Source organism: Nocardia cyriacigeorgica, from assembly GCF_010868145.1.
Lineage (GTDB): Bacteria > Actinomycetota > Actinomycetes > Mycobacteriales > Mycobacteriaceae > Nocardia > Nocardia cyriacigeorgica_D.
Genome location: NZ_JAAGUY010000003.1, coordinates 114,746 through 172,416, shown reverse-complemented (window position 1 = coordinate 172,416; position 57,671 = coordinate 114,746). Strand labels below are relative to the sequence as shown.

The following is a 57,671-nucleotide window of genomic DNA, read 5'->3' as shown; positions in this document are numbered from 1 at the left end:
ATGGATTGACCGGCATTCCCGGTTATGTCGGTGAGCCGTACCCATTGACCGCGACCCTGGCCGACATTCCCACCGACTCCCATATCGCCGTGCTCGGTAGCGGACTCACCGCGGTCGACATCGCCGTCACCTTGGCCGCACGCGGCCACACCGGTCCGATCAGCCTGGTCTCACGGAGTGGAGCGTTACCCGACGTGCAGCAGCGGCCGGTGCCCTTGACTCCGGCTCACCTCACCCCGGCGCGGGTGCTGGATCTGCTCGACGACACGCTCACCTTCGACCGCTTGGTGGCGCTCATGCGTGCCGAGCTGGCCGATCTCGGCCAGGATTTCGACTCGTTCGCCGCGGAGTTGCTCGATGCCGGGCGCGAGGATCCACTCGTGCGGCTGCGCCGGCAAGTGGCGCAGATCGATTCGCCGCATCTGGGGCGGCGGTTGCTGGTCATGGCGATCCGCACCGTCGGCCCGATCGCCTGGCCACGGCTCGCCGACGCCGACCGGACGATGTTGCGTACCACGTACTTCCGGACCATCGCGGGCCTCAGCTCGCCGATGGTCCCGTTGAATGCGCGAATCTTGCTACGGCTGCTGGATTCCGGCCAGGTCAGGCTGCGTTCCGGTGTCACCAAGGTGGCGGCCAGGTCTGGCGGCGGGTTCACGGTGCACGACAGCGAAGAATGGGCCGCAGAGCATGTATTCAATGCGGTCAATCCGTCTGCGGGCACAACAGCGCAGGACGCCGAATCTCTCGTCGGCGGGCTACTCGCCGACGGCGCCGCCGAGCTCGGCGCGGACGGCGGGCTCCGAACCGACTACCGCACGGGCGCGCTTGTGGTGGCCGGGCGGCCGAGCCCGGTCTGGTCGGTGCTCGGCAACCTTGCCGCCGAGTCGATGTTCATCGCGACCAATCCGCCGGGCTTGGCCGCCGAAGCTGCCGCGCTGGCGGGCCATCTCACACGGAGCTGAATCCGGGATGGGGTCAGCGCCGTGTTCGGGCCCGCCACTCCCGTGCCGGCCCGAACTCGGCGCCGCTCTCACCGCTGGCCTACAGATCGCGCCCGCTGCCCGGTATCGCCACAGCCGCTTCGGCCGCGATGGCCGAGCCGAGTTCGGCCGTCGTCGAGGTGCCGCCGAGATCGGGCGTCAGCACCGCGCCGGCGCCGAGCACCTCGCACACCGCGGCATCCACCGCCGCGGCCGCCGACCGCTCCCCCAATTGTTCGAGCATCATCGCCGCGGCCAGGATCTGCGCGACCGGGTTGGCGATGCCCTGCCCGGCGATATCGGGCGCGCTGCCGTGGACGGCTTCGAACATCGAGGGCGCCGTGCGGTCGGGATTGATATTGCCCGAGGGCGCAAGCCCCAGACCGCCGGTGACCGCAGCCGCCAGGTCGGACAGGATGTCGCCGAACAGGTTCGACCCGACGATGACGTCGAGCCGGTCCGGATGCAACACGATCTCCGCCGCGAGGGCATCGACGTGCATAGGCCGCAGCGCCACCTCCGGGTAGTCCGCGGCGACCTGTTCGACGATGCTGTCCCAGTACGGCATCGAATGGATGAGCCCATTGGATTTGGTCGCCGAGCACAGCTGCCCGCGCCGTTCACGGGCCCGGTCGAAGGCGTAGCGGATGATGCGTTCGCAGCCGACTCGGGTGAATACCGATTCCTGGAGCACGAATTCACCGGGACGACCAGGATTGTGCATGCCACCGATCTCGGAGTACTCACCTTCGGAGTTCTCCCGGACGATGAGCAGGTCCAGATCGGCGGCGGTGCGGTCACGCAAAGCCGAGGTGGTGCCGGGTAGCAGCCGCACCGGTCGCAGGTTGACGTACTGACCGAATGCGCGGCGCAGCGGAATCAGCAGCCCCCACAACGAAATATGGTCGGGCACACCAGGAAAGCCCACGGCGCCGAGCAGGATCGCGTCGAAGCCCGCCAGCTGTTCGACACCGTCGGCGGGCATCATCGCGCCGGTGCGCAGGTACTGCTCACAGGACCAGTCGAATTCGGTCCAGGTGACGCCGGGCAGGACGGCATCAACCACCTTGACCGCTTCGGCTGTGACGTCGACGCCGATGCCGTCGCCGGGGATGGTCGCGATCCGGTGGGTCACAGGTCGACTCCGATGTATTTGGTTTCCAGGAATTCGTCGATGCCGCAGGTACCGCCCTCGCGGCCGAGACCGGATTCCTTGACGCCGCCGAACGGAGCCGCCGGATCCGACACCACCCCACGATTGAGCCCGACCATACCGGTCTCCAGCGCCTCGCACACTCGCAGACCGCGCCGCAGGTTCTCGGTGAACACGTAGCCGACCAGTCCGTACGGTGTGTCGTTCGCGCGGGCCAGAGCTTCGTCTTCGGTGTCGAAGGTGGAGATCGCCGCGACCGGGCCGAAGATTTCGGTGCGGGTCAGAAGGGCGTCGTCGCTGACGCCGGTCAGGACGGTCGCCGGGTAGAAGTTGCCGGGCCCTTCGATCGGCACACCGCCGGTGTGGACGGTGGCGCCGCGCGTGACGGCATCGGCCACCAGTGTCTGCACTTTCGCCACCGCGGCGGCGTCGACCAGCGGGCCGACCACAACGCCGGGCTCGGTGCCGGGGCCCATCGGCAGCGCCGCCATGCGCGCGGCCAGCCGGTCGGCGAACGCGGTGGCGATATCGCGGTGCACCAGAAACCGATTCGCGGCCGTACAGGCCTGGCCGATATTGCGCATCTTCGCGGCCATCGCGCCCTCGACCGCCGCGTCGAGGTCGGCATCGTCGAACACCAGGAACGCGGCATTGCCGCCGAGCTCCATGGAGGTGCGCATGACGGTGTGCGCGCACTGTTCCAGCAGCTTCTTGCCGACGGCCGTCGACCCGGTGAACGACAGTTTCCGCGAGCGGCTGTCACGAATCATCGGCTCCATCACCCCGCCGGGATCGGAGGTCGTGACGACGTTGACCACGCCGTCGGGCAGCCCCGCCCGGCGCAGGATCTCAGCGAGGGCCAGTGTCGACAGCGGCGTCTGCGCGGCCGGTTTGATCACGCAGGTGCAGCCGGCGGCCAGCGCGGGGCCGATCTTGCGGGTCCCCATGGCCATCGGGAAATTCCACGGCGTGATGAGCAGACTTGGGCCGACCGGCTGTCGGGTGACCAGGAACCGGGAACCACCGCGAGGCGCCTGCCGGTAGCCGCCCTCGATCCGGACGGCTTCTTCGGCAAACCAGCGGAAGAACTCTGCGGCATAAGCGATCTCGCCGCGCGCTTCGGCCAGAGGTTTGCCCATCTCCAAGGTCATGACGAGGGCGAGGCGCTCGGTGTCGTCGAGCAGGGCGCGGTGGGCGCGCATGAGCAGTTCGGCGCGTTCGCGGGCCGGCGTGCGTGCCCAGTCGGGCTGGGCGGCCGCGGCGGCGGACAGCGCATCGAGACCGTCGGCAGGTGCAGCGTCGGCGACCGTGCACAGGACCTCATCGGTGGCGGGGTTCGTGACGGCCAGTGCCGCGGCGGTATCGCGCCATCGTCCACCGATGAACAGGCCGGTCGGCACGGAGGCTATGGCGGATCGTTGCGCCTGGTCGGTTCTGTTCTCGGTGAGCATCGACGCGAACTCCCTCGCTCGGGCGGTGTGAATCGGCGCGGATGAGGCCGCCGAAGGCATTGCTGCGACCCCCGGCACCATGTTATGCATATTGTTGACAATCCTACAACCCGACGATCATCGGTAGCGGGATCGCCCGCACGCCCCGGGAGGCGGAGCACCATGACCGAGTTATCGCCCATCCTCAAACAAGCCACTCCGGTGACCGTCGACCACGGCGCGGGCTGTTATCTCTACGACACCGACGGCCGCCGCTATCTGGACTTCACCGCCGGTATCGGGGTCACCAGCACCGGCCACTGTCACCCACACGTGGTGGCGGCCGCACAGGCCCAGGTCTCGCGGCTCATCCACGGCCAGTACACGACGGTCATGCACCGCCCGCTGCTCGAACTCACCGAGCGGCTGGGGACCGTCCTGCCAGCGGGCCTGGATTCGCTGTTCTTCGCCAATTCCGGCAGTGAGGCGGTCGAGGCAGCGTTGCGGCTGGCCCGGCAGGCCACCGGGCGCCCAAATGTCATCGTCTTCCACGGCGGATTCCACGGCCGCACCGTCGCCGCGGCCTCCATGACGACCTCGGGCACGCGGTTCTCCGCGGGGTTCAGCCCGTTGATGGCGGGCGTGCACGTGGCGCCGTTCCCGACGGCCTACCGCTACGGCTGGACCGAAGAGGAGGCCACGACCTTCGCGCTGCGCGAACTGGACTACATTCTCGCGACCCTCACCTCGCCTGCGGAGACCGCGGCATTCATCGTCGAGCCGGTCCTCGGCGAGGGCGGATACGTCCCCGGCAACCGGACCTTCTTCGGTGGCCTGCGCGAACGCGCCGACCGACACGGCATTGTGCTCGTGTTCGACGAGATCCAGACTGGGTTCGGCCGGACCGGAAAGTTCTTCGGTCACCAGCACTTCGACGTCCGGCCCGATGTCATCACCATCGCCAAGGGGCTGGCGAGCGGATTCCCGCTCTCGGGGATCGCCGCATCACACGAATTGATGGCCAAGGCGTGGCCGGGGTCGCAGGGCGGCACCTACGGCGGCAATGCCGTGGCCTGCGCCGCCGCTATCGCCACCCTGGAGGTCATCGAATCGGAGGGGCTCGTACAGAACGCGGCCGCGCGTGGCGATCAGCTGCTGGCCGGGATGCGCGACTGCGACAGCAAAGCGATCGGCGACGTGCGCGGGCTCGGGCTGCTGGTCGGCGCGGAATTCACCACAGCGGCAGGCGAACCCGATCGTGAGACCGCCACCCTGGCCCAGCGGCTCGCGGTCGAGAAGGGGCTGTTGCTGCTCACCTGCGGTGCGCATATGAACGTGGTGCGGATGATCCCGCCGCTGGTAGTGAGCGAGGCGCAGGTCGAGGACGCACTGGCGATCTGGGCGCAGGTCCTCGCCGAACTCCCCGGCCCCACCCAGCCGTAGCGCGATCAGGAAGCAGGCCCCATGGACCGATACATCGCCATCACCCTCACCAAGGCAGGCGTGACCTGCCGGGCCCGACTGCTCGATGCCGAGGCACCACACACCTGCGCCGCGGTCTGGGACGCACTACCCCAGATCGGCGACGCCTACCACGCCAAGTACGCCCGCAACGAGGTCTACACCCTGGTACCGCGCATCACGGCCGCGCCACATCGGGAGAACCCGACCGTCACCCCCATTCCTGGCGACGTATGCCTGTTCGATTTCGAGCCGTGGGAAATCGGCAATCCCGCCTACGGTTACGAGCCAGGCTCCGCCGCACACCACGGCCAGGGCGCCACCGATCTGGCCATCTTCTACGGCCGCAACAATCTGCTGATCAACGGCGATCTCGGCTGGGTCCCCGGCAACGTCTTCGCCACCATCGAAGACGGACTCGCCGACATGGCCGCCGCCTGCAACGACCTGTGGCGCTACGGAGTGGAGGGCGAGACCCTCGCGTTCGACAGGGCATAGTCGACGGGCTCGGATAGTTCGGCCAGACGCACGCCGAACGCGTTCGGCCGGGCCATCCGAGCCGAATCCTCAGGAACCCAGCACGTATTCGGCGTAGCGGGCCACCGCGAGCACCAGGTCATCGGAATGCCGTGGCCCGACGATCTGCATGCCGACCGGCAGCCCGGCCGCTGTCGTTCCCACCGGGATGCTGATGGCGGGTTGCTGACTCAGGTTGAACGGATAGGTGAACGGCGTCCACTGCGGCCAGCTGGTCAGGCCACTGTCCGGCGGGACATCGTGGCCTGCGGGGAAGGCGGCGATCGGCATGGTCGGGGTGATCAGCACGTCGTAGGCGGTGTGGAACAGCCCCATGGCGATGCCGATACCGGCGGCGATCTCACGGGCGGCGAGATAGTCGACGCCGCTGACGGATTCGCCGCGCTCCCACACATGCCGAAGTCCGGGGTCGACCTGTTCGCGGGCGCCCGGCGGGAACGAGGCGAGCATGGCAGCAGCGCCCACCGCCCACAACAGCTCGAATGCCTCCCGGGGATCTTCGAAGCGGGGATCGGCGGGCACCACCCGCAATTCGGCATCGCCGAGCCGGGTGACCGCCCGCTCGACGATCGCCGCCACCTCCGGGTCGACCTCGGCGAACCCGAGCGTCGGCGACCAGGCCACGGAGATACCACGCACGTCGCGCTGCATCTGACTGCGGAAAGTCGTCAACGTGGGCGCGAGTGCGGTGGGGTCGCGGGGATCGGGCAACGACAGGATGTCCATCAGCAGGGCGGCATCCTCTACTGTGCGCGCCATCGGACCGGCGTGGGCGAGCGGACCGAACGGGCTGGCCGGGTACAGCGGAATGCGCCCGTGCGTCGGCTTGAAGCCGACGATGCCGCAGAACGCCGCCGGAATACGGACACTGCCGCCGCCGTCGGTACCGACCGACACCGGCCCGAATCCTGCCGCGACCGCAGCGGCACTACCGCCGGACGAACCGCCCGCGGTGAGCGCGGGATCGACCGGATTGCGGGTGATGCCGGTCAGTCGGCTGTCGGTCACCGCCTTCCACGCGATCTCGGGTGTGGTGGTCTTACCGAGCAGCACCATCCCGTCCTCGCGGACGCGGGCGGCCACCGGGCTGTCCACGGGCCACGGACCGGCCGGGTCAATGGAGGTGGAGCCGCGCCGGGTCGGCCAGCCCTCGGTCAGGAAGACGTCCTTGATCGAGATGGGCACGCCGTCGAGCAGCCCGCGGGCGTGACCCGCCTGCCAGCGAGCCTCCGATTCCTTCGCCTGCACGAGCGCCCGATCCGGATCCACCAGGCAATAGGAGTTCACCGTATCGTCGCGTTCGGAAATGGCGGCCAGAATCGACTCGGTCGCCTCCACCGGCGACAAGGCGCCAGCGGTATAGGCGGAGACCAACTCCACCGCCGACATCGCGGCGGGGTCGGTGGGACGGTTGATGTCGGGGTAGCTCATTGCTTGGCCCTCCTTCAGCCGGGCACGTACCCCAGCGTCTTATCGACCACGTTGTCCAACGGACGACCATCCATCCACCGATCGAAATTGTCGGAGAATGCCCGGACGACCTCGGTACGCCAACCGACGACGTCGCCCGAATTGTGCGGAGTGATCTGCACGTTCGGCATATCCCACAGCGGATGTCCCGGCGGCAGCGGCTCCGGGTCCACCACGTCCAGCGCCGCACCGGCGATCGTCGCGTTGCCGAGGGCGGTCACCAGATCGTCGGTAACCACGAGTTCCCCGCGTCCGACGTTGACAAACCTCGCATGCGGTTTCATCGCGGCGAAGGCCCTGGCGTCGAACATATTCCGGGTGAGCTCGGTCAGTGGCGCGATCGCGATGACGTAATCGGCCCACGGCAGTTCCGCGTGCAAGTCGACCCCGATGGTTCCGAAGTCCGGATCGTCGTCGTGCGCTCGCCGGCCCACCCCGCGCACCCGCATGCCCACCGCACGCAGCACGCGTGCGATGGTGCGACCGATGGCGCCGGTGCCGACGATCAGCACGGTGGCTCCAGCGATGCGCTCGGACTCGCGGTGCTGCCAGGTGTGGCGCTGCTGCAACCGGACCGATTCCGGCAGATCCTTGGCGAAGGCGAGGATCTGACCGAGAACGTATTCGGCGATGGCCGCGTCGAAGACGCCACGGGTATTGGTGACCACCACCTCGCTCGCTCTCAGCTCGGGAAACATCACCGGATCCACTCCGGTCGCACCCATATGCAGCCAGCGCAGCCGGTCGGCCGCATGCCACGCGCCGGGCAGCGCCTGGGACAGGAAGTCGTAGACGAACAATGCCTCCGCCCCGTGCAGTGCCTCGGCCAGCCCGGATGCCTCCGTGTAGCGCACAGTGGCCCGGGCACTCACCCGGGCCATCAGTTCCGAGTCGGGCACACTGTCACTGTGCAGGACGGCGACAACTGGGCCCTCTTTCACATTGACACAGTAAGATCACATCGTATGATTGTCAACAATCCGATCGTGTTCGGAGGTCTTCCCGGCTGAGCGCGAGAGGGGCCGAAGTGGAACTCAGTTTCCCCGATATCGAGGGCCCCGTCGCGCAACGTGGCATCGGAATCATCGCGCCGTTCGACCTCGCACTCGAACGCGAACTCTGGCGCTGGGCACCCCTCGAAGTCAGCCTGCATCTGGCCCGCACCCCCTACGAGCCGGTCCCGGTCTCGCTGGCCATGGCCGAATTGGTGTCCAACCCAGCGCATCTGACCGCCGCCACCCGCGACGTGCTACATGTGGAACCCGAAGTCGTTGCCTACCTGTGCACTTCGGGCAGTTTCATCAAGGGCCTCGCCCATGAGCGGTCGCTGCGGGAGATCATCTGCCGAGCAGGCGCGCAGGACGCGGTCACCACCTCGGGCGCACTGGTGGAGGCGATCGGCCATCTCGGCATCTCCCGGATCTCGGTCATCACTCCCTACGACGAGGTCCTGACCCACCGACTGCACGAGTTCCTCGGTGAAGCGGGTTGCGGGGTGGTGCGCTCGGATCACCTCGGGCTCGGCGGTGGGATCTGGAAGGTCAACTACCGCACCATCGCCGAGCGGATCTTCGGCGCCGACCACGCCGATGCCGAGGCGATCTTCGTCAGCTGCACCAATCTGCCGACCTACGACATCATCGAACCGCTCGAGATGGCGCTCGGCAAACCGGTCCTGACCGCGAACCAACTCACCATGTGGGCCTGCCTCGGCCGGATGAAGCTGCCGATGATGGGCCCTGGGAAGTGGCTGCTGGATGTGTTCTGAACCGGGATTCCCCGCACGAGAAAGGTCGACGATGGACGCGCCAACCATAGGTTTCATCTACCCCGACCATGCCGCCGAGGACGACTACGCCCTGGCCGCCGCCGCGCTCGGCATCCAGCTCGAGGTCGCGCACATCTACGGCACCGATCTGCACGCGGTGCCCGAACTGCTGGATCTGGGCAGTCCGGACAAACTGCGCCATGGAGCGCGGCTGCTCGCCCCGCATCGGCCCGCCGCGGTGGTGTGGGCGTGTACCTCGGGCAGTTTCGTGTTCGGACCCGAGGGCGCGCGCGACCAGGTCCGGCAGTTGTCCGCCGTCTCCGGAGTACCCGCATCGAGCACAAGCATCGCGTTCGTCGAGGCGGCGCGGGCGTTGTCGGTGCGCACGGTCGCGGTGGCGGCCAGCTACCCGGACGAGGTGGCGCGGCTTTTCGTGGACTTCCTCGCCGACGCGGGCATCACGGTGGTCGCGATGTCGAGTGCGGGCATCGACACCGCCGCCGAGGTCGGCACCCTCACCCCCGAGCAGGTCCTCGACCTGGCCGTCGGCAACGATCATCCCGACGCACAGGCGCTGCTGATTCCCGACACCGCCATGCACACCCTCGCCGTGCTGCCCCGACTGGAAGAGGCGCTGGGCAAACCGGTGCTCACCGCGAACCAGGTCACCGTGTGGGAAGGGCTCCGACTGAGCGCCGCCCGCGGCGATAGCACCGATTTCGGTGCACTGTTCACCGGCACGTCCCGGTCAGGCCCGGAGGAGGCAGCGTGCATGACCACGTAGGGCCCCGGGTCGCGCCTGATTCCATACCGAAAGGTCGTCACACCATGCCCGTCGTTGATTTCGAGCCGGTGAACCGGCAGTCGACCGCCGAAATGATCGCCGACCGGCTGCGGGAGGCGATCATGCGCGGTGGCCTGGCACCAGGCGATCAGCTGGGCGAAGCCGAACTCGCGACGCGTTTCGGTGTCTCGCGCGGTCCGGTCCGCGAGGCGATGCAGCGGCTCGTCTCGGAGGGGCTGCTCACCAGCATCCGCAATCGAGGAATCTTCGTCATCGATCTCACCCTCGACGACCTCGTCGACATCTACCGCGCCAGATCCGCACTCGAGGGTGGTGCACTCACACTGATCCTCGACGGCCGCCGCGAGATCGCCTACAAGGCCTTGGAACCGAGCGTCACGGCCATGCTCGCACACGCCGAACAGAGCGACGCCACCGCGGTTTCCGATGCCGACCAGGCCTTCCACGAAGCTCTCGTCGACAGTGCGGGCAGCCCGCGGCTGGTCCGCGCCGCACGCACCCTCCTGATCGAGACCCGCATGTGCCTCGGCGCGCTCCAAACCACCTACCCCGACCTGCGCGAACAAGCCCGCGAACATATCGAGTTGCGCGAGGCGATCGGTGCGGGGCCCGCCACCACCGCGCACGCCATGCTCGCCGAGCACATGGACGATGCGGTGCGCAGGCTCCGCGACCGCTACGCCGACTGAGATCGAACGCGAGCCGAACAACACATCACCAGCCGCCGGCTCGCACCCGGATAGGTGCGCGACGGGCCCGTAGCCGTCGGCCGCCTAGCAGTCCGGGAAGTATCGCTGGAAGCGGGCGGGTACGCCGTCGGCCATCGCTCTAGACCAGCAGGTTTCGTGCGGGAACGGGACATAGCCGGTCCAGACCGTGCCGTCGTGGCGGACCAGGCGTTGGCTGTCACCGGGGACATCCCAGGAGATGATCGCCCACCGGCCGTCGCATTCGGTGACCGTGGCCGACGCGTTCGCCAGATCCGGACCGACCCCGAGATCGTGTTCGATCGTTTCCGCGACACATGATGAGGGCAGCCCCTCCTCGAATCGCAATGTCCCGGCAACGGTTTCACCGGCACGGGTGATGAACAGACTGTGCATCCCCTCCGGTACCGGTGTGGTTCCCGGCGGCGGGTCCATACCGAAGAAGTAGCAGCCGACCGGCACCTGGAAGCTCGTCACACCGGTCGAGTCGGTGACGCCGTCGCGGCGGAGCACCTCGGTGGTCTCCCCGACGGGAATGTCGTGGCGGGCCGGATCGCAGGGCTGGACCAGCCGCACATGGACCGGTACGTCGGGCACACCGACCCCGGATAGCGTCTGGGTGCGGATGACTGCGGTGCCATACGCCGGTGGCGGATCGGCGACCGGCGGCACGCCCGGTGGTTGTTGCGCCGGTGCGGGTTCCGGCGCGGCGGGCCGCTGTCCGGGTGCCGGTGGCGAGGCGATGGACGGCCCGCGGCCGGTAGCGTCGCGTACACCGCTCGACACGGCCGGATAGGTCGTCTTCGCGCCGTTCACCGAGGTCGTCCCCGACCCGGAGGGTGCGGAACCGCCGTCGTCGCCGCAGGCCGTCAGCAGCGCCAGCGCGGCAACGACCCCGAATACCGCGTGCAAACTTTTGCGCATACGCATGGCCGCCACCTCGAGGTAGACCAGTGTTATCCGCCTATCGCAGGGATATCGCTCAGAGTTACCCCGGCTCATCCGAGTTCATCATGCCACCGCGACCGGCGCATCGACACGCCGTTCAGCTCCAGCCGCGAGCAGGAAGAACACCGGTGGCAGCACCAGTTCGATGACGGTCAACACGATTTGGAACCAGTGCGGCCATCCGTGCACCGACAGTGACACCAATCGGCCGAGGGCACCGAGGGCGAAAATCGCCGCGAGCCAGCGCACTGCGGACAGATTGATCGGTGTCTGCCGCACCGCCCAGATCCAGGCCAGGCCGTAACCGACGAAGATCGCGCCGAAGAACCGGCTCTGACTGTCGGCGGTCACGCCGTTCCACTCCATATCGGGAACCGAATCCTTGCCAAGGGCCAGGTGGTAGAAGCCGATCGCGACGCAGGAAACGCCCATCGTCCAGGTCAGCCAGGTGAGTGCGCGAGTCATGAGGACCCTCCGATCAGCATGAATTGAATCGGCATGAATTCGGTTGACGCGCAGCGCGCTCGCCACCGGCGCCTTAGTAGACGTGCGTCTACCAAGACCATACGATCGCTAGTAGACACGCGTCAACTAAGCTGAATGAATGAGTACCCGCCGCCGACTCGCCCCAGCGGAACGCCGTCGACTACTCCTGGACGCCGGCGCGCAACTGTTCGCCGAACGTCCTTACGACGCGGTGCTGATGGAGGACGTCGCCACCGCGGCGGGCGTCTCACGCGCCCTGCTCTACCGGCACTTTCCCACCAAGCGCGACCTCTTTGCGGCCGTCTACGAGCGTGCCTCCGCCGATCTGCTGGTGGCCACCGAGTTCGACACCACCACACCCCTGGCCGAACAGCTGGCCGCCGGGCTGGACGCCCACTTCGACTATTTCGAGGCCAACGCCCATTCGGTGATCGCGGCCAACAGAGTGCTGGCGACCGACCCGACCATCCAGGCGATCATCTCGGGCGAACTGGGCGAATTACGGACACGATTGCTCGATATCCTCGGCGTGCACGGCCAACTGTGTGCGGCCACGTCGGCAGTGCTGATGTCGTGGCTGACCTTCGTCCGCGTGCTGACGATCGAATGGCTGGAAAACCGCAGCCTCACCCGGGAGCAATTGCATCAGGTCAGCGTCGGCGCACTGCTCGGAGCCCTCGATCCGCTGCTGGATCTGGCGAATCACCCGCTGAACTCGCCCGGCTGACCGCGGTCAGACCAGACCACGCGGTCGGACCACCATCACCGGCGAGGCTCGCTTGCCCTTCTCCTCCAGCAAGGCGATGGCGGTGCCGTCCTCGGTCAGCGCCACGTACACCCCGGACATGCCGATCGGGTCGAGCCAGCGGCCGTCGCGCAGCGATTCGGACTGGGCGTCGTCGATCACCCGATGCGGGAATGCGGTCCGGACCGCGGCATCGATATCGAGGCTCAGATCCGGGCCGTCGGCGAGTTGGTCGAGGGTACGGGCATGGTCGAGGGTGAACGGCCCGACTCGGGTGCGGCGCAGCGCGGTCAGATGGCCGCCCACGCCGAGCGCTGCGCCAAGATCGCGGGCCAACGCGCGCACGTAGGTGCCCGACGAGCACTCCACCACGACGTCCAGATCCACGAAGTCGCCGACCTCGCGGCGGGCGAGCACCTCGAAGCGGGACACGGTGACCGGCCGGGCCGCCAACCGCACCTCCTCACCGGCGCGGTGGCGGGCGTAGGCGCGCTCGCCGTCGACCTTGATGGCGCTGACCGTGGCGGGGACCTGCTGGATCTCACCGGTCAGCGCGGCGATCCCGGCCGCGATATCGGCACCGGCGACGGCGGTCGCGGGCGTGGTCGAGACGATCTCGCCCTCCGCGTCGTCGGTGGTCGTTGCCCGGCCGAGCCGGATCGTGGCGGTGTAGGCCTTGGTGGTCAGGGTGAGCAGCCCTAGCAGCTTGGTAGCGCGTTCGATGCCGAGCACCAGCACCCCCGTCGCCATCGGATCGAGCGTTCCCGCGTGGCCGACCTTCTTGGTGCGCAACAGCTTCCGGCAGCGAGCGACCACATCGTGGCTGGTCAGGCCGCCGGCCTTGTCGACGATCAGCAGGCCGCCGAGCCCGTCCGGTCCGAGCACCGGCTTATCCGCGGCCATCAGGCGTGCACGATCGCGGTGAGGATGAGGCCGTCGGCAATCTGCCAGCGGCCGTCGAACGAGGTGAGCGGCACCCCGCCGTCGGTCACCTGGCCGGGGATGAGCAGTTCGCTGTGGAAAGTGCCCGAGGCCTTGTCGGAGGCGTCATCGATGGTGAAGGTGATGTGTGCGTCCTCGAAACCGAGCCAACGCGCGGTGAGCGGCCACCACGCCTTGTAGGTGGCCTCTTTCGCGCAGAACAGCAACCGGTCCAGATGCAGGTCGGAGTCGGTGGCACGCAGCCATTCCCGTTCCGCGGGCAGACTCACCGAATCGAGCACACCCTCGGGCAGGGTGTCGTGCGGCTCGGCGTCGATACCGACGGAGCGGAATCGCAACTTATGCCCCAACGCCGCCGCCCGATAGCCATCGCAGTGTGTCAGGCTGCCGACGATCCCACGCGGCCACACCGGCGCACCCCGCTCCCCTTTGCCGATCGCAACCTCCGGCTCCCCCAGCTGCGCCAACGCCAGCCGGGCGCAATGGCGCGCGCCGATGAAGTCGCGTCGCCGCTTCTCCACCGACTTCGCGATCAGGTGCTCTTCGGCCGGATGCGCCCGCAGCCCTTCCGGGTACGCCAGCAGCTCGGCCGACGCGACCCCGGCGGGCAGAATGTTCTCGATCATCGCTGCCGAGCCTAATGCAGCCGTCGCTACTGTCCCCTGCGGCGTTGCGCCTTACTACGCATCTCGGCCGCCGCTGCTTCCATCTCGGGCGTGACCTTGAAATGGCCGCCCCAGGAGTTCAGGGTGCCGGGCGGGTACTCAGGGACGGGCAGGATCTGCCGCAACAGGTTGTCGGGCAGGCCGCGACGCTGCCATTCGCGCGGATACCCGAGGGACACCTCCTCGAAGCGGACGCCCTCGTAATGGGTGGTGCGCGGAATGTGTAGGTGCCCGTAGACAGCGCAGATCACGTTGTAGCGGATGTGCCAGTCGGCGGTCAGGTCGGTGCCGCACCAGAGCGCGAATTCCGGGTAGAACAGCACATCGGTGGGTTCGCGGACCAGCGGGAAATGGTTGATCAGCACCAGCGGCGTGCCCTCGGGCAAGGCGTCGAGCTTGCGTTGGGTCACCTGCACGCGCGCATGGCACCAGGCGTCGCGGGTGAGGTACGGATCGGGCGAGAGCAGGAATTCGTCGGTGGCCACGACATTGCGTTCCCGGGCCAGCGCCAGGCCCTCGGCCTTGCTTGTGGTGCCTTCGGGCAGGAACGAGTAGTCATAGAGCAGAAACATCGGCGCCAGCGTCACCGCACCGCCGTAGGCCTCCGAACCCGCCCCGCGCCACACCGGAAACGGGTCCTCCGGGGTGAGCACATCCAGGTCCCGGCAGATCGACACCAGGTACTCGTAGCGGGCAACGCCGTGCATCTGCACCGGGTCCTTGGCCGTGGTCCACAGCTCATGATTGCCCGGCACCCAGATCACGGTCTTGAAGCGGCTGCGCAGCAGTTCCAGCGACCACCGGATGTCATCGGACTTCTCCGCGACATCACCGGCCACGATCAGCCAGTCCTCCGGCGAATCGGGCTGGATCTGCTCGACGACGGGACGATTGCCCTGGTGCCCGACATGAATGTCGCTCACCGCCATCAACTTGGGTATCACCACACCCACCTTGGCATACCGGGGCCGCCCCGGATTCAGCGGCTGGTACCCGGAATCTCCGCGCCGACGGTGGCCCACCGTCCCGACAGCGCCCGCCAGACAACGGCCACCAGCCGCAGCAGCATGAACGCCACCAGACCCGACCAGATACCCGCGATCCCCCAGTCGAAGACCAGCGACAGCCAGATGGCAGGCAGGAAACCGAGCAGGGCCGCACCGAGCGTTGTGGTGCGCAGGTAGGCGGCGTCGCCCGCGCCGAGCAGCACACCGTCGAGCGCGAAGACGATGCCTGCCACCGGGATCAGCGCCACGAAGAACCACCATGCGACCCCGGTGCGGTCCAGCACGGCCGGGTCATCGGTGAACAGCGGCGGGATCACCGCGGCACCCGCGGCGAAGATCGCGGCCAGGATCAGCGCGAAGACCTCCGACCAGCCGGTGATCCGGCGGGCGAGCGCCCGCGCACCGGGCGCATTGCCCGCGCCGAGCGCGGCACCGACAAGGGTCTGCGCCGCAATGGCCAGTGAATCCAAGGTCAGCGCAAGGAAGTTCCACAACTGCAACACCAGCTGATGTGCCGCCACCGACGCCGCACCGAATCGCGAGGCCACCGCGGCGGCCGAGACGAAACACGCTTGAAAGGCGAGGCTGCGCGCGATCAGATCACGGCCGAGTACCAGCTGCGCCCGCATCACCGACGGCCGCGGCTGTAGCGCAACGCGTTCCCGCACCAGTGCCGCGACGAACAGTGCGGCCGTCACCCCCTGGCCGATGACATTGGCCACCGCCGAGCCGGGCAACTCCAGCCGCGGTGCACCCAGCAACCCGTGCACGAGGACCGGACACAACACCGCAGACAACGCCAGTCCCGCAACGACATACATCAACGGCCGACGCGTCTGTTGCACACCACGCATCCAGCCGTTGCCCGCCATGGACAACAGAATCAGCGGGACGCCGAACAGAGCGATCCGCACCCAGTCCAGCGCTTCGGCCGCGATATCCCCACCACCCGAGATGACTCCGACGATCGGCCGCGCGAAGATCTGCACGACGGCCACGATCGCCAGTCCGATGCCGGCCGCGAGCCAGCTCGCCTGCACCCCTTCGGCCACGGCACCACGTTCGTCACCAGCGCCGTGCCTCCGCGCGGCTCTGGCGGTGGTCCCGTAGGCCAGGAAGGTCAGCTGCGAACTCACCTGCGCCAGAATCAATCCGCCGACGGCGAGCCCGGCGAGTGCGAGCGCGCCCAAACGTCCGACCACGGCGAGGTCGAAAAGCAGATAGATCGGTTCGGCAACGAGAACCCCGAGCGTCGGCAACGCCAGTCCGAGAATCCGCCGCGGGCCTGCCTCGACGGAGTCGTCGCCACGCGTGCCTGCGCCGAGATCGTCAGCGGACGCGCTTCGGGTCGAATCCGGTCCCGGTCGGTGGGCGGTCCGCACGCTGGGGTCGGCGCTGGGGGCCGCAGGGCCGGTGGAGGCTGACGGCCGCGGGTCTGGTGGCGGGTCGGCCTGCGCGCTCATCCGAGTCCGGCCAGCAGCTCGGCCACGATCTCCTCCGGTGTGCCATGCGCGGTGTAGCCGGCGGCGTAGCGGTGACCGCCGCCGCCGAGCGCGGTGGCCACGGCGGAGACGTCGAGGCCGTCGTGGCGGTCGTGGCCGCTGTCCTTGGAGCGCAGCGACACCGTCCAGCGGCCCGCCTCGGAAGATTCCTTGAAGACCGCGGCCACCCCGGCTTCGGCTGTGGTGCGCACGATGTCGACGACGCTTTCGGCTTCCTCCTGGGTGACGCCGTGCAGGTCGGCGCGCCGCACGAACGCGTACACGAGCCCGACGCCGTCGTGCGCGTCCGGCTCGAGGCGCGCCGAACCGAGCACCCGCGACAGCATCGGCAGCCAGCCGAAGGGGTGGGTGTCGAGCAGGGTCTGCGCGATCTCGGCACCATCGATGCCGGTGGCCAGCAATCGTTCGGCCAGCTCATGGGTGCCGGGGCGGACCCAGCGGAACGACCCGGTGTCGGTGACGAGACCTGCGTAGAGACAGTGCGCGACAGGGCGGTCGATCGGCTCACCCCATGCGTCGAGCAGCCGGGTGAGCACGCTCGTGGTGGACTCCGCCGATGGGTCGATCAGGTTGATCGTCCCGAACCGGGTGTTGGACCGATGATGGTCGATGACCAGGGTGTTGCGGGCGCCGGCGAGCCGATCTGCGAGCGTGCCAAGCCGTGCCGCGCTGCCGCAGTCGACGGCGACCAGCAGATCCACCTCGTTGGGTACCTCCGCGGGCGGCACGAGATGGTGGACGCCGGGCAGGGAATCCATCGAGACCGGCAGCTCCGCGGGTTCGGCGAAGGACACCCATACGCGAATCCCGCGCCGATGCAGTACCTGAGCCAGGGCGAGCCCGCTGCCGACTGTGTCGGCATCGGGTTGGACGTGGCACAGGATGGTGACCGATGCGGCGGCCGTCAATGCCTGCACGGCCGCGGCGAAATCACCGACGCCGGGTGGTGTGGTATCCGGGTCGCCCATCGGTTCGGCGCCCGGATCGGCCGCACCTGCCGTCTGTCCAGTTGTCGTCATCGCCTACCGCGGGTCATTCCTCGTCGCGGTCGTCGGCCTTGTACGGGTCGGCGTCGCCCGCGTGGGTGGCATTGGCCGCCACCTTGGCCACTTCGTCGTCCGCGGCCCTGGCCTTGGCCAGCAGATCCTCCATCTGCTTGGCCGCATCCGGCACGGTGTCGAGGACGAACGCCAGCGTCGGGGTGAATTTGACGCCGGTTCCCTCACCGACTTTCGAGCGCAGCACGCCCTTGGCCTTCTCCAGACCCGCCTTCGCGGCCGCGTAATCCGGTTCGGCGTCGATGGTTTCGCCCATCACCGTGTAGTACACGGTGGCGTCCCGTAGGTCGCCGGTCACCTTCGCGTCGGTGACGGTCACGAACCGCAGCCGCGGATCCTTCACCTCGTACTCGATCGCGGTAGCGACGATCGCCGAGATCCGCTTGGCGAGTCGGCGTGCCCTGGCTTGGTCCGCCATGGCAACTCCTTCCTCACTGTGTCAAAGATCTGTAATCATTCGCGATGGCAGCGGGGCCCTACGTGGTTACGCAAGCTGCCTCCTTCGGGCCCGTCGCTGCCACCGCTAATCTTCCGGTCCGAAGACCCGGCGGCGTACCGCCAGCAACTGTAACTCCGGACGTGCCGCGACGTGGCGTTCACATTTGTCGAGGACCTCGCTCAGGTGGTCCATACCGGCACTGACCATGGCCACTCCGAGCAACGTGCGGCGGTAGCGGTCATGTTCCCCGCCCTCGGCGGCACTCACCCCGAAGCGCTGCAGTTCGGCCAGGATCGGCCGGATCACCGAGCGCTTCTCTTTCAGCGAATGCACGTCTCCGAGCAGGATGTCGAACTCGAGTGCACCGAGGTACACACAACCTCCAGTTTCGAGCGACGCGACCGGGTGACCGGTGGGTGTCGTACCCACCGGTCACCCGATATCAGTCGCGATCAGTCGCGCGGCTTCTCGCGCAACTCGTATGCCTCGATGACGTCGCCTTCCTTGATATCGGAGTAGGTGAGCGTCATACCGCATTCGAAGCCCTCGCGGACCTCGGTGGCATCGTCCTTCTCCCGCTTGAGCGAGGAGATGGTGACGGTCTCGGCGACCACCACGTTGTCGCGCAGCAGGCGCGCCTTGGCGTTGCGCTTGACCGAACCCGAGGTGACCATGCAACCGGCGATGTTGCCGACCTTCGACGAACGGAAGATCGCCCGGATCTCGGCCCGACCCAGCTCGACCTCTTCGTAGATCGGCTTGAGCATGCCCTTGAGGGCCTTCTCGATCTCGTCGATGGCCTGGTAGATCACCGAGTAGTACCGGATGTCGACACCCTCGCGGTTGGCCAGTTCGGTGGCCTTGCCCTCGGCCCGGACGTTGAACCCGATGATGATCGCGTTCGATGCCGACGCCAGGTTGACGTTGGTCTCGGTGACGCCACCGACACCGCGGTCGATGACCCGCAGGCGCACCTCGTCGTCGACCTCGATACCGAGCAGGGCCTCTTCGAGGGCCTCGACGGTACCGGAGTTGTCGCCCTTGAGGATCAGGTTCAGCTCCGAAGTCTCCTTCAGCGCGGCATCCAGATCTTCCAGGCTGATCCGCTTGCGGCTGCGTGCGGCCAGCGCGTTGCGCTTGCGCGCGTTACGCCGGTCGGCGATCTGACGCGCGATGCGGTCCTCGTCGACGACGAGGAGGTTGTCACCGGCACCGGGCACCGAGGTGAAACCGACGACCTGGACCGGCCGCGACGGCAGCGCCGCCTCGACGTCCTCGCCGTGCTCGTCCACCATGCGACGCACGCGACCGTAGGCGTCGCCCGCCACGATCGAGTCACCGACGCGCAGCGTGCCGCGCTGGATCAGCACCGTGGCGACCGGGCCGCGACCGCGGTCCAGATGCGCTTCGATGGCGACACCCTGGGCGTCCATATCCGGGTTGGCCCGCAGGTCCAGCGACGCGTCCGCGGTGAGCAGGACCGCTTCGAGCAGGGCGTCGATATTGGTGCCCTGCTTGGCGGAGATATCGACGAACATGGTGTCGCCGCCGTACTCCTCGGCCACCAGGTTGTACTCGGTCAGCTGCTGCCGGATCTTCTCCGGGTTCGCGCCTTCCTTGTCGATCTTGTTGACCGCCACCACGATCGGCACATCGGCCGCCTGCGCGTGGTTGATCGCTTCCACCGTCTGCGGCATGACGCCGTCGTCGGCGGCGACCACCAGAATCGCGATATCGGTGGCCTTGGCACCGCGGGCACGCATGGCGGTGAACGCCTCGTGACCAGGGGTGTCGATGAAGGTGATCAGGCGGTCGTCGTCGTTGAGGCTGGTCAGCACCTGGTACGCACCGATGTGCTGGGTGATACCGCCGGCTTCGCCCTCACGGACGTTGGCCTTACGGATGGTGTCCAGCAGTCGGGTCTTACCGTGGTCGACGTGACCCATGACGGTCACCACCGGCGGACGCTGCTCGAGGTCTTCCTCGCCGCCTTCGTCCTCGCCGTAGGTGAGGTCGAACGATTCCAGCAGCTCACGGTCCTCGTCCTCGGGACTGACCACGTGCACGACGTAGTTCATCTCGCTGCCGAGCAACTCGAGGGTCTCGTCGTTCACCGACTGGGTCGCGGTGACCATCTCACCGAGGTTGAACAGGGCCTGCACCAGCGAGGCCGGGTTCGCGTCGATCTTCTCGGCGAAGTCCGACAGCGAGGCGCCGCGGGCGAGCCGGATGATCTCGCCGTTGCCGCGGGGCAGCCGCACGCCGCCGACGGCTGGCGCCTGCATGTTCTCGTATTCGGCGCGCTTCGCCCGCTTCGACTTGCGACCACGACGCGGAGCACCACCGGGACGACCGAACGCACCGGCCGCGCCACCGCGACCGCCGGGACCACCGGGGCGACCGCCGCCACCACCGGGACGACCACGGAAACCACCGGCCGCGGGTGCACCGGCACCGCCACCGGCACCGGGGGCACCGCCACCGCCACCGCGGTAGCCGCCACCGCCGCCGCCACCGGGACGACCACCGGGGCCACCCGGGCGACCGCCGCCGCCGGGACGGCCTGCGCCGCCACCTGGGCCGGGACGCGCCGACCGCGCGGGCATGGCGCCGGGGCTGGGACGCGGGGGCATGGAGCCGGGGCTCGGACGCGGACCACCGGGACGAGGGCCACCGCCCTGCGCTGCGGCCGGACGCGGACCACCCTGGGCGGGACCGGGGCGGGGACCGCCCTGGGCCGGACCGGGACGCGGGCCACCCTGACCGGGCGCCGGACGGCCGCCTGCCTGGCCGGGGCCGGGACGCGGGGCCGGACGCTCGCGCTCACGTTCGGGCGCGGACGAGAACGGGTTGTTGCCGACGCGCGGGGTCTTCGGACCCGGCTTGGGGCCTGCCGGACGCGGGCCACCCTGGGCGGGCGCGCCGGGACGCTGCTGGCCGGGGCGCGGTGCACCCGGCGTTGGCCTGGTACCGGGCTGGGCCTGCGGGGCCTTGGCGGCCGCCGGAGCGGGGCTCGGCGCCTGCGCTGCTTCCTGAGCGGGAGCGGGAGCGGGGCCGGGTTTCACGGCCGGACCGGGACGCGGAGCCGGCGTAGCGGGTGCCGCGGCAGCCTCGGCGGGCGCCGGGGTACGCGGACCCGGACGGGGACCGCCCGCGGCGGGTTTGGCGGCCGGACGGGCCGCGGTCGACGGACCGGGCTTCGCTCCGGCCTTGGCGCCGTCCGTGGGTGCGGACTTCGACGCGACCGATTCACGCAGACGGCGGGCGACGGGTGCTTCCACCGTCGACGACGCCGACTTCACGAACTCGCCCTGCTCCTTGAGCTTTGCGAGTAGTTCCTTGCTTGTGACACCGAGTTCCTTGGCCAACTCGTGCACGCGGGCCTTGCCTGCCACTGCTCTCCTCACTGAGAGGTCGAGCAGCGCCACCGTTGTTCAGGGACGGGGCCCGCACGACCTCGGGTTATCTCCGATGGACGTCATCGTTGGTACTTCACGGTGTGCTCATGAGTGCTCGTGCCTGTTCTCGAGGTAATGCTCCAGGGCTGAGATATCCAGATGTCCGGACACTCGTAGTGCTCTGCCGATCGCTCGGCGCCGAACCGCAGTGCTCAGACAGGCGGAAACGGGGTGCAACCAGGCACCCCTTCCGGGAAGTCTGCGCCGCGTATCGGGAACGATCGCAACGACGTCACCGTCGTCGTCTTCTCGTGCCACGATCCGCAACAGTTCGGCGGCCAGCTCGCGCTTCCGGCATCCGATGCACGTTCGCACCGGAGCGGCCGGGCGCTGGGGCGCCGATGGATGCTCGGTGGTGCGTTCGGGCGGGGAAACCGATGGCTCGTGCTGAACCTTGGACCACTCTACCGCTGCCACGGTCCGATCACCGAACCCCGCCCCTGCCGAAGTTACCAACATGTCATCCCGGCCGGTTGTTCCTCGCGCCGCCGAACCGGGCCGCACTCGTCGAGCGTCGGTCAACTGTGCCGGGCCTCCGTACGCACCCCGCCACCGGCGTCAGGTGCGGCGTCGCTGCGGATATCGATGCGCCAGCCGGTCAGCCGAGCGGCCAGGCGCGCGTTCTGACCTTCCTTGCCGATGGCCAGCGAGAGCTGGAAATCGGGGACCACGACGCGCGCAGCCCGCGCATCGGGGTCGACAATTGTGACCGACACCACCTTCGATGGGGACAGTGCATTGCCGACGAAGGCCGCCGGATCGTCGGCGTAATCGATGATGTCGATCTTCTCGCCCGCCAGTTCGCTCATCACGTTGCGCACGCGCTGGCCCATCGGGCCGATGCACGCACCCTTGGCGTTGACTCCGGACACGGTGGACCGCACGGCGATCTTGGACCGGTGCCCGGCCTCGCGGGCGACGGCGACGATCTCCACCGAGCCGTCGGCGATCTCGGGCACCTCGAGCGCGAACAGCCGCCGCACCAGATTCGGGTGGGTCCGCGACAGCGTGATCTGTGGACCGCGCGGGCCGCGCGAGACCCCGACGACATAACACTTGATCCGGTCGCCGTGCTCGTAGCTTTCGCCGGGCACCTGCTCGGCGGGCGGGATCAAGCCCTCGGCGCCGTGCAGTTCGCTGCCGATGCGCACCACGATGGTGCCGCGGGCGTTGGCGCGGGCGTCGCGCTGGACGACGCCGCCGACGATATCGCCCTCATGGGTGGAGAATTCGCCGAAGGACTTCTCGTTCTCCGCATCCCGCAGCCGCTGCAGCACGACCTGGCGGGCCGTGGTGGCCGCGATGCGGCCGAAACCCTCCGGGGTGTCGTCCCATTCGGAGATGACGTTGCCGTCGGCGTCGAGCTCACGCGCCATCACCCGCACCACACCGGTCTTCTGGTTGATGTCGATGCGCGCGTTGGGTTGATGGCCCTCGGTATGCCGATAGGCGGTCAGCAGCGCGGACTCGATCGCGGAGATCACGGTCTCGATCGAGATCCCCTTGTCGGCGACGATCGCTCGCAAGGCTTCGATTTCGATGTTCATTCCACGGTCCCTTCGGTCGAATCGGACGCTGCAACAGGCTGGGGCGCTGCCCCGGTGTTTCCTCGGGTGTCCGCGGCGTCCTCTCCCGCGGGAACAGTTGTGTCCGGCTCACTGCCGGGGGCGGGCCTGCCCGGCGCGACGCCGCCCGCGAGTTCGAGTTCGCGGGGGCTCGGCGGGGAGAACTCCACCTGGACGACGGCGGTGGCGATATCGGCCAGCGCGACGCTCACCCGGTGCGGCTTGGCCTTGCCGCCGAGGACCAGCGCGACGGAGTCGTCGGCGAGCTTGCCCACTCGGGCGTCGAAGGCGGCAGATCCGCCGGGATCGGGAGGTTCCGCGCCGGGACGCAGCGTCACTCGCACCTTGCGGCCCTGGGCTCGCCGCCACTGCCGTTCGGTGCTCAGCGGACGGTCGACACCCGGTGTGGAGACCTCGAGCAGGTAGGGCGACTCACCGAAATCACCGGCGTCGTCGAGATGGGCCGAGACCTCGAGGCTGAGGTCGGCGATGGCGTCGAGGTCGGCGGGGTCGTCGCTGTCCACGATCACCCGAACCCGAGCCTGGGCATCGGCATGCCGTCCGGCCGTCGAGATCTCGACGCCCTCGAGATCGAATCCCCGGCGTTCGACGAGTCCAGCAACGAGCTGGCTCACCCTTTCCTCGGTCGGCATCGGCATGTGGGGCGGCTCCTGGTTCAGTTGTGGCGCGAGCGGAAATTTTCTGTACCGAAGGTCTAGCGTAACGCGCCCGGAGAGTGTAAAGGACGATCGGCTACAAGCAAGTTTCCCCAGCGCGTGGCGTCGCGGACGGACCACGTGGCGCTGCGAGGGGTGCGGGAGACGAGCACGGCGCCGACCTTGCGTGGGCGCGGGGCGCGCGTCTGGCACGATAGTGCGGTGCCCAACCGCCTTCCCATCCGGCCCGAGGCCGGGTGTACTTCCGGCATACCGATCGATCGGCACGATTCCCGCTTCCACCCGGTGAACCGCCGCACCGCGTTGCGGCTGGCCGGTGGTGGCGTGCTCGGAGTCGCCGCGTTCGCCGCCATCACCGGGTGTGCCGAGGAATCGGCGCTCGAGCCCGATCCACTGACCGCACAAGAGCTTCTAGCGCGCACCGACGCCGCTGCGGCCACCGCGGCCATCGCGCTCGATCCGCAGCGCCACGGCGCGCTGACGGCGGTCGCCGCCGAACGCACCGCGCATGCCGAGGCGTTGCGCACCGAGATCGACCGTCTCGTGGGCGTCTACGGCGACGGCACCCTACCGAGCCGCCGTCAGCCAGAGGTGACCGTCGCCCCCGCGGCACCGATCGACGTCGCCACCCTGCGCGATCAGCTCGCCGGTTCCCAGCGCGCGGCTGCCGATCTCGCGACCACCCAGTCCGGCTACCGGGCGGGCCTGCTCGCCTCGATCAGTGCTGCCTGCGCGGTGCATGCCGGGGTGTTGCTGGCATGACCGAGCCCAGCTTCCGCGCTAGGAAGGACGCCGTATGACCGAATCCGAACGTCGCGCGCTGCTGGACGCACTCAGCGCCGAGCACGCCGCCGTGTATGCCTACGGCCTGATCGCGGCCTACGCCTCCCCCGAACGCGACCAGCTGGTGGCCGAGCACACCACCGCCCATCGCGTCCGACGTGACACCACCATCGAGGAGGTCGAAGCGGCAGGCATCACCGTGCCGCCGCCGGATGCCGCCTATACGATGCCGTTCCCGGTGACCGATCCGGTCGCGGCCGCCCAACTGGCGGCCACCGTCGAGTCCGATGCCGCGGTGGCGTGGCGCTCGGTGGTCGAGAAGGGCGAGTCGGAGGCCATGCGCCGGACTGGTGTCGATGCGCTCACCGAATGTGCTCTGCGCCTTGCGATATGGCAGTCGATTCTCGGGGTGTCGCCGCCGACCACACCGTTCCCCGGTCAGCCGTAGCTCCGGACTAGACGTCGAAGGCAGCGGTGTTCGCTCGCGCCCACTGGGCGAAGGTGATGGCGGAGCGGCCGGTGAGCTGTTCGACGCTCTCGGTCGGGGCGGTCGGGTTCTCCTCGCCACCACCGAGCACATTGTCGACATACCATTCGGCGTTCTCGCCCATACTCGGCGTCAATGCGGCGACCGCTTCATCGCGAGAGACGCGGAGGAACTCGATGTCACGGCCGAGTGCCGTACCGAGCTGACGCACCAACTCCCGCCGGGTCAGGATTTCAGGGCCTGCGAGCCAATGGGCCTTCCCCGCATGTGCGTCGGTGTCCAGCAGCGCGACCGCGGCGACGGCAGCGATATCGTCCATCGCGATCGGCGCACTGGCGATATCGGGGAACGGTTCCCGGACGGCGCCGGTGTCGCGGATCTGCTGAGCCCAAGTCTGAGTGTTCTCCATGAAGTCGCCGGGCCACAGATGTGTCCACTCCAGACCGCTGGCCTCGACCGCACCGGTCACAGTGCCCCACCAGCTCTCCGGTTCGCCGGACAGGTCGACCACGTGCCGTACGCCCGCCGCACGCGCGAGCTCCAGGACCTCGCCGACGGTGTCCGGTGCCGGCGCGAGGTACATGCGATCCACACCGTCCAGTGCGGCAGGCAGCGTCTCCAGCCGCCGCACATACCCTTCGGCCACGTCGACTTCCGCGGGCAAATCCGCCTTGACCGGATCATTGGTCAGCGCGCGCACCCCCGTCGCGCCGCGTGCCAGTAGGTGATCCACTACCTTCCGGCCGATGTTCCCGGTCGCGCCGGTCACCAAGATCGTCACCGTATGTCCTCCCTGATCGAATGAGCCTGCTCCGCCATTCTGGCCAGGGTTCACCCGCGCGCGCATATGGCAATTTTCCGGCCCATCAGTGCGCCCCCGCCGAATACGACTCGGCGGGGGCGTGCTGAGACTTGTTCGGTGGCAGCGCGGCTCGGGTTGGCATGGCTCCCCGCCTGCTCACGCATGGCAGGAAGTCGGGTGCCGGATCAGGGGCGCATGGCGTAGGCCCCGTCGTAGGAGGCGACCTCGCTCCACACCCGGTCGAAGCGCTCGCGGTCGGCGGCCGGGGTGCGCAACGCGCCGAGAGCCCACTGCTGCTGGCCCTCGGTGGCGGAGGGCTTGCCGTAGAGAGTGGTGGCGTAGGTGTTGAAGTCGCGGATCTGGAAGTCGAAGATCTGGGCGAGCAGGTCGGGGTTCAGGCCGGTGATGGCGGCCTGCTCCAGGATCAGCTGCCCGTAGACGACCAGCGAGAACAGGTGGCCGATGGTCAGCATGAAGTCCAGGTCGCGCTGCTGGTCGGCATCGGGCGCCGCGGTGGTGAGCAGCGTGCGCAGGGCCTGTGCCTGCTCGTAGAAGCGGGCGACGTTGGGGAGGTCGGTGTGCTTGTCGTAGACCTGGGTCCAGTCCGCGAACTGCACCTTGCCCGCGCCACGGGCCGGGCCCTGCTGCCAGAAGAACGCCTCGTCGGCAGCGTCGAGGCGGGTGCCGATCTCGGGGTAGTCCTTGGGGTTGAACAGGTAGTTCGGCATGAACTTCAGGATCTGGCCGACATTGACGTGCACGGTGCCTTCGAGCCGGGGCAGCGTGTTGATCAGCCGGGCGACCTGCGCGAAGTAGGTGTTCTTCTCGAAGCCCTTCGCCGCGAGCACATCCAGCAGCAGCGTCATCACGACCTCGCCTTCGGAGGTCACCTTCGACTTGGTCATCGGGTTGAACAGCAGGTAGCGGCGGTCGTCGAGGCTCGCGCTGCGGAAGTAGTCGACGGCACGGTCGCTGAACAGTTTCATCGCGACGATCCGGGCGTAGGCGTCGACGAAGTTGGTGCGCACATGCGGGAAGGAGGTGACCGGGTTGCCGTAGAGGATCCGGTTGTTGGCGTGGGTGATGGCCTCGTAGAACGAGTGCTCGACCATGCCGATACCGCCGTGGCACAGGTTGAACTTACCGACATTGACGGTATTGAGCGCTGCGCTGAAGGCTTCCGGGCCGGTGTGCAGGATGTCCTCGGCGCGCACCGGATAGTTCTCCAGGCGGAAGGTGCTCACATACATCTGCTGGTGCACCACATTGCCGAGCAGGTGGTAGTTCTCGTGCCTGCTGTCGGCGGCGAACCAGATGTAGCCGTCGGCGCCCTCGACATCGGCGCGGCGGGAGAACACCGAGACCATGCTCGCGACATTGCCGTTGCCGATGTAGTACTTCTCGCCGTTGGCGCGGAACAGGATTCCGGCCTCGGCGTCGGCGCTGCCCGGCTCGGTCGGGGTGAGCACCAGATCGGTGTTGTAGATGTCGGCGCCATGCTCACGCTCGGACAACCCGAACGCCATCACCTCGCCGGCCGCCAGATCACGAGCCGCGCGCTGCTTGGCGGCCTCGTTGTCGCTCTGCCAGATCGGCCCGAGCCCGAGGATGGTCACCTGCTCGGCGTACCAGTAGGCAAGGCCGTAGAAACCGAAGATCTCCGACAGCGCGGCGTTGCGGGCCGCGTCCCAGCGCCGGTTGTCGTCACCGTCGGCGTATGCGGACGGGGTGAGGAAGGTGGCGAACAGCTTCTCCTGCTTCACGAACTCCAGGAAGTCCGCCGTGAACACCGCCTCGTCGTCATCGGCGAGTAGCTGCTTCTTGCCGCGCGATTCGAACCACTCGATCGTCGCCCGCAGCAGCCGCCGCGTCTCGGCATCGAAATGCTGCGGATCGTAGGAAGCCGGATTGAACAGCAACACATCGGAGCTCGTCATGCGCGCCAACCTACCAGTGGGTAGCACCGAATAAGCGGCCTGACCTGCGATTCCCCCTACGTAACCGTAGGTTCCATCTGTCGGGCACCGTCGTCGGTCTCGTTTCCGGCCGCGCGACCTGCGGCCTCACGCCCCGCTACCCGGCCGAAGGCCAAGGCGTCGGCGATATGAAATCCGCCGTCCTTGGCCCAGCTGTAGGTCGAGCTCACCTCACCGGCCGCGTAGAGGCCCACGATCGCCGCCCCGTCGACGTCCACGACCCGTGCCCTGCCGTCGCGGCGCGGTCCGCCGTTGCTCCATCCGAGCAGGGGTGCGACGTCGAGCACGTAGAACGGCGGCTCCGACACTGGGCCCAGTGTGCTCGGCGCCCGCCTGAAGCTGTCGTCACGGCCGTATTCGCAGGCCTTGTTGTACCGCGCGACCGTGCGTTCCAGAGTGGCCGGATCCGCGCCGATGAGTTCGGCGAGCTCGGCGATCGTGTCGGCACGACGGATCAGTCCGCGAGCGATCTCCTCGCTGTTGTCGGCGCTCCAGGCGAAGTTCTCCATCAGCAACTTCCATCCAACGGGCAGCACCTCCCTGGTGGGGCTCAGTGGGCCTGCGGTGCGCATCCGCTCGTCGAAGATCAGGTGGAACGGGTGCAGCGGGAAGAGTTCGAGCTCGCCGTTGCGGTAGATGTGACCGTGCCGGTTTTCTGCGGTTTCATCGACGAATCGCAGACCGTCCGGGCCGACGAAGAGATAGTTGTTGGCCGCCCACAGCGCAAGGAAAGCGCCGGGGCCGTCGTCGATGCGGACCCCGGTAATGGTCATCATGTTGTCCATATGCCACAGGTCGGCGCCGATGCGCTGGGCCATGCGATGGCCATCGCCGGTGGAATGCGGCGATCCCCAGATCGGCGCGTCGGTCAGGCGCAGGTAGTCGCGAACCATCCGGGGATTCGCGGCGAACCCGCCCGTCGCCAGGACGACGCCACCGCGCGCGCCGATCCGCTGCCCGGTGGCGGTTTCCACGCCTGTCACCGCGCCGTCGTCGGTGATCAGCTCCTCGGCGGCCGTGCGGAAGCGCACCTCGATGCCGGCTGCGGTCAGGGCGCCGAGCAGGAAGTCGTAGAGCAGGAAGTTGCCCATCTGTGCGCCGACGGTGTCCATACCCGCGTAGCAATCGGCACCGTCGAGCGTCAGGTACTCGGCCTCGGTGTGGTACTGCGCACTCGCCCCCACCTCGGCGCCAAGTGCGCGCAGCCAGTCGGAGTTCAGCGCCGTTTCCCGAGCCCACGCCTCGACCACATCGTCTGCGACGGGGTAGGGGCCGCACAGTGATCGCAGGAACTCCGCTGCCCGTTCCGGGGCACGGTTGATGAACCATCCGGCCCCGGACACCCGGGTGTTTCCGCCCGCGGTCGCGGCGTCCGCCTTCTCGAGCACCACGACCCGCGCCCCCGCCATATGCGCACTCAACGCCGCGGCAGCGCCTGCCGCCCCCACCCCAACGACCACCACATCGAATTCTTCCTCGAACCGCACGGCACCCATCCCGAATTCCTTTCCACAGCCCGTGGTCTCATCCCGGAGCCCACGCCCATGGTGGCGGCCGACCCATCCCACCCTGCCCGAGAATCCCTCTCAGTGGGAGCCGCCCTCAGCGGCCGCGTCGCGGATGTCGCCGGATTCCTCGATGAGGCCGATGAATCGGCGCAGGATTCGCCATGGCACTCGCCCGCTACTGCACAGCACGTCCACCTGGGCGACGTCGTCGGGTACGAACTGGCCGTCTTCCGGGGTCGCGTCCGGGACGGAGACCGAGAGGCGTGGCGTGGCGTTGTACGAGTCGGAGAGCTCGACCAGTTCCCAGGTCCACGCACTGTCGGGTAGGCAGTAGTAGGAGTTCACCTCGAAGCGCCGGGTGCCGTCCGTCCAAATCTCCACGCCCGAAGAATCGCGTATCGGTAGGGCCGGAAGCAATTCGACCCGCACACGCCTGCGCCCCGGTCCCGCACGGAACCGGGGCGCAGCGGAGTCGAGGTATCAGGCGCGGATCTTGGCGATCACCGCGTCGACGGCCGATTCGGCGGGGATGTCCTCGGATTCCCCGGTGAAGCGGTTGCGCAGTTCGACCTTGCCGTCGGCCCAACCGCGGCCGATGACCAGCACCCAGGGCATGCCGAGGAGTTCGGCATCCTTGAATTTGACGCCGGGCGATGCGGTGCGATCGTCGAACAGCACGTCGAGGCCGTTGGCGTCGAGGCCTGCGACGACCTCTTCGGCGCCGGTGCGGGCGGCGGCGTCCTTGTTGGCGATGACGACGTGGATGTCGAACGGCGCGGCGGCGTCGGGCCACCGCAGGCCCTTGTCGTCGTGCTGCTGTTCGGCGATCACGGCGACCATCCGGGATACACCCACACCGTAGGAGCCCATGACCAGGCGGACCGGCTTGCCGTTCTCACCGAGCACATCGACCTCGAAGGCGTCGGTGTACTTGTAGCCGAGCTGGAAGATGTGGCCGATCTCGATGCCGCGCGCCGACACCAGGGTGCCGCGGCCGTCGGGCGAGGGGTCGCCGTCGCGGACCTCGGCGGCCTCGACGGTGCCATCGGGGGTGAAGTCGCGGCCGGCCACCAAGCCGACCACGTGCTTGCCCTGTTCATCGGCGCCGGTGATCCACGACGTCCCGGTCACCACTCGCGGGTCGACCAGGTAGCGGATGCCGTTGGCCTGCAGGCCCTTCGGTCCGATGTAGCCCTTGACCAGGAAGGGATTGGCGGCGAAGTCGGCGTCGGTGAGCAGCTCGACCTCGGCGGGTTCGACCGAGGCGCCGAGGCGCTTGTCGTCGACCTCGCGGTCGCCGGGGATACCGACACCGACGATCTCGGTCTTGCCATCCGGGTGGCGCAGCTTGACCATGACGTTCTTCAGGGTGTCGGCCGCGGTGACCGCGCGGCCGTAACGCTCGGCGATACCGGCGCCGTTGGCCCAGTCGACCAGGGTCGCAATGGTGGGGGTGTCGGGGGTGTCGTGGACGACGGCCTCCGCCTGCCCCTCGATCGCCAGCGGTTCGGGGGCGGGGGTGACCACGGCCTCCACATTGGCGGCGTATCCGGATTCGGGGCAACGTACGTAGGTGTCCTCGCCGACCGGGCTGTCGGCGAGGAACTCCTCGGAGGCGCTGCCGCCCATGGCGCCGGAGGTGGCGGCCACGATGACGTACTTGACGCCGAGCCGGTTGAAGATGCGCTGATAGGCCTCGCGGTGGGCGTTGTAGCTCGCCTTCAGGCCGTCTTCGTCGAGGTCGAAGGAGTAGGAGTCCTTCATGACGAATTCGCGCCCGCGCAGGATGCCCGCCCGGGGCCGTTCCTCGTCGCGGTACTTCTCCTGGATCTGGTAGAGCGTGACCGGCAGGTCCTTGTACGAGTTGTATTCGCCCTTGACCGTGAGTGCGAACAGCTCCTCATGGGTGGGTCCGAGCAGGTAGTCGGCGCCCTTGCGGTCCTTGAGGCGGAAGAGCGCATCGCCGTATTCGGTCCACCGGTTGGTGGTCTCGTAGGGGTCGCGCGGCAGCAGCGCGGGCAGTGAGATCTCCTGGGCGCCGATGGCGTCCATCTCCTCGCGCACCACCTGCTCAACCCTGCGCAGCACCCGCAGGCCCAGCGGCAGCCACGAGTAGACGCCGGGGGCGACGCGGCGCACGTATCCGGCGCGCACCAATAGCTTGTGGCTCGGCACCTCGGCGTCGGCGGGATCGTCTCGCAGGGTGCGCAGGAACAGGCGGGAGAGGCGGGTGATCACGGAAGCACAGGGTAGTCGCTGGTCCGAGACCGTGAACACCGGATTAGGGGTTCGGCCGTGTGCGCCGGTCACCGGCGGGACGCAAATGATCTCGACACGACAATCGGAAAGTAAGCTACCCACTATTCGGTTCGCTGAAACTTTAGATCACAAGCATATAACTTCGCCCGTGCCGCGAATATGAGCTGAATAGTGTTGAGGTGCCGAATTGCCGGCGCAAACAACCACATAACGGGCCGCTGACCTGCGGGGGTGTAGATAGCTGGGGCCGCCCCGATCAGCTCCGCGACATCATGGCCAGCCACCCCTGTCGAAAGGTGAGGCAGTGGTCGACACACACGGGAGATTGGCGCGCTACGCTGCGGCGTTCGCCGGAGCGACGCTGTTCGCGGCGACGCTGGCCGGATGCACCAAGACCGATACCTCCGCTGACGGAGACCTCCTCCAATCGCTGCAGGACAGCGGCACCGTCACCGTCGGCTTCGCCGGCGAGGCGCCGTACTCCTTCGAACAGGACGGGCAGCTGACCGGCGCGACCGTCGCCCTGCACCGCGAGATCTTCAAGAATCTTGGCATCGACACCGTCGACGGTGTGCAGACCGAGTTCGGCGCGCTCATCCCCGGCCTGCAGGCCCAGCGTTTCGACGCCGTGAGCGCCGGTATGTCGATCCTGCCCAAACGCTGCGAACAGGCCGCGTTCAGCGAACCCGAATTCATGTACACCACCGCATTGATGGTGAAGTCCGGTAATCCGATGAACCTGACGGATATGCAGTCGGTCAAGGACAGCGGGGCCCGGATGGCCGCGATGACCGGCGCGATCGAATCCGACTACGCGGCCTCGCTCGGCATCGACGCCACACTGGTCGGCACCCCGCAGGACGGGCTCGACGCGGTCACTTCCGGCCGCGCCGATGTGTTCGCGCTGACCGCGATCTCACTGAACTGGTTGAAGAACCACTCCCCTGGCGCCGACGTGGAGGTGACGCCATCATTCGTGGCGGTCATCGACGGTAAACCGCAGATCGGCGCGGGTGGCACGGTCTTCCGCACCACCGATCAGGATCTGCTCGCCGCCTATAACGCCGAGTTGAAGAAGATCACCTCGGACAAGGCGAAATACCTGTCGATCGTGGGACCGTTCGGATTCACCGAACGTGAACTGCCCGACCCGAATATGACCACCGAACAGCTGTGCAAGGGCGAAGTCTGATCCAGCGGGTCGCGCCATGACCACCATGGATTCCTTGCGTGAGGCGCTACCCGGCATCTGGGATGGCATTGTCGTCACACTGCAACTCACCCTCGGCGGCGCCCTGCTGGCATTCCTGATCGCGCTGGTCCTCGGCACCGTGGTGCGGGTGCGCAATCTCGCGCTGCGCGGCACCTCGCGAGTGCTGATCGAGTTCTTCCGCGGCACCTCGCTGCTGGTGCAGATCTTCTGGCTGTTCTATGTGCTGCCGCTGTTCGGTTACCAGCTCGAGCCGGTGTTCTGCGGCATCCTCGCCCTCGGCCTCAATTACGGCGCCTACGGGGCGGAGGTGGTGCGCGGCGCGCTGAATGCGGTGCCGCGCACCCAGTGGGAGGCGGCGGTCGCGCTGAACTTCAGCCCGTGGCAGCGGTTGCATCGGGTGTTGTTCCCGCAGGCGTGGGCGCTGATGGTGCCGCCGCTGACCAACCTGCTGATCCACCTGCTCAAGGGAACAGCGGTGGCCTCTTACATCACATTGCAGGACTTGACGTTCGAGATCAACAAGCTGCGGCAGTCGACCGGCGACACCCTGTTCTCCTTCGGCGTCGGCCTGGTGATCTATTTCGTCCTCGCCTACGTCCTGACTCTGGTGATGAACCTGGTGGAAACCCGCGCCAAGAGCAAGCTCGGCCGCGGCCCGACATTGAAGGAAATGTTGCGGCTCGCGCCGGATGAGCCGGTCGAGGCGGTGGCACGATGACCGTCGAATGGAGTTGGGAACGCGCCTGGGAAGCTCTGCCCGTGCTGTGGGACGGGTTCAAGATCACGCTGCTCGCCACCGTCGTCGGTTTCGCGATCGCGGCGGTGATCGGGTTGGCCATCGCGGTGGTGCGCCAATCGTTTCCGCGGTGGGTAGCGGCGCCGGTGCACGCGGCGGCCGAATTCGTCCGCCTGACGCCGCTAGTGGTGCAACTGCTGTTCGCCTACAACCTGCTCCCGCAGTTCTCGGCTCTGCAGATCGGTATCACCGTCCTCGGTCTCCACTATTCGAGCTATCTGGCCGAGGTGTACCGGGCCGGAATCGAAGCGGTGCCGAAGGGCCAGTGGGAGGCCTCGCGAGCGTTGTCGCTGCCCCCGTACCGCACGTGGCGGGCGGTGATCCTGCCGCAGGCCATCCGCGCCAGCCTGCCCGCGCTCGGCACCAATGCGGTGTCGATGTTCAAGGACACGCCGTTCCTGTTCGCCATCTCCGTGGTCGAACTCGTCACCGCGGCCCAGCAATTCGGGGCCCGCAACTTCCAATACCTGGAACCGCTGACCCTGGCGGGCGTCTTCTTCCTCATCGCGAGCTACCCGACGTCTGTGCTGATCAGAAGACTGGAGAAGCGCCTTGCCTACTACTAACGCCACTGTCGACCTCGACAAGGACCCGATGATCCGCTTCGACAAGGTGGTCAAACGGTTCGGCAAGCTGGTGGTGCTCGACGACCTGGATTTCAGTGTCGGCCGCGGCGAGAAGGTCACGCTGATCGGCCCGTCGGGTTCCGGGAAGACCACCATTCTCCGTTTACTGATGACGCTCGAGCGGGTCAGTGGCGGGACGATTTGGGTCGACGGCGAACCACTGACCCACGAGAAGCGCGGCGGGAAGCTGGTGCCCGCCAAGGAGAAACACCTGCGTGCGGTGCGCAAGAAGATCGGCATGGTGTTCCAGCAGTTCAACCTGTTTCCGAACATGAATGTGCTCGACAACATCACCGAAGCGCCCGTGCATGTCCTCGGGCAGTCCAAGGACCGGGCACGCGAACGTGCGGTCGGGCTGCTCGAGATGATCGGCCTGGCCGACAAGGCGCGAGCGCATCCGTCCCAGCTCTCCGGTGGCCAGCAGCAGCGCGTCGCGATCGCCCGGTGCCTCGCCATGGACCCCAAGGTCATGTTGCTCGACGAGGTGACCTCCGCGCTGGACCCCGAACTGGTCGGCGACGTGCTCGACGTCCTGCGCGATATCGCCGAGACCACCGACATCACCATGCTCATCGTCACCCATGAGATGCGCTTCGCCCGCGACGTCTCCGACCGGGTGATGATGTTCGATGGTGGCCGCGTGGTGGAGCAGGGCCCGCCGCAGCAACTGTTCGAGGACCCACACAGCGAGCGGACCAAGGCGTTTCTGCGGGCGGTGCGCTGAAGGCAGCCTGCCCCACATCCCCGAGCGCCGGTCGGAGCCGCACACCATGCGCCGACACCGGACCGCCGGGCACGTCCGGGGTGGTCGCCGACCCACGACAGGGCGACGATTACCGTTGTCGCTCGTGCTGGTGCTGCTACCTCCTTCCGAAACCAAATCCGACGGCGGATCGGGTGCGCCGTTGGAGCTGGGCGAGCTGGCGATGCCGCAGCTCACCGAGGTGCGGGAACAGCTGCTCGGCGAAGTGACGCGGCTGGCAGGGGATCCGGACGCCTCGCGCATCGCGTTGGGTCTGGGTAAGGGCGCCGACGCCGAGATCGCCCGCAACGCGGCAGTGCGCACCTCCCCCACGCGGCCCGCACTCGAGCGCTACACCGGCGTCCTCTACGATGCACTCGGCGCCCGATCCTTCACCAAGGTGCAGCGGTCCAAGGCCTACACCCGGCTCGGCATCGGGTCGGCGTTGTTCGGCGCGGTACGAGCCGGCGACCCGATCCCCGCCTATCGCCTGTCCGGCGGCTCCAAGCTGCCCGGCCTGCCCACGTTGTCGGCGCTGTGGCGCGACCACCTCCCCGCAGCCCTGCGCGCCGAGGCAGGCGAGGAGCTGGTGATCGATCTGCGGTCGGGCACCTACCAGCAGCTCGGCCGTGTTCCCGGTGCCATCACCGCCAATGTGCTCACCGAGCATCCCGACGGTTCCCGCACCGTGGTCTCACATTTCAACAAGCACCACAAGGGCTTGCTCGCCCGTGCTCTCGTCCTCACCCGCGCTGAACCCACCGATATCCGCGCCGTCGCCCGCATCGCCACCAAGGCCGGCCTGCGCACCGAAATAGCCTCCCCTACCGAACTTCTCATCATTACCGAGTGACGCCCCGGCGGCCCTGCCGGTCACAGGACCGCCGGACGACGCGTCAGAGGAACTCGCGCATGACCTCGTTGAACTTCTCGCTCTCGTCGGCGAACGGCACATGCCCGCTGTTGTCGAACCGCACCGTCTTCGCCTCGGGCAGCCGCGCGGCCAGCCAGTCATCGATCGGGCCGGGGAAGATCTGGCTGCGCGCACCGTAGATCAGCAGAGCTGGTACCTCGACCTGCGGCAGAACCGCGCGGAAATCGGCGAAAGCCAGGTCGTACCAGATGGATCGGGCGATGGACGTCGGTGTTTTCGCGGTCTCGGCATAGGCGGCGTCGACCACCTCGGCCGGCGGAGTGTCGGCGAAGCAGGCGGCGATGAACGGTTTGATCACCGATGGCCTGGCATGCTCGAGCGCTTGAACGAACACCGACAGATCCGCCTGGGAGTAACCGCCCATCAGGGGGTAATCCCAGTCCTCACCGTCGAGGAAGCGCGGGGACTGGTCGACGAAGGCCACTGAACGCAGTCCGGCACAACCGAATTGGCTGACATAGGACAGGATCACTGCCGTACCCATCGACCAGCCAACCATGCATACCTCGTCGAGGCCGAGATGATCGAGCAGGCTGCGGACATCACGAGCGTACTGATCGAGGGTATGACCCGCGTCGGTCTTACCCGACGAACCATGGCCGCGGAAGTCCGGGGCGATGACCCGGTTACCGTCGGCGAGCGCGGGCACATTGGCCTGCCAGAAAGTGCTGTTCATCGTCCATCCGTGCAGCAGCACCACCGCGCGGCCGGAGCCCTGATCCTCGTAGAACATCGGAACACCGTCGGGCAGTTCGAAATAGGGCATATGACCTCCAGTTCAACGTGGACATGCCTCCGAACTGTCCACCGCTGCCGCAGGCCCGAGCAATCCCGTCTCCGGGGGTTGCACAAGGGTTGCGACCTTCGTGTTGCACGACTCGGCACGGCCTCGTAGGTTCAGTGGCCGCGATGAACGATGCGGATGGCATGCGGGGTACGCCCCGCGCCGACCGGAGATCCGGCGGGCGGGGACAACGGCTGCGCAGCGATGTGCGCGCGTCATGGGACCGCGCGCAGCGGCGCGGGTTACATCCGGACCGGCATCTGCCACAGATCGCGGTGGGCGGTGCCGAACTCGCGCACCACCGCGCCCAGGGTGGACTGGCGACGGTATGGCCGGTTCTGCTGTCGACGCTCGGCAGCGCCGCCGATGAACCGGGCCATCTGCTGTTCGCCGGTGATGCCTGCGGCCATCTGCTGTGGGTACTCGGCGACACCACTACCCGGCGTGCTGCCGAGCGCGCACACCTTGTCGCGGGCGCGGACTGGCATGAGGATGCGGCAGGCACCAACGGCGTGGGTACCGCGCTTGCGCTGGGCAAACCGTTCCAGGTGCGCGGCGCCGAACACTACCTGTCGATCGCCGCCGGCTACACCTGTTCGGCGGCGCCGATCCGCGACCCCGCCACCGGAACTGTTGTGGGTGTGGTGGATGTGACCTGCCGCAGCCGTGACGCACATCCCCTGGCTCTACCACTGGTCACGGCTGCCGCCCGGCTTGCCGAGGCGCGGCTGGCCGAAGTCGGCGCCCGACGTGACGCTCAGCTGCGCGCGCGCTATCTGGAGCGGGTAGTGCGCCGATCGGGCGCGCATGTCGGTCTCCTGACACCCGACGGTCGCGTCGTCCATGCCGAACCACCGGGTTGGCTGCCACGGATCTGGCCGGACGAGCCGGCGGAAGGCCCGATGATCCTGCCGAACGGACGCCGTATCGTCCTCGAGCGGCTGGCCCCGTCGGGCCCGTTCGCGGTGTACGGCCTGCGCGGCGGCGATCCGCAGGCGCGGGTCACCGTGCTGGGTCGGCGATTCGCCCAGATCAGCGTCGATGGCGTGAGTAGACAATTGGGGCTTCGGCACAGCGAGATCGTGGTGCTGCTACTGGCCGAGCCGAATGGGTTGAGTGCGAACGAGCTCGCCGACGCGGTCTACGGCGCGTCGGGCAAACCCGGAACGATTCGCGCCGAACTCACCCGGCTGCGTTCTCTGCTGGGCTACCGGCTGACCGCCAATCCCTACCGGCTGACCGACACCACCGGCGATTTCCTCGAACCCCCCGCGTCCGTGCGGCGGCTGTCGACCGATCACCCCCGACCATCACTGCTGCCGGATTCACAGGCACCAGGAATCGCACGGCTTCGCATGCGCCTGTATCCGACATCGTGAGTAGCCGCGACATTCGCATCGTCCGGATCCGGAATGCCCTGGGACCGGCCCGCGTTGGCGTGTGATGTGTCCACTACAACCGCCACATTGTCCGAGGACTTGAAAACGTATCTGGACGAGGAACGCGTCTATGCCACCATCGCGACCGTCGGTAAGGACGGGCACCCGCACCTGACCGTTGTCTGGATCATGCGCGAGGGCGACGATCTGTTGTTCTCCACCACCGTCGACCGGGTGCAGGGCCGCAATCTCGCGCGCGACCCGCGGGTCACGGTAATGATCAATCCGCCGGACCGGCCCTACATCTACGCCGAGATCAAAGGCTCGACCACGGTGACGCCGGATCCGGAACGGGCGTTGCCGGACAAGCTGTCGCACAAGTACACGGGCAAGCCGTATCGGGAGTTCAACCCGGCCTCGGTGCAGGACGGCGACCGCATCATCGTCCGGGTCACCCCACACAAGGTGACCGGCCGGTTCTGAACCGGCTCAGGCCTGCTGGGCCTCTTCCTGCGCGTGCTGGGCCTGCGCGACTTCCTGCGGGGTGTAGCGCAGGGTCAGTGCGAGGATGCCGACCAGGAATGCGCCGATGGCCGCGACGAACAACACCAGGGTGTAGCCGCTGCCGAGCGCGACCAGCTCGGCCGAGGTCATATCCGCGGGTTTGCCGGTGCGTCCGCCCTCGGAGAGGGTGCGCGAGGCCGCCAGCGGCGTGAGCAGTCCGATCGCGATCGGGGTGCCGAGGCTGAGGAACATCTGTCCGATCGCCGATAGCGGCCCGATCTCGTCCTGCGGTACGCCGACCAGCACGCACAGCGGGATCAGCACGATCGCCAGACCCATGCCGAAACCGATCACCAGGAACAGCCCGAGCAGCGTTGGCACGTACTGCACGTCGCCGTCGAGGGTCGACCCGAAGACCAGCCCCGCCACCAGGATCACGGCGGCGCCGCTGAGCAGCCAGCGCGGTGCGACCATCATCGCCAGCTTCGACGACAGCGCACCGCCGATGCCGATGCCGACGGTGAACGGAATGAACGACACACCGGCGATCAGCGGGCTGTAGCCGACGACGTTCTGCACGAACAGCCCGGCGAAGTAGGTCGTCGCGCCCAGCACACCGCTGGCGAGCAGGATGATGACGAAGGTGGCGTTGCGGTCGCGGTGATCGAACAACGACCACGGCAGCAGCGGATTGGACACCGAACGTTCGGCCAGCACGAAGACCACCAGCAGCACCACACCCCCGATCAGCGAGCCGATGACGTAGGGGCTGTCCCAGCCGAACTCCGGTCCCTCGGTCGCACCGAACACGATCAGCGCACAGGCGAGCGTGCCGAGGATCGCCCCGCGCACGTCGAGGGTGAGTCGGTGATGGGTGGTGTCACGCAACGCGACGACCGCGCCAAGAATGATGAGTGCGCCGATCGGCACATTGATCAGGAATATCCACCGCCAGCTGACCTCGGTGAGCGCACCACCGATCACCAATCCGCCGACCGAACCGAGCGCCGCCATCGACCCGAAGATCGCGAACGCCTGATTACGCACCGGACCGGGGGCGAAGGTACTGGCAACCAGCGCGAACGCGGTCGGTGCCGCCAGCGCGGCACCGGTGCCCTGGAAGGCGCGGGCCGCGATGAGCATGCCTTCGTTCTGGGCCAGCCCGCACAGCAGCGAGGCCAGCGTGAACAGGGAGACCCCGAGCAGGAACATGCGCCTGCGGCCGTAGGAATCGCCGATCCGGCCGCCGAGCAGCATCAGACCGGCGAAGGGCAGGCCGTAGGCGGTGACCATCCAGGCGCTGCCGGAACTGGACAGCCCCATCTCTTCCTGCAACCGCGGCAGCGCCAGGATCACCACGGTGCCGTCGAGCACCACCATGAGCTGGAGTCCGCTCAGGACGAGGATCGCGAGCCCGAAGGCCCGCCGCGTCACGGGGTACTGCATCGTCGCAGCGGCTTTGTCGAGCACAGGGAGTCACTGTAATCGACGGTCACAAGCACACCGTTCGGTACGTACGCGCGAAGCCATCCGTCCCCTCCTATCGGCGCATGCCGAAACCAGGCGGCCACAACCATTGACATCCGATCAGTCGCGCGGGGCCGCGTCCGCGGAGAAGGCGGCGGTCGGACCGATCACCACGATGGCGGGCGGGCGGATACCTTCGGCCCGCACGCGCTCGGCCACCGTCGCGAGGTCCGCGCGCAGCACGCGCTGGGTACGCAGTGTGCCCTCCTGGATGACGGTGGCGGGAGAGTCCGCGGGGCGCCCGCCAGCGAGCAGTGCCTCGGCGAATTGTTCGATGCGCTCGACCGCCATCATCAGCACCAGGGTGCCGCGCAGCCGCGCCAATGCGGGCCAGTCCACGAGCGAGTCCGGATGATCCGGCGCGACATGCCCGCTGACCACGACGAACTCATGGGTGACACCGCGATGGGTGACCGGAATGCCCGCGGCCGACGGCACCGCGATCGGGCTGGTGATCCCGGGAACCACAGTGACCGGGACACCGGCCGCCACGCAGGCCTCGACCTCTTCGAATCCACGACCGAACACGTACGGATCGCCGCCCTTGAGCCGCACCACGAACTTGCCGGCTTTGGCGCCTTCCACCAGCGTGGTGTTGATCGCCTCCTGTGCCATCGCGCGCCCGTAGGGGATCTTCGCGGCATCGACGACCTCGACCTCGGGTCCGAGTTCGGCCAGCAATTCCGGCGGCGCGAGCCGGTCGGCGACGACGAGATCGGCCCGTGCGAGCAACCGACGTCCGCGCACGGTGATCAGATCGGGATCACCAGGTCCGCCGCCGACCAGCGCTACGCCCGGCGCGACCGGGGTCGAATCATCGGTCACCACACCCGATTGCAGCGCTTCCAGCAGCGCGTTACGCACCGCAGCCGACCGCTTGTGCCGACCGCCCGCGAGTACCCCGAGGGTGAGGCCGTCGTAGCGGGCGGTTGCGGGGGTAACGGCGGTGCCGAGCCTGGCGTTGTCGGCGCGCACACAGAAGATGCGGCGGCGCGCGGCCTCCGCGACGACCGCGGCGTTGGTGTCGGGTTCGTCGGTGCAGGCGATGGCGTACCAGGCGCCGTCGAGATCGCCGTCGGTGTAGGCGCGCACAGTGAGCGTCAGCTGACCGGAGGTGGCCATGCCCTCGACGGCCGGGGTGGCCTCACGACTGATGACGTGCACATCGGCACCGGAGGCGATGAGCAGTCCGAGCCTGCGCTGGGCGACCGTCCCGCCGCCGACGACGACAACTCTTCGCCCGTTCAGATCGAGCCCGACCAGGTAGTTCGGGTCGCCCTCTGGCTGGTCCTCGGTATCGGTTGACGTGTTCGGCACAAGTGTCGAGATTACGGGGCGCGCCGATCGCCGGGCGCAGGTACCCGGCGATCGAACCCGTTCGATTCAGGTCGTAGCACAGCGCAGCTCGACGCCGTTCGTGGCGACGGACGACGACCGGTCCGGCCGCGGCAGGTCAGAAAGTGCGTCCGGGCGGCTACGTCGACGGTATCGAGAGGCTGTCGGCGTAGTCGTCGACTTCCTCGGCATCCATATAGGCCTCGGTCACCAACTCGGTGAGGTGTGTCCACCGGTCCACCCCGCGACGCCACCACCGTGCATGCCGGCGAGCGTGCTCGGCTTCGCGTTCGTTACCGGCTGCTTCCGCCGCGACGAGGGCCCTCGCCGCCGCCGATAACGTGTTCTGCGCGACCGTCAACTGCTCGCGACAGAATTCGAGCGTTGGGACGTCCTCACGCAGTGATGCCGCGGCCACCCGCAGGGTGCTCACCACCCTGCGCACCTGCGGATCCAGCGGGACCTCTCTAGCCGCTTCCGACAGGGTGCGTGCCGCCGCTTCGGCTTTCTCACGGCGAACACGACGCGCCGCCTCCCACTTCGCACTCGCCTCGGTATCGCGACGGTGGTTCACGACAGCCTTCGCGGAGACCGGCGGATAGGTCAGCTCAGCGGATATCGCAACCTTCTCCACGCCACCGTGATCGCGTACCACGAATCTGGTGGTGTCGGCGGGCGGTTCGGGGTCGGGCTCGCCCGCCACCCGCGCATCGAGCACCGCGTACCGGTGATCGGCAACGATGTCATCGCACAGTAGATCGAACACCGCCGTGGCGACTTCGGCATATGTCGCACAGGTTCGACTGGTGAGGGGATCCGGCTTACCGAGAAGTCCCGTCCCCTTCTCACACCGAGTCTCACGACCGGTGAACGCGATCTCCCAACTGTATTGATGACTCTGCGAAATATGGCTGCGATTCAACAGAATTCAACACCTCCCCGACGCATCGTGGTGCTGGTCGAACTACCAGCCGCAGCATACCGTCGCCAGGAAGATCACCGACCCGGACGAGAAGGCGCGGGCCAGGCAGGTCTATACCGGCGCGGTGAAACCGTTCGATCTCGTCGAATGCCGCTTCCACAGCGCGAGCAGGCCGACGCGCGCCAAAGTGCAACGCCTGCATCAGCATTGGTTCGACAACGGGGTGCCCGTTGTCATCGACCTGACGCCGGGGTAGCGCACAGCTCAGGGCGCCACCGACAAGAAATCGGCGAACCCGGTGGGATCGTGGCGCCCGATACTCGCGTGCTCGAACAATCCCCATCCCTCGGCCTCACCGCACCGCGCATACGCCACATGGTCGATAACGCCGTATGGTATGCGCCCGGCCACCGCCGGATCGGTGAGGTCGTAGCGGTCGCTCGACGTCCAATCGCGACCCTTCCACTGTCCGTGCTGCCAGTCGGGATCCCCGCCGTACCCGCAGCCGACGTGCAGCGGGATATCGGTGACGGTGCGGATCTCCACCTCGATCGGTTTACCGTCCGGAGTGGTGAGTTCGATGCGGGCAGCGGTGGGCAACCGGGTACCGGAACGGTAATCGATGGCGATGCGCGGCCAGCCGAGCTGTTCGGTGCGCCCGTCCGGCCAGATGCGGGTGGCGTCGTTGAGGGTGCGCCTGCCGTCGGGCTCCTCCTGCACGATGACGACGATCGCGAAATCGTCGAATCGCAGCGGCATGTACAGCCACCAGAATCCGCCCGACGGTTCGGCGGCCGCGCGCCCCGGCGGTTCGGTTTCGCCGACGGGCCGGATTCCCCAGGATCTGTCCCTGGTGCCGGTCCACACCGCCGGGTCGACAGTGATCTCACGGCCGTCGAGCTGCAGCGTCCCCGACCAGGACCCGACTTGGGCGAACCGGGACGCCTCGATGATCGGGCGATTGCCGTTGAGGATCAGATGTGGCTGCTCCTGCACGGTGGGAAACGCACCGGTCCAGGTCAGGTCGGCGCTGAGCTCCTCGTGCTCGCACACCACCCGGAGCCGCTGCAGCGGTTCGAGTACCTCGATCCGGTAACCGCCGACCCGCATATCCAGGCTCCGGTCACCGAGCGCATCGGAGAATCGGACGGTGCGCACCGTATCCCCGTCGCGCAGTGCGACATAGGCGTCAGTGACGCCCAGGTTGGGGTAGACGCCGAAGCCGCTGATCAGCAGCGTGCCGCCATCGCGGTCGTGGGCGTTGAAGTAGCTGCGGTCGTAGAAATTGCGGTCACTGCTGGCCACCCGGGCCAGCGACAGCGGCGTCTGGTGGATCGGGAATTCGTCAAGGGGCGCCGGTGACGATCCGGGGACCCGGCCGGAGGCATCGGTCATGGTGTCGCTCAATCCCATTCGTAGGTTCCGTCGAGCAGAGCCTCCAGGCTCGCCCGGTGCATCACGTAGTCGTCGCGGTCGGCGGTGTCGGTGTCCTCGCCGAAGTGGATCATCCGGCGCTTGATCCGCGCCATCACGATGGCGTGCCGCAGTGCGGTGTAGACCAGATAGAAGTCGAGGTCGCGCACGGTATGCCCGCTGGCCGCTTCGTATGTGGCCACCACGTCGTCGCGGCGCAGGAAGTCCGGCAGGCCGGGCTGGTCGAAGCGGGTGGCGATGTCCTGGAAGAACCGGTGCAGGAAGATGATCCAGGCGACGTCGAGCTCGCGCGGGCCGATGGCCGCCATCTCCCAGTCCAGCACCGCCGCCGGTTCGAAGCCCCGGTAGATGATATTGCCCGGCCGGGCATCGCCCCAGGTCAGCACGTCGGGCCCGGGATCGGCCGGCCAGTGCGCCTCCAACCAGTCGAAGCCGCGGTCGATGATCGGAATCTGGTAACCGTCGTCGGCGAGCGCCCAGCGGTACCAGGCGCGCTGGGCGTCCACGTGGCGCCGCAGCGAGTCGCCGGGACCGGCCAGCATCGGGAAACGCCGCTCCGGATCGGTAATGGCGTGCACCTTCGCGATGACCTCGACCGTGGCGTCGGTCAACTGCGCCCGCTCTTCCGCCGTGGCGTCGAACAGCCAGCCGACGAAGACATAGGGCGGGTTGTCGGTGGGTACCCTGCCGTCGATGCGATCCATCACGAAGAACGGTGTCCCGAGCACGCCGGGGTCGTTCTCCAGCCAGCGCAGCCGTGGCACCGGAAGATCGGTCGCTTCGGCGACACCGGCCATGACCTGGTATTGGGTGGCCAGGTCGTAGGTCTCGAACACAGGGAACGATTCGTCCTCTGGTGCCATTCGCGCCACGAACGACCCGCCGTCGCGCTTGCCGGCCACACTCCAGTCGGCGTCGAACAGCACCGTCGAACTCGACATCCCACCGGCCTGTGGCCGAGACAGCCCGGTGATCGCCGGTCGCTCATCGGCCCCCACACGTTCGCCGAGCCAGCGGGACAGATCCGCGGTGAACGAGTCGAGATCGCGATCGCTGGTGGTCAGCCGACGTTGTTCGGTGGGTGCGGGGTCGTCGGCCATCATCGTCCTCCTGATGCCGTACAGCGGTGGTGCGCGGGCGTCGAGGTCCGGCGTCGAACACCGCGGGCGGCCCGTGTCCCCGGCATCCTGCCGCGGATGCGGAAACTGTAACGCGTTTCAGGTCGACCTTCTGGGAAAGTGTGAAATACGTCCGTGGCATGCGGTCGACCGGGGGATGTACGCCAAAAGGATGACGCCGGATACATCCTATGAATGACTCGAAATGGGGGTGTCACTCAGGGTTGATCCGGTTGTGGGTGGTGCCGCCCCGTCGATACGTTCGGCGCACAGCATCAGATCGACACAGTGAGGGGCTGCCGCGTGGTCGGGGTCGACGTTCTCGAACGGCACAACGATGAGGTTCCAGCCGAGGCGACCGAGCCTCGTCCGTGGCATCCACTGACGCGCATCGCATTCCGATTCTGTGTCATCTACTTCGGCTTGTTCTGCCTGCTGTTCACGCAGATCATGTTCGCGTTCACCGGGATCCTCGGCCAATGGCTGCCGGATCGGGCCATCCTGTGGCAGATGGAGGTGCTGGCGCCCGCTCTGGAATGGGTGGGACGTCACGTGTTCGGCGTGGATGCGGTGCTGCACCTGGATTCCGGTAGCGGTGATCAGACCGTCATCTGGCTGATGGTGTTCTGCTTCCTCGTCATCGCCGCCGTGGCGACGCTGATCTGGTCGGTGCTCGACCGGCGCCGCACCGGCTACCCGAAGCTGAGCGCGTGGTTCTTCACCTTCATCCGGCTGTGTCTGGCCGGTCAGATGCTGTTCTACGGGATCGCCAAGGCCATACCGTCGCAGATGCCGTCACCGCCGCTGAACGCGCTGCTGCAACCATACGGCGATTTCAGCATCACGTCGGTGCTGTGGCTACAAGTGGGTTCATCGCCGGCGTATCAGATCCTGCTCGGCGTCGCAGAGATGCTCGCGGGCCTGCTGCTGTTCTTGCCGCGCACCGCCACCCTCGGCGCGATGCTCGGTGTGGTGAGCATGGCGCAGGTGTTCGTGCTGAACATGACCTTCGACGTGCCTGTCAAGATCCTGTCTTTCCATCTGCTGCTGCTGTCGCTACTGCTGCTGGCGCCGCAGGCACAGCGCCTGGCGAACGTCCTGGTGCTGGAACGTCCGTCGGAACCGGCGACGCAACCGCGGCTGTTCGACAGCGCCAAGGCCAATCGGATCGCGGCCCTCGTCCAAGTGCTGATCGGCGTGTGGATGCTGGTGGGCACGGTGCACACCGGCTGGACGGCGTGGAGCGATTTCGGAGGCGGCCGGGAGAAGTCGCAGCTGTACGGCATCTGGTCGGTCACCGAATTCACTGCCGCCGGTCATCCAGTGCCGCCGTTGCTCACCGATCAGAATCGCTGGCAACGGGCTGTTTTCGACGAACCAGGGGTGATGTTCATCCAGCAGATGGACGGTGCGTTGACACCGGCCGCGGTCACCATCGATACCGAAGCGCACACCCTCACCATGACCGCGCCACCGCAATCCCCCGACGCCACACCGACTCCGATCGCTGCCTTCACCTTCGAGCGCCCGACACCCGAGCAGCTGCACCTGACCGGCGAGCTGAACGGAACACCGACCGCCATCGTGTTGAACCAGATGGACCTCGACGCATTCCCGTTGCGCAGCGGCGGCTTCCGATGGATCCAGGAATACCCCGACTTCCGCTGACACCGATGCCCCCGAAACCGGTGCAGGTGGCATTAGGGGCACTGATATTCCCAGACGCGGCGAACCTGTGATCTGCCCTAGCGTTACTCCGGCAAACGTCAGCACATGCGCGGAGTAGCGAAAGGTGAACAGTGGCAACCCTGGTTGAGTCGGAGGCGCCGGATCGGGAACAGGGTGAGCGAGCACCGTCCGCGCTACCACCGTCATGGCATCCGGCGACCCGCGCGCTGTTCCGCTTCGTGTTCGTCTACCTCGGCATCGGTACCGCGGCGCAATGGCTTCTCGCACAGCTGTTGCGTTCGGTCAGCGTCCCGGAGACGGCGGTGCTCACGCTCGGCCGCTGGTGGTCGCTCCCGCCGCTGACCGACTGGTTCGCCGCCAACCTGTTCGGCATCGAGGAACCGCTCGGATACGCGCCGACCGGCAGCGGCGATACCGTCACGCTGTGGGTGGCGGCCTTCAGCTGGCTGGTGGTCGCGACCGTGGCGACTGCGATCTGGACCGTGTTGGACAGGCGCCGTATCGACTACCGCAGCCTCGACCGCTGGTTCCGGGTGCTGCTGCGGTTCGCGTTGGCAGGGGCGCTCATGTTGTACGGGATGGTCAAGGTCATGCCGTCGCAGATGACGTTCGCGCTGCACCGGCTGATCGAACCGTTCGGCGATATGACGCCGATGGGGGTGCTGTGGTCGCAGACCGCGGCCTCGAAGCCCTACGAGATCGCCCTCGGCTGCACGGAAATCGGTGCCGGACTGCTGCTGATCCTGCCCGCCACCGTCACCGCGGGCGCGGCACTCTCGACGGTGGCGATGGCGCAGGTGTTCCTGCTCAATATGACCTTCGACGTGCCGGTGAAGCTGTTCAGCTTCCATATGCTCGCCCTCTCGCTCGCGCTGCTCGCGCCCGCAAGCCGCCGTCTGGCAACGGTGCTGTTCTCCGGTAAAGCCGTGCCGCCCGCCGGTGGCTCCGAGCTCTTCAGCACGGCACGGTCGAATCGGTTCGCGCTGATCGCCCAGGTACTGCTCGGTCTGTGGCTGCTGGTGACGACGGCGCTGGAGGGCTGGGATGCCTGGCACGCCTACGGCGCCGCGCGGCCGCGGTCACCGCTCTACGGCGTCTGGAATGTCGCCGAATACTCCGTCGCGGGTCAGCAGCTGCCGCCGCTGCTCACCGATCCCAACCCATTCGCCGACCCGACCTCGGCCCGGCTGCGCCGCCTCGTCTTCGACACCGTCGACGGCATCCATCTGCAAGGCATGGACGACAGGCTGACCTGGGTGCCCGCCGCCGTCGATCCCGAACAGCACACCATCACGCTGTTCCGCGATCCCGCCGGTCAATGGAAGCTGGGTAGCTTCACCTATGTGGAGAGCGCCCCGGGTCGGCTGGTCCTGGACGGCACCCTCGGGATCCGGAAAGTACGCATGGTGTTGGAATCAGTTCCGCTCGATCAGTTCGCGCTGATCGAGCGGGGGTTCCACTGGACCCAGCCGTCGCCGCACCTCGAGTAATAGCGCCTGCGACGACGATGCGCTGATCGACAGGCGAGGCAAGGCATACTGATCTCGTGCGCGGTGCAGAAGAGTTCGATCTCGTCATGGCCGTCATTCGTGGCGACGCCGATGAGGTGCGACGCGCTCACGATGCTGGTGTCGACCTGGCGACTGTCACTGCACCGGGAGGCTCTGGCTCTCTTCTCGGTTGGGCCGCGGAGTGGGGCAGAACCGAAATCCTCGCTTACCTGCTGTCCCACGGCATCGAAGCGGAGTCGCATGCTCTTTCGAGGGCCGCGCACAAGGGCCATGCCGAGGCAGTGCGGCTCCTGCTCGACCATGGCATGAATCCGGATCTGCCGACTGCGTGGCCGCCGTTGTGCGCGGCAGCAGACCGTGGTTCACCCGAGTGCGTCCAAGCCCTCTTGGAGGCCGGTGCGCGGGTCGATGTTCGAGCGGGACCGCAGTCGGGCCGCTGGGGCGGGAAGACTCCCCGTGAGCTTGCCACGATGCGTCCTGCAGAAGGCACAGCGGAGATACTCCGGCTTCTTACATCGCCAAGACTCGATTCAACGTGATCGCGTCCATTGCGCGGTCGAGGACACCAGAACCACGTCGGCGCCGGACGATTCAACCTGCTCGGCCAACCCCAGAACCGCCGAGTCAGCCCACCTCAACGAGTAACGCACATACGACCAGGCGGTGCTCACAACGCACAACAAGAGCGCGAAGTGGGCGAGTGTCCGCAGACCTCAGGCAGGCCGACAGGTTGCTGGCCCGGCACTAGCAGCGTTCATACTGACGCGCGAAGGGCTCCGCCTCCGGAGCAACCTCGCGCCCGGATTCTGGACAGCCGCCGACAAGGACGGCGAAACCGGGGCCGTTGCGCGTATTCATCGTGTAGTCGACTACGCCACCGTGCTGGGATAAGCGGCGAAGATGACGGTCGGCGAGTTGCGTCGCCTGCGCAGCGCTGAATTCCGCTCCGACGGGTGGGTACACCAGGACACCCAGTGCGCGGCCCGTCGATTCGGGCGGGTCGAATACCGACACCACGACGAAGAACGGGATGGGTTGATCGGTCAGGAACCACTCCCACAATTCGAGTTCACTGTTGGAGGGGAACCGCGGGCTGCGGTCCGAGTGGATCGGACTGGGTGCCAGTTTCGAGTAGTGCACGAGAATCCCGTCCTTATGAGTGGGAGACACCGTCCAGTCGTTGGATGCCAGTTCCGGGAAATCCTGGATGATTCGGCGCATCGCCGCGGTGGCACGCTGGGGTTCGGTCTCGGAGCCCGCTCGGACACTGATCTCCGCGCCGGCGATGGCCTTCACGCCGTGGGTGGACCAGTGAATCTCCGCACCGGTATCGGCCGATGACAACCGGGTCCAGGTGTATGCCGCGTTCGCTTCCACCTCCGCATCCACGTCCCGCCCGAACGCCCAGCCCCCGAAATAGGAGTCGGCCATCCGGCGGATCTGGATCAAGGTCGAGTGGTCTCGATAATGCGGCGGCAGTTGCTGAGACCCCATGACACGCACGACAGCCGCGGCCTCGTCTGGTGTGGCGCCGTCCTCGAGCCGCACGACGAGCTTGGACGTGTAGTACGAGTTGGGGCCGTACGGGTTGTACTGGAACGTATGTGAGGCGTAGTCCACACCCGGAACGGCCTCGATGAACGTCTCGATCACCCGGGACCAGCTGTCACGCTCTGCTTGATCGGGCCCTTGCCCGACCACTCCAGGAAGAGCCTCGCCGGGCGTCGCGACCACCAGGGACGAGCTGTCACCCTCGGCCTCATCGGGCGCTTGCTCGACGAACGAACATCCGGTGAGCAGGATTGCCGCCATCATCAACGCGATGGTGGGCACGGTGTAACGCATGACGTTCATCCTTTCAGCGGTTCTGTGTGTTCCTGTCGCTGAGAAGGGGCGTTCGCGGATGTCCGCGGTTGGGCACGAACGAGCCCGCCAATCCGAACCGCTGGACACGCTCGACTGACGTTCCTGCACCCAGCGGTTTCCGACGTCTAGCTGACCGCCGCGACATGCCCTACGTGTTACCATACGTTCATGAGGGTAAAGACCAGCGTGTACCTCGATCAGGAACAAACCGCGCGTCTCAAGCAAGCCGCGGAGGCTGCTGGTCGTTCCGAAGCCGATCTCATCAGGGAAGGCGTGGACCTGGTCCTGCTACGAACTCCGCGGGCGCCGAGGACCCGGGAGTGGCCATCGTTCGACTCCGGTGATCCGCAGTTTGCCGCCGACGCCGATGAACACCTCCGCTCGGCTTACGAGCGGTGAGCTTCTTCATCGCCGACACCTCCGCGCTCATCGCTGCGTATGACAATGCGGCGCCGCAGAAAGAGAGAATCCGGAATCTGCTCGCAACGTCGGTCGCCGTCGTCTCTCCGCTCGTCCTGGACGAGGTCGACCACTTGCTGGTAGCCCGCTTCGGGAAGGATCGGCGCGTCGCCGACCTCGTCCTGGATGACTTGCTCACCTCGGCCGAAGAAGGGGCGATCCTCGTGCCGCCCATCGATCACCACGATCTGCGGGTCGCGCAGCAGTTGATCGGACAGTTCGGTGGATTACGGCTCGACCTGGCCGACGCCGTGAACGTCGTTCTTGCCGAACGCTATCTGACGAACGCGATAGCGACACTCGACGAACGCGACTTCCGCGCACTCACCCCACTCACCCCATCGTTCACCGCTTTTCACCTGCCGATTCAGGATGGGGAATCCCAGTAGCGGAGCGCCGGTACCTCACCACCCTCGACGGTCAGTGTCGCGGATCGTCGTAATCGCTCGGCCAGCAGATCACCACCACCACGACCGCCATCGGCAGACCGATCGCGATCGCCAAGCCCAGATGCGTAGCCGTCACCGGCGCACACCTCCGATCAGAGTCCAACGCGCGAACGAAGCACGTGGCGCGGCGCATTCGACATCGGCTACCGCCAGAACGCGATCCAAGGTGATCGCATCCAAGTGTCCAGTGGATGGCACCAACACGACGTCGGCACCAGAGGATTCGACCTGCTCGGCCAATCCCAGAAACGCCGAGTCGGCCCACCGCAACGAATACCCCAGGCGCCGTGCGAGTCGGCGAATCTGCGCGGTATCCCACTCCGGGGTCGGTGAGGACGGGTGTATCCAGCCGAGCGCGAACATTTCGTGATCACTCCCTGACGAGTCCTCGGTTGAGAGCACCCGGCAGCGGGGCTTTCGCCACCGACCCGCCGCCTCGACGGGGCGGTGCGCCGTCCTGTGGACTGCGGCGCCACCCGCTACCGGCTGCCGCTTCAACTGTGTCGTGGAGTGGGTACCGGCCGGAACCGCGTGGCGTTGGGGTGGTGTTGGCGTACTGTTCGCGCTGCGGATCGCCCAGACGCTAGATGCCAGTGAGTGGGATACGGGCAATCGTCTCCCACCGATACCCGTGCCCGCGTCGCTCGAGTGCCACCATTTCAACTTCCGAGACAGTCACATTCACACGGTCCACGTCGGGGTCGATTGCGGCAACCGCGGCTACGGCTTCAGCGTTCAAGCCCTCGTAAATCGGGTAGGCGATGGTGACGTGCGGCGCAGTTGCGGAGTCTTTGACGGGCGCATCAGGAAGTACGGACATCGTTGCGGCACGGAGACCGTCGCGAAGCTCACCTACTCGGTTTGTGGGTGCAACGATGAACCCGATTGCAGCACGAATATTCACCAGCCGCTCGATCGTCAGAGTGAAGGGCCCCTGATCCGCACAAGCCCTCTCGGCAGCCGCGACAATACGGGCGCGCTGCGCGACGCTCGTTCCGCCATCGCGAGCGATTCGGTCCAGAGTGAGGTGCAGGCCCTCGATCGGTGTCGCCGCGAAGTGCTTCCCATCGAGGGTGGTCTGACAGTGCGTCGTTGCGGTGTGCAGACTGCGTGCGTGCTCGAAGGTGAGGAACCAGTAGTGGCCGAGCGGGCCGTCCTGCCCGTCACGCAGTCGCAGCTCACTCACGTCGGCCGGCACCTGCCGCTTCGGCGAGAACTTCGCGAATCTCGCACAGTTGCGGCGAATCACCCCACCGAGCAGCCGCATCGTGTACGAACTCGGTGCCACGAGCGTGAATGGGCGTCATAAACCGTCCCCCCGGTCGGTCGAGAGCTTTCCGCATAGTGCCGATCGCGGCATCGAAGTCTCCTTCGTCGCTCATCACGTGCGCGCGCGCCATGTCGACCTGGACAAGAGCCCGTCCCCACGGCGACTGTTCAGCGGTCATCTCGGCCAACGCGATCCGTCCGAAACGCTCGACCTCGATCGGCATCGCCAAAGACAGGAACGCGGTGGCGGCATTGCCCGCGATCTGGGCAGCGTTGTAGCAGTCGAGCGAGATGCTGGACGGAACGCATTTCGGCTGCTCTGTGTCCGACTGCAACTGGTATGCGGAGTCGACGGCACGGCGGACTCCGTCGGCGTCGCCGAGCTTCCCTTTCGCTCGCGCAATGCCGTTGACAGCGAGGCGGATGCTCTGCCGGCCGCCCGCCGCTTCGGTGAAGCCTGCCTCCGCGAATCGGAGGGCATCTCCATATCGTCCTGCGTAGTACTCGCAGAAACTTTGCATGCCGCGAGCCCACGCGATCAGGTTGGAATCGGCGGCGTAGCGACTCAGCTGGTAGGCCTCCAGGCAGTACGCCCTGGCCACAGCGAAGCTCCCACAGCCGACCGCGATGTAGCCGAGCAGTCCCGACGTCTGGCCGGCGATCTCGAATAGTCGGACGCGTTGGCGCGGCTCCCCACACTCGTCGATCAACGACTCGAGCCACACCCGCTGCTTGCGGAGCCACGGGACGAACTCGGCAGGTTCAGATGTCTCGTAGTCTCCGATCGCACGCAGCGTGCCGGCCTGCATCTGGTCGATGAGGTCCGGGTCGACCGATCGGCTGAGCTTGTGCAAGCGGTTGAGCACGGTCAGTAGCTCATCGCGGTCGTCGCACTCGACATCCGAAGGCGCGCGGTCTATCAGGGGGCTTTGTTGCGGCCGGTTGCGCCGCTGCCATGCTGCTTCACCCTCCGCGACTATCTGTTCGAAGCGCTCGCGGTCCTGAGGTGTCGTCCGCAGCGCGAACGTCGTATCCAGGATCGACTGCGTGCTAGATCGCGGTGTGACCGTGCTGAGTCCAACCCGCCAGTTGTTGACGGTCGTGGTCTCCACACCCAGCAAGCCGGCGAAGTCCCGCACCGATCGACGCATCGCCTCCTGGAGCGCGGCCGCCTCGAACCCCGTCCATGCTCGCCCTCTGACCATCGACCCACCCCACGATTCACGGTCGAACTGCGGAAACGCCTCTGTAGTGCGACAGTACCGGTCGCGGACTCATGTAGCCCGGTCGATGGACATAGCAGCTGCACTGACACGGCTCAGCCAAGTCGAATCGTTCCGCCGACGTTCAACTGGAGACGACGCCGTCCGGCGGGCATCCAGAACCTCAGCGGCGTCCGGACGGTCTCGATCGGTCGGAGGCTGCGGCGACAACTACTCCATGGGCAATCTGCCTGGGAATCACCAGGTGTCCCGCCCCTGCCAGCAACGCCGCGGCTTCGGCCACGCCCGGGATACCTAGTGCGGTTGTCGCGTACACCGACGGGTTGGGCACCTGCACGGCGGCAAGTTCGGTGGTGGTGAACGAATACACCGGTACACCGAGCTCGTCGGCTGCGCAGCGAAGACCGGGTTCACCAGCGCGGCGGTCGACAGTGGCGATACACGCGATCGAGTGCGCGCCGACCACGGCGCGCACTGCGGCAACGATCAGCTCGGCTGTTGTCCCCGGGCGCAGACCTAGCCCGACGGCCAGCTCGGGTCTGGACATCGGTTGGGCACAGTCGCCCGCCCCTTCCAGCGGCTCAGTCGGCGGCATCGGTGCGGATGAAGTCCGTGGCGGCGCTGACGAAGCGGCCCACCGATTCGGGGTTTCCGGCGGGATGGGTATGCAGGTAGGAGGCGTGGACTCGGTGGATGACGGCTCCTTCGCGGAGGCGTTCCCCGGCGGTGTGCCAGCCCCAGGCGGGTTCGGTGCCGGTGCTGGTCAGTCGAGTCCGGTGGAATTCGTGGCCGCGCACCCGCTCCCCCACCCGCCACAGCGGTGAGTCGACCAGGGCGACCGCGTCGCGGTAGCCGAGGGTCAGGCGTGGGCCGAATTCGGCTGTCGCGTCGAGGACTCCGGCCATGGGGTGACCGTCGAGCGATCGGGTGAGGTACAGCAGGCCCGCGCATTCGGCATGGATCGGCATCCCCCGCCGGGCTGCTGACGCTACCTCAGCCAGCAGCGGGGTGTTGGCGGCCAGGTCGGCGGCGTGTTCCTCCGGAAATCCACCGGGCAATACCAGACCCGCTGTGCCTGTGGGCAATTCGTCGTACAACGGGTCGAACACCGCGACTCGCGCTCCAGCCGCGATGAGCAACTCCCGATGCTCGGCGTATCCGAACGTGAACGCCGCTCCCCCGGCCATTGCGATCAATGGCGCTGCACCGGTCGCGCGCTCGTGGCCGCCGGAGTTCGCGATGCCGATGGCCGCATCCGGCGATCCCGCGAGTTGTCGGTCCGCGCCCGTATCGCGCACCGCGCCACCACGAGTCGACCGACCTTCGGCACCAGAGCCGGTGTCCGCGGAGTCGGCACCGCTGCGGGGTTCACTCGCTCCGGCGAGGTCGAACTCGCGGCCGGCCGCCGATGACTCCGGAGCGTAGAGCGCCGATTCCGGGCTCCAGTCCGGGCCGTTCGTCGCGGACGCGGCCAGGGATGCGATCGCGCGCAGGTCGACGTGAGCCGCGACCAGATCCGTCATGGCCGCGACGGCAGCGGTGGCCGCGGCTCCGTGCTCGACCGCGGGGATCAGGCCGAGGTGGCGGGACGGGACCTCGAGTTCTGGCATGCGCGGCAGACAGCCGAGCACCGGCAGGCCGACGCGGTCGCAGGCGGAGCGCAGCACTTGCTCATGACGTTCGCTGCCGACGCGGTTGAGAATCACCCCACCCAACCGGATGGAGCTGTCATAGGTGGCGAACCCGTGCAGCAGGGCCGCCAAGCTCTGGCTGTGGCCCCTGGCGTCGACCACCAGTACGACGGGCGCACCGAGCAGGCCGGCAACTTGCGCGGTCGAGCCCTCGGCAACCGGGTGGGCGTCGTCGGCATCGATACGGCCGTCGAACAGCCCCATCACGCCCTCGACGACCGCGAGGTCGCAGCCTGCGGCGCCGTGCCGGTACAGCGGCACCACCCGGTCGACACCGCACAGCACCGGGTCCAGATTGCGGCCGGGCCTACCTGCCGCCAATCCGTGATACCCGGGGTCGATGTAGTCCGGCCCCACTTTGAACGGCGCCACTCGGTGACCGGCCCGCCGCAAGGCCCCGACCAGTCCCGTCGCCACCGTTGTCTTCCCGCTCCCGGACGCGGGTGCAGCGATCACGACCGCGGGCACGCTCATCGCTGCCACCTGCGCGCACACCGGACCGCACGGGCACCCTCCGGCCATACGAACGGCAGGGACGCGTCGGCGAGCGACCTCGTCCGGCGTCCCACAGCGGCGGCGATCACAGCGGGCGCGCCCATGCCGGCCCGGGCGCGGCTTGCACGCCCGCCCAGGACCCGGCGCCGCTCACCATTCGATCCCGCGCTGCCCCTTGCGCCCGGCATCCATCGGGTGCTTGATCTTGGTCATTTCGGTGACCAGGTCGGCGGCCTCGATGAGAGCCTGCGGGGCGTCGCGGCCGGTGATGACAACGTGCTGATTGCCGGGGCGCTCGACCAGAGTCCGCACGACCTCGTCCACATCCACCCAGCCCCACTTCAGCGGGTAGGTGAACTCGTCCAGCACGTAGAAGCGATGCTGTTCGGCGGCCAGGCGCCGGGCGATCTCCTGCCAACCGGCCAGCGCGGCGGCGGCGTGGTCTTCTTCGGTGCCGTGTTTACGGGTCCAGGACCAGCCTTCGCCCATCTTGTGCCATTCGACGGCACCGCCCGCACCGGTTTCCTCGTGGAGGCGGCCCAGCGTGCGGAAGGCCGCTTCCTCACCCACCTTCCATTTGGCGCTTTTCACGAACTGGAACACGGCAACGTCGAAGCCCTGATTCCACGCCCGTAGCGCCATCCCGAACGCCGCGGTGGACTTACCCTTTCCGGGTCCGGTATGCACGGCGAGGACCGGCCGATTGCGGCGCTGCCGCGTCGTCAGACCGTCGTCCGGAACGGTCTCCGGCACTCCCTTGGGCATCGAATCTCCTCGCTGGTTACTGTGTTTCGTTCTCTCGTGCGCGCTGTCGTGCGGTCGGACGCATCGCAGCCGGCTCAGAGATAGGCCGACCTTCCCGCGTACAGCCGACTCGCATCGAGCCGGATTCCGCTGGAAGTGGCGATCTCCGTGCCGCATCAGTTGCCTCGGTCGACGACGCGGCCGACCATCCTGACCGCCGGACCCGCTGCGGCCGAGCACATGGCGTCTTGTTTGCGCCGCGTTCCGCTCCGTCCGGGCAGGCACCCACCCGACCAGCCGTCGTGCCGCATCACGTATTCACGCCGCCCGGCCGCCCCCTGTATCGGTCGCCCTCGCCGACTCCCGCACCACACCCGCAACCGCATCACCGGTCAGCTCACCCAATCGCACACATTCACCACGCAGTTCACGAGCCAGTTCGGCGGCGAGGCCGAGCCGGATCATCCCGCGTTCGCAATCGACGACCATCGCCGTGACCGCGTCCATGGCGAGCAGCCGGGCTGCGGCGCGTGCACGAATCACCGGGTCGGTGCCGCCGGTGGCGCGGCCGTCGGTGAGCAGCACCAGCATCGGGCGGCGGCGCGGATCGCGGACCCGCTCGCGAGCCACGACCTCGCGCGCCTTCAGCAAACCTGCGGCGAGCGGAGTCTTTCCACCTGTACGCATTCCGGACAGCCGTCGCACCGCGATATCGACCGACGACGTCGGCGGCAGCACCAGCTCCGCGTCGGCGCCGCGCACGGTGATCACCGCGACCTTGTCCCGGCGCTGATAGGCGTCGCGCAGCAGGCTGACCACCGCACCGGTGACCGCCGACAAGCGATCCCGTGCCGACATCGAGCCGGAGGCATCGACCACGAACACGACCAGATTGCCTTCGCGCCCTTCGCGATAGGCGCCACGTAGATCGTCTGATTCGAACCGCAGCGGCCCGCTCGCCCGGCCACGCGCCCGCTGATGCGGCGCTGCCGCGAACACCGTGCCGAGCAGATGCAGACCGCCCGTCGTCCCGGTGTCCGGACGCACCATCCGGCCCTGCCTGGTCTGCGCCCGGGAGCGACGGCCGGGCGCACCCTCGCCGACACCGGGCACCTCCCAACGCGGCGGCGCCACGGACGACGGCGCAGGCGTCCCAGTGCGGCCGGTACCGCGTCCTTCCGGTGAATCCTGTCCGCCGCCAGGCGAATCCGGACCGCCGTCGGGATCGTCGTCGGGGCCGTCCTGAGGTTCGGCGGAATCGCCGGCGTGCTCGTCGCGGGCGTCCTCGGTGTCGGTCCCGCCTGCACCGGATTCGGGTTCGGGTGTCCGCTCGGCTTCTT

The 57,671-nt window shown here is 67.5% G+C and carries 57 protein-coding genes (2 of these 57 running past the window's edge); 22 read left to right on the top strand and 35 right to left on the bottom strand.

The features are described from left to right. On the top strand, positions 1-965 hold the 3' portion of the coding sequence (locus GV792_RS07205; protein WP_163822956.1) for an FAD/NAD(P)-binding protein. Its footprint begins 493 nt before the window's first position; the window shows 965 of its 1,458 coding nt (coding positions 494-1,458); its start codon lies beyond the left edge, outside the window; it ends in the stop codon at positions 963-965. 79 nt (positions 966-1,044) lie between these two features. Here the strand turns inward: GV792_RS07205 and GV792_RS07200 are convergent, their stop codons facing one another. Beyond that, positions 1,045-2,118 carry a tartrate dehydrogenase gene (locus GV792_RS07200; protein ID WP_163822955.1) on the bottom strand — a complete coding sequence of 358 codons (1,074 nt, stop codon included), beginning with the start codon at positions 2,116-2,118 and terminating at the stop codon, positions 1,045-1,047. Next, entirely contained in the window at positions 2,115-3,587 is a 1,473-nt protein-coding gene (locus tag GV792_RS07195; RefSeq protein WP_175582945.1) for an NAD-dependent succinate-semialdehyde dehydrogenase, read from the bottom strand. The genes GV792_RS07200 and GV792_RS07195 overlap by 4 nt, the downstream gene beginning before the upstream one ends. Positions 3,588-3,749: 162 nt before the next feature. Between GV792_RS07195 and GV792_RS07190 the strand changes: the two genes are divergently transcribed. Together GV792_RS07190 and GV792_RS07185 are read left to right on the top strand one after the other, a co-directional pair. Further along, positions 3,750-5,009, top strand: a complete 1,260-nt coding sequence (locus GV792_RS07190; RefSeq protein ID WP_163822954.1) for an aspartate aminotransferase family protein — start codon at positions 3,750-3,752, stop codon at positions 5,007-5,009. A gap of 21 nt (positions 5,010-5,030) precedes the next feature. After that, complete coding sequence (locus tag GV792_RS07185; protein WP_163822953.1) at positions 5,031-5,525, top strand: DUF3830 family protein; 495 nt, start codon at positions 5,031-5,033, stop codon at positions 5,523-5,525. A gap of 69 nt (positions 5,526-5,594) precedes the next feature. Here the strand turns inward: GV792_RS07185 and GV792_RS07180 are convergent, their stop codons facing one another. Beyond that, positions 5,595-6,980 carry an amidase gene (locus GV792_RS07180; protein ID WP_309139083.1) on the bottom strand — a complete coding sequence of 462 codons (1,386 nt, stop codon included), beginning with the start codon at positions 6,978-6,980 and terminating at the stop codon, positions 5,595-5,597. A gap of 29 nt (positions 6,981-7,009) precedes the next feature. Further along, positions 7,010-7,915 (bottom strand): D-2-hydroxyacid dehydrogenase, encoded by a 906-nt coding sequence (locus GV792_RS07175; protein ID WP_175584093.1) that lies wholly within the window; start codon positions 7,913-7,915, stop codon positions 7,010-7,012. A gap of 146 nt (positions 7,916-8,061) precedes the next feature. Here GV792_RS07175 and GV792_RS07170 point away from each other — a divergent pair, with 146 nt between their 5' ends. From GV792_RS07170 to GV792_RS07160, 3 genes are read left to right on the top strand one after another with little or no spacing between them, the layout of a single operon-like run. After that, the gene (locus GV792_RS07170; RefSeq protein WP_163822950.1) at positions 8,062-8,802 is read left to right on the top strand and encodes a maleate cis-trans isomerase family protein; all 741 of its coding nucleotides are present in this window, start codon (positions 8,062-8,064) and stop codon (positions 8,800-8,802) included. A gap of 31 nt (positions 8,803-8,833) precedes the next feature. After that, on the top strand, positions 8,834-9,586 hold the full coding sequence (locus tag GV792_RS07165) for a maleate cis-trans isomerase family protein (RefSeq protein ID WP_163822949.1): 753 nt from the start codon (positions 8,834-8,836) through the stop codon (positions 9,584-9,586). A 44-nt stretch (positions 9,587-9,630) separates the two neighbouring features. Next, positions 9,631-10,296, top strand: a complete 666-nt coding sequence (locus GV792_RS07160; protein ID WP_163822948.1) for a GntR family transcriptional regulator — start codon at positions 9,631-9,633, stop codon at positions 10,294-10,296. An 84-nt stretch (positions 10,297-10,380) separates the two neighbouring features. On the opposite strand, the gene GV792_RS07155 is transcribed toward GV792_RS07160, so the two are convergent. Together GV792_RS07155 and GV792_RS07150 are read right to left on the bottom strand one after the other, a co-directional pair. Then, a complete protein-coding gene (locus GV792_RS07155) occupies positions 10,381-11,244 on the bottom strand; it encodes a hypothetical protein (RefSeq protein ID WP_175584049.1) in 864 nt (287 codons plus the stop codon). An 81-nt stretch (positions 11,245-11,325) separates the two neighbouring features. Continuing rightward, complete coding sequence (locus tag GV792_RS07150) at positions 11,326-11,727, bottom strand: DUF4345 domain-containing protein (protein WP_163822947.1); 402 nt, start codon at positions 11,725-11,727, stop codon at positions 11,326-11,328. Between the two features lie 139 nt (positions 11,728-11,866). Between GV792_RS07150 and GV792_RS07145 the strand changes: the two genes are divergently transcribed. Then, on the top strand, positions 11,867-12,475 hold the full coding sequence (locus tag GV792_RS07145; RefSeq protein WP_163822946.1) for a TetR/AcrR family transcriptional regulator: 609 nt from the start codon (positions 11,867-11,869) through the stop codon (positions 12,473-12,475). A 6-nt stretch (positions 12,476-12,481) separates the two neighbouring features. Here the strand turns inward: GV792_RS07145 and truB are convergent, their stop codons facing one another. The 11 genes from truB to rimP form a co-directional block, all read right to left on the bottom strand. After that, complete coding sequence (gene truB / locus GV792_RS07140) at positions 12,482-13,399, bottom strand: tRNA pseudouridine(55) synthase TruB (RefSeq protein ID WP_375154456.1); 918 nt, start codon at positions 13,397-13,399, stop codon at positions 12,482-12,484. Then, the gene (gene npt / locus GV792_RS07135; RefSeq protein WP_163822944.1) at positions 13,396-14,061 is read right to left on the bottom strand and encodes a 4'-phosphopantetheinyl transferase Npt; all 666 of its coding nucleotides are present in this window, start codon (positions 14,059-14,061) and stop codon (positions 13,396-13,398) included. The genes truB and npt overlap by 4 nt, the downstream gene beginning before the upstream one ends. 26 nt (positions 14,062-14,087) lie before the next feature. After that, the gene (locus GV792_RS07130) at positions 14,088-15,044 is read right to left on the bottom strand and encodes a metallophosphoesterase family protein (protein WP_163822943.1); all 957 of its coding nucleotides are present in this window, start codon (positions 15,042-15,044) and stop codon (positions 14,088-14,090) included. 35 nt (positions 15,045-15,079) lie between these two features. After that, positions 15,080-16,489, bottom strand: a complete 1,410-nt coding sequence (locus GV792_RS07125) for an MATE family efflux transporter (protein WP_375154455.1) — start codon at positions 16,487-16,489, stop codon at positions 15,080-15,082. A gap of 77 nt (positions 16,490-16,566) precedes the next feature. Continuing rightward, positions 16,567-17,577: a DHH family phosphoesterase gene (locus tag GV792_RS07120; RefSeq protein WP_163823201.1), complete on the bottom strand. Its 1,011-nt coding sequence runs from the start codon at positions 17,575-17,577 to the stop codon at positions 16,567-16,569. Between the two features lie 64 nt (positions 17,578-17,641). After that, positions 17,642-18,085: a 30S ribosome-binding factor RbfA gene (gene rbfA, locus GV792_RS07115; RefSeq protein WP_163822942.1), complete on the bottom strand. Its 444-nt coding sequence runs from the start codon at positions 18,083-18,085 to the stop codon at positions 17,642-17,644. 105 nt (positions 18,086-18,190) lie between these two features. Beyond that, on the bottom strand, positions 18,191-18,481 hold the full coding sequence (locus GV792_RS07110) for a DUF503 domain-containing protein (protein WP_163822941.1): 291 nt from the start codon (positions 18,479-18,481) through the stop codon (positions 18,191-18,193). 77 nt (positions 18,482-18,558) lie between these two features. Further along, a complete protein-coding gene (gene infB, locus GV792_RS07105; protein ID WP_163822940.1) occupies positions 18,559-21,501 on the bottom strand; it encodes a translation initiation factor IF-2 in 2,943 nt (980 codons plus the stop codon). 108 nt (positions 21,502-21,609) lie between these two features. Further along, positions 21,610-21,879 carry a YlxR family protein gene (locus tag GV792_RS07100; RefSeq protein ID WP_309138479.1) on the bottom strand — a complete coding sequence of 90 codons (270 nt, stop codon included), beginning with the start codon at positions 21,877-21,879 and terminating at the stop codon, positions 21,610-21,612. A gap of 203 nt (positions 21,880-22,082) precedes the next feature. Further along, positions 22,083-23,111, bottom strand: coding sequence for a transcription termination factor NusA (gene nusA, locus GV792_RS07095; protein ID WP_163822938.1), 1,029 nt, complete (start codon positions 23,109-23,111; stop codon positions 22,083-22,085). Beyond that, positions 23,108-23,788, bottom strand: coding sequence for a ribosome maturation factor RimP (gene rimP, locus GV792_RS07090; protein ID WP_163822937.1), 681 nt, complete (start codon positions 23,786-23,788; stop codon positions 23,108-23,110). The genes nusA and rimP overlap by 4 nt, the downstream gene beginning before the upstream one ends. 303 nt (positions 23,789-24,091) lie before the next feature. Between rimP and GV792_RS07085 the strand changes: the two genes are divergently transcribed. Further along, a complete protein-coding gene (locus GV792_RS07085; protein WP_163823199.1) occupies positions 24,092-24,568 on the top strand; it encodes a hypothetical protein in 477 nt (158 codons plus the stop codon). A 34-nt stretch (positions 24,569-24,602) separates the two neighbouring features. Then, positions 24,603-25,037: a ferritin-like domain-containing protein gene (locus GV792_RS07080; RefSeq protein WP_163822936.1), complete on the top strand. Its 435-nt coding sequence runs from the start codon at positions 24,603-24,605 to the stop codon at positions 25,035-25,037. A 7-nt stretch (positions 25,038-25,044) separates the two neighbouring features. On the opposite strand, the gene GV792_RS07075 is transcribed toward GV792_RS07080, so the two are convergent. From GV792_RS07075 to GV792_RS07055, 5 genes are all read right to left on the bottom strand, one after another. Next, positions 25,045-25,857 carry an SDR family oxidoreductase gene (locus tag GV792_RS07075; protein ID WP_163822935.1) on the bottom strand — a complete coding sequence of 271 codons (813 nt, stop codon included), beginning with the start codon at positions 25,855-25,857 and terminating at the stop codon, positions 25,045-25,047. Positions 25,858-26,063: 206 nt separating this feature from the next. Then, positions 26,064-27,815, bottom strand: coding sequence for an acyl-CoA dehydrogenase family protein (locus tag GV792_RS07070; protein ID WP_163822934.1), 1,752 nt, complete (start codon positions 27,813-27,815; stop codon positions 26,064-26,066). 56 nt (positions 27,816-27,871) lie between these two features. Continuing rightward, positions 27,872-29,350, bottom strand: a complete 1,479-nt coding sequence (locus GV792_RS07065; protein ID WP_163822933.1) for an FAD-dependent oxidoreductase — start codon at positions 29,348-29,350, stop codon at positions 27,872-27,874. 90 nt (positions 29,351-29,440) lie between these two features. Continuing rightward, positions 29,441-29,743 carry a hypothetical protein gene (locus GV792_RS07060; RefSeq protein WP_163822932.1) on the bottom strand — a complete coding sequence of 101 codons (303 nt, stop codon included), beginning with the start codon at positions 29,741-29,743 and terminating at the stop codon, positions 29,441-29,443. A gap of 99 nt (positions 29,744-29,842) precedes the next feature. Next, complete coding sequence (locus tag GV792_RS07055; protein ID WP_163822931.1) at positions 29,843-31,600, bottom strand: proline--tRNA ligase; 1,758 nt, start codon at positions 31,598-31,600, stop codon at positions 29,843-29,845. Positions 31,601-31,925: 325 nt separating this feature from the next. Here GV792_RS07055 and ehuB point away from each other — a divergent pair, with 325 nt between their 5' ends. The 5 genes from ehuB to yaaA all read left to right on the top strand — a co-directional run bounded on the left by ehuB (position 31,926) and on the right by yaaA (position 35,851). Beyond that, on the top strand, positions 31,926-32,813 hold the full coding sequence (gene ehuB / locus GV792_RS07050; RefSeq protein ID WP_163822930.1) for an ectoine/hydroxyectoine ABC transporter substrate-binding protein EhuB: 888 nt from the start codon (positions 31,926-31,928) through the stop codon (positions 32,811-32,813). A 25-nt stretch (positions 32,814-32,838) separates the two neighbouring features. After that, positions 32,839-33,552 carry an ectoine/hydroxyectoine ABC transporter permease subunit EhuC gene (gene ehuC / locus GV792_RS07045; protein WP_375154294.1) on the top strand — a complete coding sequence of 238 codons (714 nt, stop codon included), beginning with the start codon at positions 32,839-32,841 and terminating at the stop codon, positions 33,550-33,552. Then, positions 33,549-34,196 (top strand): ectoine/hydroxyectoine ABC transporter permease subunit EhuD, encoded by a 648-nt coding sequence (ehuD, locus tag GV792_RS07040; protein ID WP_163822928.1) that lies wholly within the window; start codon positions 33,549-33,551, stop codon positions 34,194-34,196. The genes ehuC and ehuD overlap by 4 nt, the downstream gene beginning before the upstream one ends. Before the next feature lie 28 nt (positions 34,197-34,224). Further along, the gene (ehuA, locus tag GV792_RS07035) at positions 34,225-34,980 is read left to right on the top strand and encodes an ectoine/hydroxyectoine ABC transporter ATP-binding protein EhuA (protein ID WP_163823197.1); all 756 of its coding nucleotides are present in this window, start codon (positions 34,225-34,227) and stop codon (positions 34,978-34,980) included. A gap of 124 nt (positions 34,981-35,104) precedes the next feature. Next, positions 35,105-35,851, top strand: coding sequence for a peroxide stress protein YaaA (gene yaaA / locus GV792_RS07030; RefSeq protein ID WP_163822927.1), 747 nt, complete (start codon positions 35,105-35,107; stop codon positions 35,849-35,851). Positions 35,852-35,894: 43 nt separating this feature from the next. Here yaaA and GV792_RS07025 read toward each other — a convergent pair whose 3' ends face one another. After that, positions 35,895-36,698, bottom strand: coding sequence for an alpha/beta fold hydrolase (locus GV792_RS07025; RefSeq protein WP_163822926.1), 804 nt, complete (start codon positions 36,696-36,698; stop codon positions 35,895-35,897). A 143-nt stretch (positions 36,699-36,841) separates the two neighbouring features. Here GV792_RS07025 and GV792_RS07020 point away from each other — a divergent pair, with 143 nt between their 5' ends. Both GV792_RS07020 and GV792_RS07015 read left to right on the top strand, forming a co-directional pair. Next, a complete protein-coding gene (locus tag GV792_RS07020) occupies positions 36,842-38,095 on the top strand; it encodes a GAF domain-containing protein (RefSeq protein WP_163822925.1) in 1,254 nt (417 codons plus the stop codon). 66 nt (positions 38,096-38,161) lie between these two features. Continuing rightward, the gene (locus GV792_RS07015; protein WP_309138473.1) at positions 38,162-38,578 is read left to right on the top strand and encodes a PPOX class F420-dependent oxidoreductase; all 417 of its coding nucleotides are present in this window, start codon (positions 38,162-38,164) and stop codon (positions 38,576-38,578) included. Between the two features lie 6 nt (positions 38,579-38,584). Here the strand turns inward: GV792_RS07015 and GV792_RS07010 are convergent, their stop codons facing one another. The 3 genes from GV792_RS07010 to GV792_RS07000 form a co-directional block, all read right to left on the bottom strand. Then, positions 38,585-40,045 carry an MFS transporter gene (locus tag GV792_RS07010; protein ID WP_163823195.1) on the bottom strand — a complete coding sequence of 487 codons (1,461 nt, stop codon included), beginning with the start codon at positions 40,043-40,045 and terminating at the stop codon, positions 38,585-38,587. Positions 40,046-40,186: 141 nt separating this feature from the next. Next, entirely contained in the window at positions 40,187-41,443 is a 1,257-nt protein-coding gene (gene cobA, locus GV792_RS07005) for a uroporphyrinogen-III C-methyltransferase (protein ID WP_163822921.1), read from the bottom strand. 157 nt (positions 41,444-41,600) lie between these two features. Next, positions 41,601-42,227: a hypothetical protein gene (locus GV792_RS07000; RefSeq protein ID WP_163822919.1), complete on the bottom strand. Its 627-nt coding sequence runs from the start codon at positions 42,225-42,227 to the stop codon at positions 41,601-41,603. Between the two features lie 280 nt (positions 42,228-42,507). Here GV792_RS07000 and GV792_RS29515 point away from each other — a divergent pair, with 280 nt between their 5' ends. Then, complete coding sequence (locus GV792_RS29515) at positions 42,508-42,639, top strand: hypothetical protein (protein WP_256667938.1); 132 nt, start codon at positions 42,508-42,510, stop codon at positions 42,637-42,639. 8 nt (positions 42,640-42,647) lie between these two features. Here the strand turns inward: GV792_RS29515 and GV792_RS06995 are convergent, their stop codons facing one another. After that, entirely contained in the window at positions 42,648-43,796 is a 1,149-nt protein-coding gene (locus GV792_RS06995) for a hypothetical protein (RefSeq protein ID WP_175584045.1), read from the bottom strand. After that, positions 43,787-44,917 carry a phosphotransferase family protein gene (locus GV792_RS06990; RefSeq protein ID WP_163823191.1) on the bottom strand — a complete coding sequence of 377 codons (1,131 nt, stop codon included), beginning with the start codon at positions 44,915-44,917 and terminating at the stop codon, positions 43,787-43,789. The genes GV792_RS06995 and GV792_RS06990 overlap by 10 nt, the downstream gene beginning before the upstream one ends. Positions 44,918-45,238: 321 nt before the next feature. On the opposite strand from GV792_RS06990, the gene GV792_RS06985 reads away from it, so the two are divergent. The 3 genes from GV792_RS06985 to GV792_RS30315 all read left to right on the top strand — a co-directional run bounded on the left by GV792_RS06985 (position 45,239) and on the right by GV792_RS30315 (position 48,674). After that, positions 45,239-46,603: a DoxX family protein gene (locus GV792_RS06985; RefSeq protein ID WP_163822917.1), complete on the top strand. Its 1,365-nt coding sequence runs from the start codon at positions 45,239-45,241 to the stop codon at positions 46,601-46,603. Positions 46,604-46,734: 131 nt separating this feature from the next. Further along, the gene (locus GV792_RS06980; protein WP_163822916.1) at positions 46,735-48,114 is read left to right on the top strand and encodes a DoxX family protein; all 1,380 of its coding nucleotides are present in this window, start codon (positions 46,735-46,737) and stop codon (positions 48,112-48,114) included. 86 nt (positions 48,115-48,200) lie between these two features. After that, entirely contained in the window at positions 48,201-48,674 is a 474-nt protein-coding gene (locus GV792_RS30315) for an ankyrin repeat domain-containing protein (RefSeq protein ID WP_369008986.1), read from the top strand. A 205-nt stretch (positions 48,675-48,879) separates the two neighbouring features. Here GV792_RS30315 and GV792_RS06970 read toward each other — a convergent pair whose 3' ends face one another. Continuing rightward, the gene (locus GV792_RS06970; RefSeq protein WP_163822912.1) at positions 48,880-49,980 is read right to left on the bottom strand and encodes a hypothetical protein; all 1,101 of its coding nucleotides are present in this window, start codon (positions 49,978-49,980) and stop codon (positions 48,880-48,882) included. 189 nt (positions 49,981-50,169) lie between these two features. On the opposite strand from GV792_RS06970, the gene GV792_RS06965 reads away from it, so the two are divergent. Next, on the top strand, positions 50,170-50,400 hold the full coding sequence (locus tag GV792_RS06965; RefSeq protein WP_163822910.1) for a ribbon-helix-helix domain-containing protein: 231 nt from the start codon (positions 50,170-50,172) through the stop codon (positions 50,398-50,400). Next, complete coding sequence (locus GV792_RS06960; RefSeq protein WP_163822908.1) at positions 50,397-50,849, top strand: PIN domain-containing protein; 453 nt, start codon at positions 50,397-50,399, stop codon at positions 50,847-50,849. Before GV792_RS06965 ends, GV792_RS06960 begins: the two co-directional genes overlap by 4 nt. Before the next feature lie 643 nt (positions 50,850-51,492). On the opposite strand, the gene GV792_RS06955 is transcribed toward GV792_RS06960, so the two are convergent. The 6 genes from GV792_RS06955 to GV792_RS06930 all read right to left on the bottom strand — a co-directional run. Continuing rightward, the gene (locus GV792_RS06955) at positions 51,493-52,095 is read right to left on the bottom strand and encodes a 2'-5' RNA ligase family protein (RefSeq protein WP_163822906.1); all 603 of its coding nucleotides are present in this window, start codon (positions 52,093-52,095) and stop codon (positions 51,493-51,495) included. Next, the gene (locus tag GV792_RS06950; protein WP_163822904.1) at positions 52,088-53,383 is read right to left on the bottom strand and encodes a hypothetical protein; all 1,296 of its coding nucleotides are present in this window, start codon (positions 53,381-53,383) and stop codon (positions 52,088-52,090) included. Before GV792_RS06950 ends, GV792_RS06955 begins: the two co-directional genes overlap by 8 nt. A gap of 181 nt (positions 53,384-53,564) precedes the next feature. Continuing rightward, a complete protein-coding gene (locus GV792_RS06945; RefSeq protein WP_163822902.1) occupies positions 53,565-53,948 on the bottom strand; it encodes a cobalamin biosynthesis protein in 384 nt (127 codons plus the stop codon). Positions 53,949-53,982: 34 nt separating this feature from the next. Beyond that, the gene (locus tag GV792_RS06940; RefSeq protein WP_163822901.1) at positions 53,983-55,566 is read right to left on the bottom strand and encodes a cobyrinate a,c-diamide synthase; all 1,584 of its coding nucleotides are present in this window, start codon (positions 55,564-55,566) and stop codon (positions 53,983-53,985) included. 171 nt (positions 55,567-55,737) lie between these two features. Beyond that, a complete protein-coding gene (gene cobO, locus GV792_RS06935) occupies positions 55,738-56,352 on the bottom strand; it encodes a cob(I)yrinic acid a,c-diamide adenosyltransferase (protein WP_163822899.1) in 615 nt (204 codons plus the stop codon). Positions 56,353-56,649: 297 nt separating this feature from the next. Beyond that, positions 56,650-57,671 carry the 3' portion of a magnesium chelatase subunit D family protein gene (locus GV792_RS06930; protein WP_163823188.1) on the bottom strand. 907 nt of this gene lie beyond the right edge of the window, so 1,022 of the gene's 1,929 nt are visible here — the last part of the coding sequence; its start codon lies off the right edge, out of view; the stop codon is at positions 56,650-56,652.

Bases quoted from the DNA above. Each gene is read 5' to 3' on its own strand.
- GV792_RS07195 (WP_175582945.1), bottom strand. From the start codon at position 3,587: ATGCTCACCGAGAACAGAACCGACCAGGCGCAACGATCCGCCATAGCC.
- GV792_RS07190 (WP_163822954.1), top strand. From the start codon at position 3,750: ATGACCGAGTTATCGCCCATCCTCAAACAAGCCACTCCGGTGACCGTC.
- GV792_RS07185 (WP_163822953.1), top strand. From the start codon at position 5,031: ATGGACCGATACATCGCCATCACCCTCACCAAGGCAGGCGTGACCTGC.
- GV792_RS07175 (WP_175584093.1), bottom strand. From the start codon at position 7,915: ATGGCCCGGGTGAGTGCCCGGGCCACTGTGCGCTACACGGAGGCATCC.
- GV792_RS07165 (WP_163822949.1), top strand. From the start codon at position 8,834: ATGGACGCGCCAACCATAGGTTTCATCTACCCCGACCATGCCGCCGAG.
- GV792_RS07160 (WP_163822948.1), top strand. From the start codon at position 9,631: ATGCCCGTCGTTGATTTCGAGCCGGTGAACCGGCAGTCGACCGCCGAA.
- GV792_RS07155 (WP_175584049.1), bottom strand. From the start codon at position 11,244: ATGCGTATGCGCAAAAGTTTGCACGCGGTATTCGGGGTCGTTGCCGCG.
- GV792_RS07150 (WP_163822947.1), bottom strand. From the start codon at position 11,727: ATGACTCGCGCACTCACCTGGCTGACCTGGACGATGGGCGTTTCCTGC.
- GV792_RS07145 (WP_163822946.1), top strand. From the start codon at position 11,867: ATGAGTACCCGCCGCCGACTCGCCCCAGCGGAACGCCGTCGACTACTC.
- npt (WP_163822944.1), bottom strand. From the start codon at position 14,061: ATGATCGAGAACATTCTGCCCGCCGGGGTCGCGTCGGCCGAGCTGCTG.
- GV792_RS07120 (WP_163823201.1), bottom strand. From the start codon at position 17,577: ATGGGCGACCCGGATACCACACCACCCGGCGTCGGTGATTTCGCCGCG.
- rbfA (WP_163822942.1), bottom strand. From the start codon at position 18,085: ATGGCGGACCAAGCCAGGGCACGCCGACTCGCCAAGCGGATCTCGGCG.
- nusA (WP_163822938.1), bottom strand. From the start codon at position 23,111: ATGAACATCGAAATCGAAGCCTTGCGAGCGATCGTCGCCGACAAGGGG.
- rimP (WP_163822937.1), bottom strand. From the start codon at position 23,788: ATGCCGATGCCGACCGAGGAAAGGGTGAGCCAGCTCGTTGCTGGACTC.
- GV792_RS07080 (WP_163822936.1), top strand. From the start codon at position 24,603: ATGACCGAATCCGAACGTCGCGCGCTGCTGGACGCACTCAGCGCCGAG.
- GV792_RS07070 (WP_163822934.1), bottom strand. From the start codon at position 27,815: ATGACGAGCTCCGATGTGTTGCTGTTCAATCCGGCTTCCTACGATCCG.
- GV792_RS07065 (WP_163822933.1), bottom strand. From the start codon at position 29,350: ATGGGTGCCGTGCGGTTCGAGGAAGAATTCGATGTGGTGGTCGTTGGG.
- ehuC (WP_375154294.1), top strand. From the start codon at position 32,839: ATGGATTCCTTGCGTGAGGCGCTACCCGGCATCTGGGATGGCATTGTC.
- ehuD (WP_163822928.1), top strand. From the start codon at position 33,549: ATGACCGTCGAATGGAGTTGGGAACGCGCCTGGGAAGCTCTGCCCGTG.
- ehuA (WP_163823197.1), top strand. From the start codon at position 34,225: ATGATCCGCTTCGACAAGGTGGTCAAACGGTTCGGCAAGCTGGTGGTG.
- GV792_RS07025 (WP_163822926.1), bottom strand. From the start codon at position 36,698: ATGCCCTATTTCGAACTGCCCGACGGTGTTCCGATGTTCTACGAGGAT.
- GV792_RS07020 (WP_163822925.1), top strand. From the start codon at position 36,842: ATGAACGATGCGGATGGCATGCGGGGTACGCCCCGCGCCGACCGGAGA.
- GV792_RS07010 (WP_163823195.1), bottom strand. From the start codon at position 40,045: ATGCAGTACCCCGTGACGCGGCGGGCCTTCGGGCTCGCGATCCTCGTC.
- GV792_RS06995 (WP_175584045.1), bottom strand. From the start codon at position 43,796: ATGGGATTGAGCGACACCATGACCGATGCCTCCGGCCGGGTCCCCGGA.
- GV792_RS06990 (WP_163823191.1), bottom strand. From the start codon at position 44,917: ATGGCCGACGACCCCGCACCCACCGAACAACGTCGGCTGACCACCAGC.
- GV792_RS30315 (WP_369008986.1), top strand. From the start codon at position 48,201: ATGGCCGTCATTCGTGGCGACGCCGATGAGGTGCGACGCGCTCACGAT.
- GV792_RS06970 (WP_163822912.1), bottom strand. From the start codon at position 49,980: ATGCGTTACACCGTGCCCACCATCGCGTTGATGATGGCGGCAATCCTG.
- GV792_RS06965 (WP_163822910.1), top strand. From the start codon at position 50,170: ATGAGGGTAAAGACCAGCGTGTACCTCGATCAGGAACAAACCGCGCGT.
- GV792_RS06950 (WP_163822904.1), bottom strand. From the start codon at position 53,383: ATGGTCAGAGGGCGAGCATGGACGGGGTTCGAGGCGGCCGCGCTCCAG.
- GV792_RS06945 (WP_163822902.1), bottom strand. From the start codon at position 53,948: ATGTCCAGACCCGAGCTGGCCGTCGGGCTAGGTCTGCGCCCGGGGACA.
- GV792_RS06940 (WP_163822901.1), bottom strand. From the start codon at position 55,566: ATGAGCGTGCCCGCGGTCGTGATCGCTGCACCCGCGTCCGGGAGCGGG.
- cobO (WP_163822899.1), bottom strand. From the start codon at position 56,352: ATGCCCAAGGGAGTGCCGGAGACCGTTCCGGACGACGGTCTGACGACG.